This window comes from Streptomyces sp. NPDC034049, from assembly GCF_055575575.1.
The window spans coordinates 967,916-1,022,940 of record NZ_JBVISJ010000002.1 but is presented as its reverse complement, the minus strand read 5'-3'; the positions used below and the strand labels follow the sequence as shown (position 1 = coordinate 1,022,940).

The 55,025-nt window shown below is 71.5% G+C and carries 55 protein-coding genes and 1 pseudogene; 28 read left to right on the top strand and 28 right to left on the bottom strand.

Annotation, left to right across the window (positions count from 1 at the left end; translation table 11 throughout):
• Positions 1–230 precede the first annotated feature (230 nt).
• The 3 genes from ACZ52C_RS09480 (at position 231) to ACZ52C_RS09470 (ending at position 3,039) form a co-directional block, all read left to right on the top strand.
• Complete coding sequence (locus ACZ52C_RS09480; protein ID WP_469074131.1) at positions 231–1,628, top strand: helix-turn-helix domain-containing protein; 1,398 nt, start codon at positions 231–233, stop codon at positions 1,626–1,628.
• Between the two features lie 83 nt (positions 1,629–1,711).
• Complete coding sequence (locus tag ACZ52C_RS09475) at positions 1,712–2,068, top strand: DUF805 domain-containing protein (RefSeq protein ID WP_469074130.1); 357 nt, start codon at positions 1,712–1,714, stop codon at positions 2,066–2,068.
• 68 nt (positions 2,069–2,136) lie between these two features.
• Positions 2,137–3,039, top strand: coding sequence for an SAM-dependent methyltransferase (locus ACZ52C_RS09470; protein ID WP_469074129.1), 903 nt, complete (start codon positions 2,137–2,139; stop codon positions 3,037–3,039).
• A gap of 43 nt (positions 3,040–3,082) precedes the next feature.
• Here the strand turns inward: ACZ52C_RS09470 and ACZ52C_RS09465 are convergent, their stop codons facing one another.
• Positions 3,083–4,015 carry a phosphotransferase family protein gene (locus ACZ52C_RS09465; protein WP_469074128.1) on the bottom strand — a complete coding sequence of 311 codons (933 nt, stop codon included), beginning with the start codon at positions 4,013–4,015 and terminating at the stop codon, positions 3,083–3,085.
• Positions 4,016–4,143: 128 nt separating this feature from the next.
• Here ACZ52C_RS09465 and ACZ52C_RS09460 point away from each other — a divergent pair, with 128 nt between their 5' ends.
• Positions 4,144–5,424 carry an aminotransferase-like domain-containing protein gene (locus tag ACZ52C_RS09460; protein WP_469074127.1) on the top strand — a complete coding sequence of 427 codons (1,281 nt, stop codon included), beginning with the start codon at positions 4,144–4,146 and terminating at the stop codon, positions 5,422–5,424.
• Positions 5,425–5,541: 117 nt separating this feature from the next.
• Here ACZ52C_RS09460 and ACZ52C_RS09455 read toward each other — a convergent pair whose 3' ends face one another.
• Positions 5,542–6,369 carry a DUF4253 domain-containing protein gene (locus ACZ52C_RS09455; protein WP_469074126.1) on the bottom strand — a complete coding sequence of 276 codons (828 nt, stop codon included), beginning with the start codon at positions 6,367–6,369 and terminating at the stop codon, positions 5,542–5,544.
• 307 nt (positions 6,370–6,676) lie between these two features.
• Between ACZ52C_RS09455 and ACZ52C_RS09450 the strand changes: the two genes are divergently transcribed.
• On the top strand, positions 6,677–7,381 hold the full coding sequence (locus ACZ52C_RS09450) for a hypothetical protein (protein ID WP_469074125.1): 705 nt from the start codon (positions 6,677–6,679) through the stop codon (positions 7,379–7,381).
• A gap of 102 nt (positions 7,382–7,483) precedes the next feature.
• Here ACZ52C_RS09450 and argS read toward each other — a convergent pair whose 3' ends face one another.
• On the bottom strand, positions 7,484–9,265 hold the full coding sequence (argS, locus tag ACZ52C_RS09445) for an arginine--tRNA ligase (protein ID WP_469074124.1): 1,782 nt from the start codon (positions 9,263–9,265) through the stop codon (positions 7,484–7,486).
• A 417-nt stretch (positions 9,266–9,682) separates the two neighbouring features.
• On the opposite strand from argS, the gene lysS reads away from it, so the two are divergent.
• Entirely contained in the window at positions 9,683–11,422 is a 1,740-nt protein-coding gene (gene lysS / locus ACZ52C_RS09440) for a lysine--tRNA ligase (protein WP_469074123.1), read from the top strand.
• Positions 11,423–11,494: 72 nt separating this feature from the next.
• Here lysS and ACZ52C_RS09435 read toward each other — a convergent pair whose 3' ends face one another.
• The 3 genes from ACZ52C_RS09435 to ACZ52C_RS09425 all read right to left on the bottom strand — a co-directional run bounded on the left by ACZ52C_RS09435 (position 11,495) and on the right by ACZ52C_RS09425 (position 15,073).
• Positions 11,495–12,922 (bottom strand): DUF2637 domain-containing protein, encoded by a 1,428-nt coding sequence (locus ACZ52C_RS09435; protein WP_469074122.1) that lies wholly within the window; start codon positions 12,920–12,922, stop codon positions 11,495–11,497.
• Between the two features lie 133 nt (positions 12,923–13,055).
• Entirely contained in the window at positions 13,056–13,991 is a 936-nt protein-coding gene (locus tag ACZ52C_RS09430) for a hypothetical protein (protein WP_469074190.1), read from the bottom strand.
• Positions 13,992–14,164: 173 nt separating this feature from the next.
• The gene (locus ACZ52C_RS09425; RefSeq protein ID WP_469074121.1) at positions 14,165–15,073 is read right to left on the bottom strand and encodes a DUF3558 domain-containing protein; all 909 of its coding nucleotides are present in this window, start codon (positions 15,071–15,073) and stop codon (positions 14,165–14,167) included.
• A 204-nt stretch (positions 15,074–15,277) separates the two neighbouring features.
• On the opposite strand from ACZ52C_RS09425, the gene ACZ52C_RS09420 reads away from it, so the two are divergent.
• Together ACZ52C_RS09420 and ACZ52C_RS09415 are read left to right on the top strand one after the other, a co-directional pair.
• On the top strand, positions 15,278–16,471 hold the full coding sequence (locus ACZ52C_RS09420; protein ID WP_469074120.1) for an RtcB family protein: 1,194 nt from the start codon (positions 15,278–15,280) through the stop codon (positions 16,469–16,471).
• 81 nt (positions 16,472–16,552) lie between these two features.
• Positions 16,553–16,888 (top strand): YnfA family protein, encoded by a 336-nt coding sequence (locus ACZ52C_RS09415; protein ID WP_239756558.1) that lies wholly within the window; start codon positions 16,553–16,555, stop codon positions 16,886–16,888.
• Positions 16,889–16,916: 28 nt separating this feature from the next.
• Here the strand turns inward: ACZ52C_RS09415 and ACZ52C_RS09410 are convergent, their stop codons facing one another.
• Complete coding sequence (locus tag ACZ52C_RS09410) at positions 16,917–17,360, bottom strand: ester cyclase (protein WP_469074119.1); 444 nt, start codon at positions 17,358–17,360, stop codon at positions 16,917–16,919.
• A gap of 105 nt (positions 17,361–17,465) precedes the next feature.
• On the opposite strand from ACZ52C_RS09410, the gene ACZ52C_RS09405 reads away from it, so the two are divergent.
• The 4 genes from ACZ52C_RS09405 (at position 17,466) to ACZ52C_RS09390 (ending at position 20,299) form a co-directional block, all read left to right on the top strand.
• On the top strand, positions 17,466–18,242 hold the full coding sequence (locus ACZ52C_RS09405) for an SDR family NAD(P)-dependent oxidoreductase (RefSeq protein WP_469074118.1): 777 nt from the start codon (positions 17,466–17,468) through the stop codon (positions 18,240–18,242).
• Positions 18,242–18,397 carry a hypothetical protein gene (locus ACZ52C_RS09400; protein WP_469074117.1) on the top strand — a complete coding sequence of 52 codons (156 nt, stop codon included), beginning with the start codon at positions 18,242–18,244 and terminating at the stop codon, positions 18,395–18,397. The genes ACZ52C_RS09405 and ACZ52C_RS09400 overlap by 1 nt, the downstream gene beginning before the upstream one ends.
• A gap of 199 nt (positions 18,398–18,596) precedes the next feature.
• Entirely contained in the window at positions 18,597–19,703 is a 1,107-nt protein-coding gene (locus tag ACZ52C_RS09395) for an LLM class flavin-dependent oxidoreductase (protein WP_469074189.1), read from the top strand.
• Complete coding sequence (locus ACZ52C_RS09390) at positions 19,700–20,299, top strand: FMN reductase (RefSeq protein WP_469074116.1); 600 nt, start codon at positions 19,700–19,702, stop codon at positions 20,297–20,299. The genes ACZ52C_RS09395 and ACZ52C_RS09390 overlap by 4 nt, the downstream gene beginning before the upstream one ends.
• A gap of 26 nt (positions 20,300–20,325) precedes the next feature.
• Here the strand turns inward: ACZ52C_RS09390 and ACZ52C_RS09385 are convergent, their stop codons facing one another.
• Positions 20,326–21,606: a glycosyltransferase family 4 protein gene (locus ACZ52C_RS09385; protein WP_469074188.1), complete on the bottom strand. Its 1,281-nt coding sequence runs from the start codon at positions 21,604–21,606 to the stop codon at positions 20,326–20,328.
• A gap of 292 nt (positions 21,607–21,898) precedes the next feature.
• Here ACZ52C_RS09385 and ACZ52C_RS09380 point away from each other — a divergent pair, with 292 nt between their 5' ends.
• Both ACZ52C_RS09380 and ACZ52C_RS09375 read left to right on the top strand, forming a co-directional pair.
• Positions 21,899–22,675, top strand: a complete 777-nt coding sequence (locus tag ACZ52C_RS09380) for a response regulator transcription factor (protein WP_469074115.1) — start codon at positions 21,899–21,901, stop codon at positions 22,673–22,675.
• A gap of 12 nt (positions 22,676–22,687) precedes the next feature.
• Positions 22,688–24,232, top strand: a complete 1,545-nt coding sequence (locus ACZ52C_RS09375) for a HAMP domain-containing sensor histidine kinase (protein ID WP_469074114.1) — start codon at positions 22,688–22,690, stop codon at positions 24,230–24,232.
• A 96-nt stretch (positions 24,233–24,328) separates the two neighbouring features.
• Here the strand turns inward: ACZ52C_RS09375 and ACZ52C_RS09370 are convergent, their stop codons facing one another.
• Positions 24,329–25,093 carry a transglutaminase domain-containing protein gene (locus ACZ52C_RS09370; protein ID WP_469074113.1) on the bottom strand — a complete coding sequence of 255 codons (765 nt, stop codon included), beginning with the start codon at positions 25,091–25,093 and terminating at the stop codon, positions 24,329–24,331.
• A 364-nt stretch (positions 25,094–25,457) separates the two neighbouring features.
• Between ACZ52C_RS09370 and ACZ52C_RS09365 the strand changes: the two genes are divergently transcribed.
• The gene (locus tag ACZ52C_RS09365; protein WP_469074112.1) at positions 25,458–26,078 is read left to right on the top strand and encodes an ATP-binding protein; all 621 of its coding nucleotides are present in this window, start codon (positions 25,458–25,460) and stop codon (positions 26,076–26,078) included.
• 15 nt (positions 26,079–26,093) lie between these two features.
• Positions 26,094–27,077, top strand: a complete 984-nt coding sequence (locus tag ACZ52C_RS09360) for a phosphotransferase enzyme family protein (RefSeq protein WP_469074111.1) — start codon at positions 26,094–26,096, stop codon at positions 27,075–27,077.
• 85 nt (positions 27,078–27,162) lie between these two features.
• On the opposite strand, the gene ACZ52C_RS09355 is transcribed toward ACZ52C_RS09360, so the two are convergent.
• From ACZ52C_RS09355 to ACZ52C_RS09330, 6 genes are all read right to left on the bottom strand, one after another.
• Positions 27,163–27,558 (bottom strand): TOBE domain-containing protein, encoded by a 396-nt coding sequence (locus tag ACZ52C_RS09355; RefSeq protein ID WP_045559305.1) that lies wholly within the window; start codon positions 27,556–27,558, stop codon positions 27,163–27,165.
• 35 nt (positions 27,559–27,593) lie between these two features.
• A complete protein-coding gene (locus tag ACZ52C_RS09350; protein ID WP_469074110.1) occupies positions 27,594–28,757 on the bottom strand; it encodes a S8 family peptidase in 1,164 nt (387 codons plus the stop codon).
• Entirely contained in the window at positions 28,754–29,770 is a 1,017-nt protein-coding gene (locus tag ACZ52C_RS09345) for a hypothetical protein (RefSeq protein WP_469074109.1), read from the bottom strand. Before ACZ52C_RS09345 ends, ACZ52C_RS09350 begins: the two co-directional genes overlap by 4 nt.
• Positions 29,771–30,082: 312 nt before the next feature.
• Positions 30,083–31,297, bottom strand: coding sequence for a pyridoxal phosphate-dependent aminotransferase (locus ACZ52C_RS09340; protein WP_469074108.1), 1,215 nt, complete (start codon positions 31,295–31,297; stop codon positions 30,083–30,085).
• 274 nt (positions 31,298–31,571) lie between these two features.
• Positions 31,572–32,516: a class A beta-lactamase gene (bla, locus tag ACZ52C_RS09335; protein WP_469074187.1), complete on the bottom strand. Its 945-nt coding sequence runs from the start codon at positions 32,514–32,516 to the stop codon at positions 31,572–31,574.
• A gap of 78 nt (positions 32,517–32,594) precedes the next feature.
• The gene (locus ACZ52C_RS09330; protein ID WP_469074107.1) at positions 32,595–32,813 is read right to left on the bottom strand and encodes a hypothetical protein; all 219 of its coding nucleotides are present in this window, start codon (positions 32,811–32,813) and stop codon (positions 32,595–32,597) included.
• Positions 32,814–33,027: 214 nt separating this feature from the next.
• Here ACZ52C_RS09330 and ACZ52C_RS09325 point away from each other — a divergent pair, with 214 nt between their 5' ends.
• Positions 33,028–33,852 carry a helix-turn-helix domain-containing protein gene (locus ACZ52C_RS09325; RefSeq protein WP_469074106.1) on the top strand — a complete coding sequence of 275 codons (825 nt, stop codon included), beginning with the start codon at positions 33,028–33,030 and terminating at the stop codon, positions 33,850–33,852.
• Between the two features lie 92 nt (positions 33,853–33,944).
• Here the strand turns inward: ACZ52C_RS09325 and ACZ52C_RS09320 are convergent, their stop codons facing one another.
• A complete protein-coding gene (locus ACZ52C_RS09320) occupies positions 33,945–34,382 on the bottom strand; it encodes a hypothetical protein (protein WP_003974483.1) in 438 nt (145 codons plus the stop codon).
• Between the two features lie 1,099 nt (positions 34,383–35,481).
• On the opposite strand from ACZ52C_RS09320, the gene hemL reads away from it, so the two are divergent.
• The 9 genes from hemL (at position 35,482) to ACZ52C_RS09275 (ending at position 45,885) form a co-directional block, all read left to right on the top strand.
• Positions 35,482–36,801: a glutamate-1-semialdehyde 2,1-aminomutase gene (gene hemL, locus ACZ52C_RS09315; protein WP_469074105.1), complete on the top strand. Its 1,320-nt coding sequence runs from the start codon at positions 35,482–35,484 to the stop codon at positions 36,799–36,801.
• The gene (locus ACZ52C_RS09310; RefSeq protein WP_045559311.1) at positions 36,798–37,472 is read left to right on the top strand and encodes a histidine phosphatase family protein; all 675 of its coding nucleotides are present in this window, start codon (positions 36,798–36,800) and stop codon (positions 37,470–37,472) included. Before hemL ends, ACZ52C_RS09310 begins: the two co-directional genes overlap by 4 nt.
• A gap of 856 nt (positions 37,473–38,328) precedes the next feature.
• The gene (locus ACZ52C_RS09305) at positions 38,329–39,597 is read left to right on the top strand and encodes a polysaccharide deacetylase family protein (RefSeq protein ID WP_469074104.1); all 1,269 of its coding nucleotides are present in this window, start codon (positions 38,329–38,331) and stop codon (positions 39,595–39,597) included.
• A 65-nt stretch (positions 39,598–39,662) separates the two neighbouring features.
• Positions 39,663–40,262, top strand: a complete 600-nt coding sequence (locus tag ACZ52C_RS09300) for a TlpA family protein disulfide reductase (protein ID WP_469074103.1) — start codon at positions 39,663–39,665, stop codon at positions 40,260–40,262.
• Positions 40,263–40,293: 31 nt separating this feature from the next.
• Complete coding sequence (locus ACZ52C_RS09295) at positions 40,294–41,064, top strand: cytochrome c biogenesis CcdA family protein (protein ID WP_177261808.1); 771 nt, start codon at positions 40,294–40,296, stop codon at positions 41,062–41,064.
• Positions 41,065–41,068: 4 nt separating this feature from the next.
• Complete coding sequence (resB, locus tag ACZ52C_RS09290; RefSeq protein ID WP_469074102.1) at positions 41,069–42,880, top strand: cytochrome c biogenesis protein ResB; 1,812 nt, start codon at positions 41,069–41,071, stop codon at positions 42,878–42,880.
• Positions 42,877–43,974 carry a c-type cytochrome biogenesis protein CcsB gene (gene ccsB / locus ACZ52C_RS09285; RefSeq protein ID WP_469074101.1) on the top strand — a complete coding sequence of 366 codons (1,098 nt, stop codon included), beginning with the start codon at positions 42,877–42,879 and terminating at the stop codon, positions 43,972–43,974. The genes resB and ccsB overlap by 4 nt, the downstream gene beginning before the upstream one ends.
• 85 nt (positions 43,975–44,059) lie before the next feature.
• Complete coding sequence (locus tag ACZ52C_RS09280; protein WP_469074100.1) at positions 44,060–44,791, top strand: RNA polymerase sigma factor; 732 nt, start codon at positions 44,060–44,062, stop codon at positions 44,789–44,791.
• Positions 44,788–45,885: a CU044_5270 family protein gene (locus ACZ52C_RS09275; RefSeq protein WP_469074099.1), complete on the top strand. Its 1,098-nt coding sequence runs from the start codon at positions 44,788–44,790 to the stop codon at positions 45,883–45,885. Before ACZ52C_RS09280 ends, ACZ52C_RS09275 begins: the two co-directional genes overlap by 4 nt.
• A gap of 91 nt (positions 45,886–45,976) precedes the next feature.
• On the opposite strand, the gene ACZ52C_RS09270 is transcribed toward ACZ52C_RS09275, so the two are convergent.
• The 3 genes from ACZ52C_RS09270 to ACZ52C_RS09260 form a co-directional block, all read right to left on the bottom strand.
• Complete coding sequence (locus tag ACZ52C_RS09270; protein ID WP_469074098.1) at positions 45,977–47,863, bottom strand: hypothetical protein; 1,887 nt, start codon at positions 47,861–47,863, stop codon at positions 45,977–45,979.
• A 73-nt stretch (positions 47,864–47,936) separates the two neighbouring features.
• Complete coding sequence (locus tag ACZ52C_RS09265) at positions 47,937–48,059, bottom strand: DUF397 domain-containing protein (protein ID WP_319117372.1); 123 nt, start codon at positions 48,057–48,059, stop codon at positions 47,937–47,939.
• On the bottom strand, positions 48,007–48,969 hold the full coding sequence (locus ACZ52C_RS09260) for a helix-turn-helix domain-containing protein (protein ID WP_469074097.1): 963 nt from the start codon (positions 48,967–48,969) through the stop codon (positions 48,007–48,009). Before ACZ52C_RS09260 ends, ACZ52C_RS09265 begins: the two co-directional genes overlap by 53 nt.
• 349 nt (positions 48,970–49,318) lie before the next feature.
• On the opposite strand from ACZ52C_RS09260, the gene ACZ52C_RS09255 reads away from it, so the two are divergent.
• Both ACZ52C_RS09255 and ACZ52C_RS09250 read left to right on the top strand, forming a co-directional pair.
• Positions 49,319–49,714, top strand: a complete 396-nt coding sequence (locus ACZ52C_RS09255) for a DUF7848 domain-containing protein (RefSeq protein WP_469074096.1) — start codon at positions 49,319–49,321, stop codon at positions 49,712–49,714.
• Between the two features lie 103 nt (positions 49,715–49,817).
• The gene (locus tag ACZ52C_RS09250; protein WP_469074095.1) at positions 49,818–50,363 is read left to right on the top strand and encodes a DUF4232 domain-containing protein; all 546 of its coding nucleotides are present in this window, start codon (positions 49,818–49,820) and stop codon (positions 50,361–50,363) included.
• A 32-nt stretch (positions 50,364–50,395) separates the two neighbouring features.
• On the opposite strand, the gene ACZ52C_RS09245 is transcribed toward ACZ52C_RS09250, so the two are convergent.
• The 9 genes and pseudogenes from ACZ52C_RS09245 to ACZ52C_RS09205 form a co-directional block, all read right to left on the bottom strand.
• On the bottom strand, positions 50,396–50,782 hold the full coding sequence (locus ACZ52C_RS09245; protein WP_469074094.1) for a GntR family transcriptional regulator: 387 nt from the start codon (positions 50,780–50,782) through the stop codon (positions 50,396–50,398).
• A complete protein-coding gene (locus ACZ52C_RS09240) occupies positions 50,775–51,569 on the bottom strand; it encodes a hypothetical protein (RefSeq protein WP_469074093.1) in 795 nt (264 codons plus the stop codon). The genes ACZ52C_RS09245 and ACZ52C_RS09240 overlap by 8 nt, the downstream gene beginning before the upstream one ends.
• Positions 51,570–51,780: 211 nt before the next feature.
• The gene (locus tag ACZ52C_RS09235; RefSeq protein WP_469074092.1) at positions 51,781–52,776 is read right to left on the bottom strand and encodes an isopenicillin N synthase family dioxygenase; all 996 of its coding nucleotides are present in this window, start codon (positions 52,774–52,776) and stop codon (positions 51,781–51,783) included.
• Positions 52,742–53,218: a nucleoside deaminase gene (locus tag ACZ52C_RS09230; protein WP_469074091.1), complete on the bottom strand. Its 477-nt coding sequence runs from the start codon at positions 53,216–53,218 to the stop codon at positions 52,742–52,744. Before ACZ52C_RS09230 ends, ACZ52C_RS09235 begins: the two co-directional genes overlap by 35 nt.
• Before the next feature lie 101 nt (positions 53,219–53,319).
• Positions 53,320–53,739: a gas vesicle protein K gene (locus ACZ52C_RS09225; RefSeq protein ID WP_469074090.1), complete on the bottom strand. Its 420-nt coding sequence runs from the start codon at positions 53,737–53,739 to the stop codon at positions 53,320–53,322.
• Positions 53,714–54,037, bottom strand: coding sequence for a gas vesicle protein (locus ACZ52C_RS09220; RefSeq protein ID WP_469074089.1), 324 nt, complete (start codon positions 54,035–54,037; stop codon positions 53,714–53,716). Before ACZ52C_RS09220 ends, ACZ52C_RS09225 begins: the two co-directional genes overlap by 26 nt.
• An 18-nt stretch (positions 54,038–54,055) precedes the next feature.
• Positions 54,056–54,559, bottom strand: a complete 504-nt coding sequence (locus ACZ52C_RS09215) for a gas vesicle protein (protein WP_469074088.1) — start codon at positions 54,557–54,559, stop codon at positions 54,056–54,058.
• A 3-nt stretch (positions 54,560–54,562) separates the two neighbouring features.
• On the bottom strand, positions 54,563–54,760 hold the full coding sequence (locus tag ACZ52C_RS09210; protein WP_469074087.1) for a hypothetical protein: 198 nt from the start codon (positions 54,758–54,760) through the stop codon (positions 54,563–54,565).
• Positions 54,753–55,025 (bottom strand): annotated as a pseudogene (locus tag ACZ52C_RS09205) (hypothetical protein); the annotation flags it as partial. The pseudogene ACZ52C_RS09205 and the gene ACZ52C_RS09210, both read right to left, overlap by 8 nt.

The window sequence follows — 55,025 nt, the reverse complement described above, 5'->3', positions numbered from 1 at the left end:
AAAGCAAGTGGAGAAGGCTGAGAACAAGTGCTCGAAGCTGTGCCGCTCGACCGGTGTGCCAGGAGCGGCGTGCTTGGATGACCACAGCTTGTGGGGTGTTCCGTCCCGGCCGCCACACTCGACGGACGATCAGGGACGCTGGAACGCTCGCGAGGGCTTTGACCTGCGGGAACGTCCCTGCCCTGGAACGCGGAACGGGACGTGCGGGACGTGAGGGGACGGAGGAAGACGTGTCGGGGAGCGGTACCGCGGACGGCCTGGGGGCTGATTTCGCCGAGCTGCTGCGGGAGTTGAAGGAGCGCTCCGGGCTGAGTTACGGGGTGCTCGCCAAGCGGCTCCACATGAGTACGTCGACGCTTCACCGTTACTGCAACGGGGACGCCGTACCGACGGACTACGCCCCCGTGGAGCGGCTGGCCCGTCTCTGCAAGGCCTCCCCGGCGGAGTTGGTCGAGCTGCACCGGACGTGGGTGCTCGCGGACGCGAGGCGCCGGCGCAAGGGGGGTGACTCCGTCGGGGTGGCGGAGGGGGAGCGTGGTCCGGGTCCGGGCTCGACCGCGGGTGCGGTGTCGGCGGCGGAGTTGGGCTCGACGGCCGCCGGGACAGAGGTTTCGGAGACCCTGATCGGCGGTGTGGTGTCCGGTGGGCCCGGGGTGCGCGGGCCGGCCCGGCGGCGTACGCGGGTCGCTCTGGTCGCCGGGGTGGCCGTGGCCGCCGTGCTCGGGGCGGTGACGCTCGCCATGAGTCTGCCGTCCGGCGGGAACGAGGACGGGGCCGGGCGTACGGCCGGAGCCGCGTCCGTCGACAGCGGCCGCGCGGAGGCGGACGGCAAGGGCTCCCCGTCGCCGACCGGTGCCTCGCCCTCCGTGTCCGCGAGCGAGTCGGGCGGCACGAAGGGGAAGGGTGCCGGTCAGGGCGCGGGGGCCTCGGCCACCGCGACTCCGACCAGCCCGGGCGGTGCGGGCGCGGGCGGTGCGGACGCGTCCCTTCCGGTGCCGCTGAACGTGAAGGTGCAGCCGTACACATGGGAGGAGCCCTGCTCCCAGCGGTACCTGGCCGACCGGACGCCGGCGCAGGTCGCGCCGCCGCCGCTGGAGCAGGACGCGCCGGCCTGGGTGTCGTCGGAGGGCGCCGTGGCGTCGGGTGAGCAGTTCCTGACGCTCACCGTGCAGGGCACCGGCGAGGAGACCGTCGTCGTACGGAGCCTCAAGGTCCGGATGACCGACAAACGGTCGCCCCTGGCCTGGAACGACTACGCCATGGGCTACCCGGGTGTCGGCTGCGGGGCCGGTGTCCCCACCCGCTCCTTCACGATCGCCCTCGACGCCGCGCGCCCCGCTGTGAAGCCCAAGGCGGGCAGCAGGGACTTCCCCTACTCGGTCAGTCAGTCCGATCCGGAGGTGTACTACATCACCGCCGACGCCTCCGCGTACTACGTCAGCTGGTATCTGGAGCTGGAGTGGACCGCCGGCTCCCGCAGCGGCACGCTGACGCTCGACGACGGCGGCCGGCCGTTCCGTACGAGCGGCAACAACGGGCGGCCGGCGTACGAGTATCCGATCGGCGGGCCGAAGTGGGTTCCGGAGGGGACCACGCTGGGGGAGGGCGGCGACGGAAGCGATACGTGATTGACGAGTCTTCGTCAATCGGCATAGGTTCTGCGCCTGCCCCGACTTCGGGGCGGTCGTCTGCCGATTCTCGGGGGAAACACATGAACTGGTTCATCGAGGTGCTCAGAAAGTACGCGGTCTTCAGCGGGAGGGCGCGTCGCCAGGAGTACTGGATGTTCACGCTGATCAGCTCGGTCATCTATCTCGCCCTGTATCTCCTCGGTCTCGCCCTGGACTCGCAGGTGCCCCAGCTCCTCCTCAGTCTGGCCTTCTTCCTGCCGTCCCTGGCGGTCAGCGTGCGGCGGTTGCACGACACCGACCGGAGCGGCTGGTGGGTCCTCATCGGGATCGTCCCCTGTGTCGGATTCATCGTCATGATCATTTTCATGGCGACGGAGGGACAGCAAGGCGCCAACCGGTACGGCCCCGATCCGAAGGCCTATCCGGTGCAACCCTGACGCGACAACTCCCCTGGGGAGGTTAGGTTGTTGGTCATTCAATGACCCGACCCCCCAGGGAGAGCCCCATGGCCGGTGACGCGCTCAGCCAGGACCCCGCCGAGCTGCGGCGGAGAATCGACACCACCAAGGCGCACCCGGCACGGGTCTACGACGTCTTCCTCGGTGGCAAGGACAACTACCCCGTGGACCGGGCCGCGGCGGCCGCGGCGCTGGCCGCCAACCCGCGCGGCTACCTCGACGTCCGGCACAACCGTGACTTCATGCGCCGAGCGGTGACCACGCTCGCCGAGGACGAGGGCATCCGCCAGTTCCTCGACATCGGCACCGGGCTGCCGACCGCGGAGAACGTCCACCAGATCGCCCAGGCGATCGTCCCCGACTCCCGGGTCGTGTACGTCGACAACGACCCCGTGGTGCTCGCCCACGCGCGCGCGTTGCTCACGAGTGGGCCCGAGGGGGCCACGGACTACATCGACGCCGACCTCACCGCACCGGCGGGGATCCTCGAACAGGCCGCGAAGACACTCGACTTCGACCGGCCGATCGCGCTGTGCCTGGTGGCGATCCTGCACTTCGTGGAGGACGACGAGGCCTACCCCGTGGTGCGGGAACTGGTGCGGGCGCTGCCCGCCGGCAGCCGGCTGGTCCTCAGCCATCTGACCGAGGACCTCAACCCCGCGAAGATCCGCGCGGTCCAGGAGACCTACACCGAGCGGGGGTTCACCTTCGTGCTGCGGTCCAAGGACCAGGTGGCGCGGTTCTTCGAGGAGAGCGGGCTCGTGATGGACGAGCCCGGGGTGGTGCCGGCGCACCACTGGCGGTTCTCGGCGGGCGCGCCGGCGCCCGAGACGGTGGAGCCGCATGTGCTGGCCGGGATGGACGACATCGAGCGGGTCCGGTACCGCGACATCAACGACGTGACCGACGCGGACATCAACGTGTACGCGGCGGTGGGGCGCAAGGAGTAGGGCACCGCGGCCCCTCCCTCCGCCCCTCCCGATCACCCAGGGGTCAGCCCCCGGTTCCGAACCACGTCTCCGCCAACGAGTCCAGTGTCGGCGCGGGCGGGGCCGGGAGGCTGCGCAGGTACCAGTTCAGGTCGCTGTACACGTGCAGGAGGGTGTACGCCATCAACTCGCGGGGATCGAACGGGGATTGACCGTAGGCCTCGTAGAAGAGCTTCAGGAGAGTGGGGTCGGCCCGGGTGAGGAAGAGGCCGACGCTGACGAAGTCGTAGGCGGGGTCGCCGACCATGGCCGGCTCGAAGTCGAAGAGGCCGGTCAGGCGCCAGCCGTCATGAGGGTCGACGGTGAGGTGCTCGCGCATGAACTCGGTGTGCAGCAGCACCGGGCGGCGCGCGGCGGGCAGGGGGACCGAGCGGAGGAAGTCCGGGATCTGTTCGAGCCAGGGGCCCGTGAGACCGCCGCTCTGCTGCTGTTCGACCGCCGCCGCGCGCTGGGCGGCGACGAACCTGCCCCAGTCCGGCGGCCCGGTGATCGGGACGACCGGCGAGGCGTCCAGGGCGTGCAGGGCGGCGAGGCCCTCGGCCGCCTCGACGACGACACGTTCCTGGCCGGCCCGGGGGATCCGGGGCCAGGCCTCGTTCAGGTCCTCGCCGGGCAGCCGGGACATCAGCACATAGCGCCAGCCGTTCTTGTACTGGTCCGCAGAGTGCAACCTGGGTGTCGGGATGGGGAGTTTGCCCCACAGGATCGACAACAGGCGGGCCTCGCGGACGGCTTCCACGGCTTCGAAACCCGGATACAGCTTGAGGACGAGGGCGTCGCCGACGGCGTACACCGGCAGCGAGCCCTCGGGGAAGCGCACGATCCGCGCGCCTGCGAGACCGAGCGAGCCGCAGAGATCCTGGGCAGCCGGTCGCAGCAGTGCCTCGTCACCGACGACTTCCTGCAACTCGTCGTTCGTGTCCACGCTGGGCAGCATGCGCGCAGCCTAGGGGGTGGCGAGGGCCGTCCGCATCGCGGAAATGGTGAATGTAGGGGGCACGTACCTGTCTAGGGTGCGGGCAGGGACGGAGCCGTGCCGTTCCGTAGGGGCGAAGGAGCCGTGGGATGGGTGCCGTGGATGCCGAGCGTGCCGCGTATGACGTGGGGTTTGTCGCGAGAACGAGGGCCGGGGGCGGCCCGGGGGACGAGAGCGGGGCGGGCGCCGGGGCGCCCGTGCCCGGCCTGGCGGCGCGGGTCGCGGCTGTCGGGGGTTCCCCCGTTCGGGACATCCTCGCCGTCACCTCGCGTCCCGAAGTCGTCAACTTCGCGGGTGGACTGCCCGCGCCGGAGCTGTTCGACACGGAGGGGATAGCCGCCGCCTACCGCGATGTGCTCGCCGAGTCCGCGGGGCGCGCCCTGCAGTACGCGACGACCGAGGGCGAGCCGGTGCTCCGGACGGCGCTCGCCGCGCGCTACGGGGCGCGCGGGCTGGCGACCGGCGCGGACGACATTCTCGTCACCACCGGCTCGCAACAGGCGCTGTCGCTGCTCGCCACCGCGCTGCTGGAGCCGGGGGACGTCGTCCTGGTCGAGGACCCCTGCTATCTCGCGGCGCTCCAGGCGTTCCGGTTCGCGGGGGCGCGGGTGGTGGCCGTGCCGGGCGACGGACACGGGGTGGACCCGGCGGCGCTGGAGGAGTCGGTGCTGCGGCACCGGCCCAAGCTCTTCTACACCGTCCCCACCTTCCAGAACCCGACCGGGCGCACGCTCCCCGCCGAGCGGCGGGCCGCCGTCGCCTCCGTGGCCGCCCGGCGCGGACTGTGGATCGTCGAGGACGACCCGTACGGCGAACTCCGCTTCGAGGGCGACCGGGTGCCGTGGATCGCCTCGTACCCGGGAGCCGAGGACCGCACGGCGCTGCTGGGCTCCTTCTCCAAGGTCATGGCCCCCGGGATGCGGCTGGGCTGGCTGCGCGCGCCCGCGGCGCTGCGGCGGGCGTGCGCGGTCGCCAAGCAGGCGGCCGACCTGCACACGCCGACCGTCAACCAGCTCGCCGCGGCGCGGTATCTGGCCGACCGTGATCTGGACGCCCATGTCGGCCGGGTCGCCGACGCGTACCGGGAGCGGCGCGACACCATGCTCGCGGGCCTCGCCGAGGCGCTCCCGGAGGGCTCCACGTGGAACCGCCCCGAGGGCGGCATGTTCCTCTGGGCCCGCCTCCCGTCCACCCATGACACCGGTGCGCTGCTGCCGCGTGTCGTCGAGCGGGACGTGGCGTACGTGCCCGGGGCGCCCTTCTACGCCGGCGATCCCGACCGGTCGACGCTGCGGCTGTGCTTCGTGACGCAGGCACCGGAGGAGATCTGGGAGGGGCTGCGGCGGTTGGGGGCGGGGCTGCGGGGGTGAAGGGCCGCGGGGGTGGGTGCCATGGGTGTGGGGTGAGGGCCGTGGGGGTGGGTGTCGCGGGTGTGGGGTGAGGGCCGTGGGGGCGGGTGTCGCGGGTGCGGGGTGCGGGCTGTCGCCTCAGTCCCACCAGAAGGACCACAGGGGTGCCCCGAGGAGGGTTCGGGCGTAGGAACCGCGGGTGCCGTCGGTCGTGCCCTGCCAGATGTTGTCCGGGCAGAAGGCGAAGTGTTCGACGGCCAGGGCGTCGGCCTCGGCCTCGGTGGTGGGCGGGGCGGCCACGGAGAGGACGAGCTGGTCGTAGGCGAGGGCGACGACGCGTATGCCGAAGCGGTCCTCCCAGGAGCGCAGGACCGCGCACAGCCGCGCCACGTCGTTCTCGTGGTTCGTCGGGCCGGTCCAGCCGATGGCCGCCGGGATGTCGGCGCTGCGGCGGGCGGGGACCAGGGCGAGGCGGGGGTCCGCCAGCCGTGACGGGTCCTTGGTGAGGGCGTCGGCGGTCTCGGCGGCGTGGGCGTCCGGGTCGGCCACCGCGTCCGGGTCGGCCACCGTGTCCGGGGCGGGGGTCGGCGCGTCGGTGAGGCCGGGCCAGTCGGGGTCCTCGGCGGTGGCGCAGGCGTCCCAGAACTCGGCCAGGACCTCGTCGGCGTCGTGGTCGCCGGGGTAGGACATCTCGCCGGGCAGCAGCTCCCACCCCTCCGGACCGCCCTGGCGGCCGCCGACGTCCAGCAGCACCGGGAGGAGCCCCGCCGTGCGGCGGGCGGGCTGGACGGCGGTCCAGGCGCCCGGCGCCGCCGTCTCGTCCGCGCACCACAGCAGGGGCTCGTGCCACGGGCCGTCGTCCGTGGTGTCGATCAACCTCCCCTGCGGAAGCGGGATGTCAAGCCCGAGCACGCGCCCGCTCGGGTCGGCCGCCAGCTGGGGCAGCGGGTTGGGAAGTGTCGCCATGCGGGTGACTGTAGGGGCCGCCACTGACAGCGGCCCGACCGGTGGGGTCGGACCGCCCCCGCGCAGGTGCGGCGCCGCAGTGTCCCGAGGGGCACTGCCCGAAGAGACGATTCCGGCCAACTCGCGCGAAAAATAGGTTGGTTGTGCGGCACGGCCACGGGCACCGGCGTACGCCTCGCAGCTGCCTCGGATCTGCCTCGGCATCCGCATCCGCATCCGCTGTACGCGTGCGCGCCGGCCGACACCGGGCCCCGGCGTGCCGCGCACGTCACGATCCCCTCCTCTCAGCGCCGGAAGGCTCTTCACCATGCGCACTCTCACCACCGCCGCCCGCACCTCGGTCCTCGCCACCGGCGTCGGCGCCCTGCTGTTCACCGGTGTCGCCGCCGGGGGCACCGCCGTGGCCGCCCCGCAGGCCCAGCCGGCCACGCTCACGGTCAAGGAGTACCGGTCCTGGCTGATGAACAACGACGACCTCGCGGCTTCCCAGAAGGTCCTCAAGGCGTTCGACAAGCTGCCCGGGGCGAAGCAGCGCAAGTTCGTCGGCTATCTCCAGAACCGGGCCGTGACCAAGGCGTTCGTGCTGAGCTTCGCCGGAGGCGTGAAGAAGGGGAACACCAAGGAGGTCAGGTACAACGACGACGTCCGCTTCTCCGGCGTCGTCAAGGGCTCCAACAGGGTCGTCTCCGGCGGCCGGGACATCTCCCTGACCTTCACGGCCACCGAGCGCGTCTACGGCATCCCCGTCGTCACGCAGAAGGTCGACTTCAGCTACACGGTCAAGAACGGCGTCAAGGCGCGCAAGGTCAAGCGCTCGGTGGTCAACATGAACCGTGCTTTCGTCATCAAGCCGGTGAAGAACGCCGTCTCCGGCACCGGCACGATCACCGCCACCGTCACCTGGAACCTGGCCCCGCAGTACAGGTCGGTCGGCAAGGGCCCCCTGGTGAAGAAGCAGGCCATCACCAGCTTCGCCGGCCAGAAGTTCGGCGCGCGCCTCTCGAACGCCTGAGCGGACCTGCCGCGACGGGCGCCGTGACGGGCGCCGCGACGGGAAAAGGGAGAGCGTGCGGCCGGTGTACGGCCGCACGCTCTCCCTCTGTTCGGCTACCGCTCAGAGCTTGTCGGGCGTCCGGATGCCCAGCAGGGCCATGCCCCGGTGCAGAGTGCGGGCCGTCAGGTCGATCAGGAACAGACGGTTCTCCATCTGGGCCGGGGTGTCGGCCTTCAGGACCAGGCACTGGTCGTAGAACGTGGTCAGCAGGGTCGCCAGCTTGAAGAGGTACGCGGCCAGCTTGTGCGGCTCGTACGACTCCGCGACCTCGGCCACGGTCTCGCCGAAGTGGTCCAGGTGCAGACCCAACGCACGCTCCGCCGGGGCCAGTTCGAGCTCCGGGTGGGCGGTCGGGCGGGCCTCGCCCGCCTTGCGGAGGATCGACTGGATACGGGCGTACGCGTACTGGAGGTAGACGGACGTGTCGCCGTTCAGCGAGACCATCTGGTCCAGGTCGAACTTGTAGTCCCGGACGGCCGAGGTCGACAGGTCGGCGTACTTGACCGCGCCGATGCCGACGTACCGGCCGTTCTCGACGATCTCCTGCTCGGTCAGGCCCACCTTCTCGGCCTTCTCCCGGACCACCGTCGTGGCGCGGTCGATCGCCTCGTCGAGCAGGTCGACCAGGCGGACCGTCTCGCCCTCACGGGTCTTGAACGGCTTGCCGTCCTTGCCGAGGACCGTGCCGAAGGCCAGCTGGAACGCCTTGACGTCCTCGTCGTTCAGCCAGCCCGCCCTGCGCGCGGTCTCGAAGACCATCTTGAAGTGCAGGGACTGCCGGGCGTCGACGACGTAGAGGAGGGAGTTCGCCTTGAGGTTGAAGACGCGGTCCCTGATGGCGGACAGGTCGGTGGCCGCGTAGCCGTAGCCGCCGTCCGACTTCTGCACGATCAGCGGGACCGGGTTGCCGTCGGGGCCCTTGACGTCGTCGAAGAAGACACACAGGGCGCCTTCCGAGCGGACGGCCACGCCCTGCTCCTCCAGGAGGCGGCAGGTCTCCGCGAGCATGTCGTTGTAGCCGGACTCGCCGACGATGTCGGCGTCCCGGATCTCCATGTCGAGCTTCTCGAAGACGGAGAAGAAGTAGATCTTCGACTCGTCGACGAACTTCTGCCACGTGGCGAGGGTGTGCGGGTCGCCGGCCTGGAGGTCGACCACCCTGCGGCGGGCCCGCGTCTTGAACTCCTCGTCGGAGTCGAAGAGCTTCCTGGCCGTCTTGTACAGCCGGTCCAGGTTGGACATGGCCTGCTCGCCGGACTTCTGGAGGTCCTCGCCCTCCTTGTGGTCCAGCTCGTGCGGGTGCTCGTCCAGGTACTGGATCAGCATGCCGAACTGGGTGCCCCAGTCGCCGATGTGGTGCCTGCGGATCACGTTCTCGCCGGTGAACTCCAGGATCTGGACGACCGCGTCACCGATCACGGCGGACCGGAGGTGGCCGACGTGCATCTCCTTCGCCACGTTCGGCTGGGCGTAGTCGATGACCGTGGTGCCGGGGCGCTCCGCTGTGGGGACGCCGAGACGGCCGGTGTCGTCCGCGTACCGCGCGGCGAGGTTCTCGGTGATCGCGCCGTCGGTGAGCGTGATGTTGAGGAAGCCGGGGCCGGAGACCTCGATGTCCCCGATCAGCTCGCCGGACTCCACCCGGGCCACGACCTGGGTCGCCAGCTCCCTCGGGTTGGCCTTCGCCTTCTTGGCCAGCGCGAGGATCCCGTTCGCCTGGTAGTCCGCCCGGTCGCTGCGTCGCAGCAGCGGGTCGACTCCGTCGGCTTCCGGCAGGGCGGAGGCGAGGGCGGCGGCGAGGCGCGCGTTGACGGAGGCGGTGAGGGACGTGACCGAAGCCATCAGGGGGAGCCGTTCTCCTTGGGGTACGGATGGATGTCGTTCAGTATCCCACGGGGGGTAAAGGGGTTTTCTTACGGTGAGTGGGGGGTGCCTTCCGGGGTGGGGGGGGGTCGGTGCGTCGGTGGGTGCGGGCCCGGTGGGGCTTCTCGCGCAGTTCCCCGCGCCCCTGAAAAGCCGGGGCTGCGCCCCGCGCTTTTCAGGCCCGCAGGGCCGTGGTCTTCCAGGCCCGCAGGGGCCTGGTCTTTCGGGGGCGCGGGGAACTGCGCGACAAGCCCCACCGGGCCGGCAGCCGCCCACGCACCCGTACCCCCCGTTTATTGGGCGCCCGGTTCGACCCACGGAGTGAAAGGCTGGGAGAATGGCGCGGTCGCCCGGGACCGTAACCGGCGGCCATGGAAACTCCAGGAAAAAGAGGACGTGCCGATCGTGGCTCAGAGCACCGAGACCACCGACTGGGTCTCCCGTTTCGCGGATGAGGTCATCGAGGAGTCGGAGCGTCGAGCCCCGGGCAAACCCGTCGTCGTCGCCTCCGGGCTGTCGCCGTCCGGCCCGATCCACCTCGGCAACCTCCGCGAGGTCATGACCCCGCACCTCGTCGCCGACGAGATCCGCCGCCGTGGGCACCAGGTCCGTCACCTCATCTCCTGGGACGACTACGACCGCTACCGCAAGGTCCCGAACGGCGTCGACGGCGTCGACGGCTCCTGGGCCGAGCACATCGGCAAGCCGCTCACCTCCGTGCCCGCCCCCCGCGGCTCCGCCCACCCCAACTGGGCCGAGCACTTCAAGGCCGCGATGGTCGACGCGCTCGCCGAGATGGGCGTCGAGTTCGACGGGATCAGCCAGACCGCGCAGTACACCTCCGGCGTGTACCGCGAGCAGATCCTGCACGCCATGAAGCACCGCGGGGACATCGACGCGATCCTCGACCAGTACCGCACCAAGAAGGCCCCGGCGAAGAAGTCGCAGAAGCCGGTGGACGAGGCCGAGCTGGAGGCCGCGGAGGGCTCCGGCGCCGCCGGCGAGGACGACGGCAGCTCCGGCACCGCCGGGTACTTCCCGTACAAGCCCTACTGCGGCGGCTGTGGCAAGGACCTCACCACCGTCACCGCCTACGACGACGACACCACCGAGCTGACCTACACCTGCACCGCCTGCGGCTTCTCCGAGACCGTCGCGCTGAACGAGTTCGACCGCGGCAAGCTCGTCTGGAAGGTCGACTGGCCGATGCGGTGGGCGTACGAGGGCGTCGTCTTCGAGCCGAGCGGTGTCGACCACTCCTCGCCCGGGTCCAGCTTCCAGGTCGGTGGGCAGATCGTCGGGATCTTCGGCGGGAAGCAGCCGATCGGGCCGATGTACGCCTTCGTCGGCATCTCCGGCATGGCCAAGATGTCGTCGTCCAAGGGCGGCGTGCCCACGCCCGGCGACGCGCTGAAGATCATGGAGCCGCAGCTCCTGCGCTGGCTCTACGCCCGCCGCCGGCCCAACCAGTCCTTCAAGATCGCCTTCGACCAGGAGATCCAGCGGCTCTACGACGAGTGGGACAAGCTCGACGCCAAGGTCGCGGACGGGTCCGCCCTGCCGGCCGACGTCGCCGCGCACTCCCGCGCGGTGGGCACGGCCGCCGGTGAGCTGCCGCGCACGCCCCGCCCGATGCCGTACCGGACCCTCGCGTCCGTCGCCGACATCACCGCGGGCGCCGAGGACCAGACCCTGCGCATCCTCAGCGAACTCGACCCCACCGACCCGCTCTCCGCCCTGGACGAGGTGCGGCCGCGGCTCGACAAGGCCGAGGCCTGGATCAACACCCAGGTCCCCGCCGACCAGCGGACCATCGTGCGCCAGGAGGCCGACGCCGAGCTGCTGAAGTCCCTCGACGAGGCGTCCCAGCAGTCGCTGCGGCTGCTGCTCGACGGGCTCGCCGAGCACTGGTCGCTCGACGGGCTCACGCATCTCGTCTACGGCGTGCCCAAGGTGCAGGCCGGCTTCTCGGCGGACGCCACGCCCAAGGAGCTGCCGGCGGAGATCAAGACGGCCCAGCGGTCGTTCTTCGCCCTGCTGTACCACCTGCTCGTCGGGCGGGACACGGGGCCGCGCCTGCCCACGCTGCTGCTGGCGGTGGGACAGGAGCGGGTGCGCGCCCTGCTCGGGGAGTAGGCCGTAGGACGTCGTACGCAGAAGGGGGCGCCCGGTGGTCACCGGGCGCCCCCTTCTACGTGTGGGTGCCTGTCACGCGATGTGCTCGTCCGTCAGTTCCGCGTTGAGGCGGTTGGAGAAGCGATTCACCATGCGCTTGGCCTCGGCCTCCTCAAGGGTGACGCCGTACGTCGCCTCGATGTCGGCGATGAGGGCGCGCGGGGTCGGGGCCCCGTTCCCGCCCTTGGTGTTCTCACGGAAGACCTGGTAGTAGTCCTCCTCCGACGGCCCCGGGGTGCCGCCGCCCTCGCCCAGCTCACGCGTACGGTTCGGGCCGGCCGGGATGGGGAAGCTGCCGGTCTCCTCCGGGGAGGGTTCAGGGGCCCGGAGGCCGGGCCCCTGCGGCTCGGGGCCCTGGAGCTCAGGGGCCTCGAACTGCTGCTGCTGGAAGCGGGGGTCCCGGGGGTCCGGCTCGAAGCGGCGGTACTGCTCGTACGAGCCGTCCTGCGCGTACTGCTCCGGGTCCTGCTCCTCGTACCACCCCTCGTACTGCTCCTCCGGCTCGTACGAGGGGTCGTAGCCGCCCTGGTACGGGACCTCCTGGGGGTGGCGGGCGTGGAGCCACGGGCTCTCGTCGACCGGGGGCTCCTGCTCGGTGTAGCCCTGCCTCTGGTGCTCGGCGCTTTCCGGTCGCTGCTGGGTGGGGGTGCTCTCCAGCTGGGGGCGCTGCTCGCCGGGAGGTGCCGCCGCGCCCACCTGTGCCGCCCCAGCGGCACGATTGCCCGCAGCTGGGGCGACCTCGACCTGCGGAACCGGCGGGAGCAGGGCCGGTTCTATGCCCGCCGCCGCCAGGCCCGCCGGGGCCGTCTCCGCCAGGGGGACGCCGAAGCGGGCCAGGCGGAGCGGCATCAGGGATTCGACCGGGGCCTTGCGGCGCCAGGCGCGGCCGTAGCGGGAGCGCAGACGGGCCTGGTAGACGAGACGTTCCTGCTCCAGCTTGATCACCTGGTCGTAGGAGCGCAGCTCCCAGAGCTTCATCCGGCGCCAGAGCAGGAAGGTGGGGACGGGGGAGAGCAGCCAGCGGGTGAGGCGGACGCCCTCCATGTGCTTGTCGGCGGTGATGTCGGCGATCCGGCCGACCGCGTGCCGGGCCGCCTCGACCGCGACGACGAACAGGATCGGGATCACCGAGTGCATGCCCACGCCGAGCGGGTCCGGCCAGGCCGCCGCGCCGTTGAACGCGATCGTGGCCGCCGTCAGCAGCCACGCCGTCTGGCGGAGCAGGGGGAAGGGGATGCGGATCCAGGTCAGCAGGAGATCCAGGGCGAGCAGGACACAGATGCCCGCGTCGATTCCGATGGGGAAGACGTACGAGAAGTTCCCGAAGCCCTTCTGGACCGCCAGTTCCCGTACCGCCGCGTACGAACCCGCGAAGCCGATTCCGGCGATGATGACGGCGCCGAACACGACCACGCCGATGAGAACGCGGTGCATTCGAGTCAGCTGCATTGGCGCGGCCACCCGTACTCCCCTCCCCTTGCGTGTTGTTGCGCGCAACAGAGTGGCACATGTGTACGGCGAACGGGTTGCCGAATGGCGTCGAGCCCGCCCCCCGAGGGGACCGGGCTCGCATGAACCACCAGGTGAGACGCGGCTACGACTTGGTCTTCCGGCTGCCGGACGTGGACGAACCCGAGTCCGAATCGGAATCCGCGGCCTTGTCCGCGCCGGCGTCCCCGTCGGAACTCACGTCCGCGCCGGAACCGCCCGACGACGACCCCTTGGCCGCTTCCTTCGAGGCCTCCTTCGAGGGGGCCTTGGAGGCGCTCTTCGACGGCGACGCCGACGCGTCCGTGCCGTCGTTCGCGTCCTCGATCGCCTTCACGGCGTCCTCGGCGGCGGACTTCGCGGATTTCAGCAGCGCGGCCGCGTCCGGGGTCTTCTCACCGGCCAGACCGGCACCGTTGTAGTCGACCGTGATGACCACGTTCTCCGTGCGCACCACGATCGTCTGCTGCTTGAAGGTGTCCCCGTCCTTCTTCAGGTCGTACTTGACCACCGTCGCCTGATCGCCCAGACCCGTCGCCGGCTCCGTCTTGACGTTCTTCGCGCCGTCCACGGCCTTCGCCGCGGTCACCTTCGACTCCAGCGCCTTGGCCGCGCGGTCCTCACCCGGGCCGTTCGCCGCGTCCGAGGCCAGCAGGTGCAGGGAGACGCTCAGCCAGCGGTACTGCGAGCCGTCCACACCGTTGTTGTCGAGGCTGATCCAGCGGCAGTCGCCGGTCACGTTCGCCTCGGACTTGTTGATCGCCTTGCCCGACTTCACGCCCTCGGGGACCAGCGACTTCAGCGTCTTGTCGGGGAACACCTCGCACGCGTCCGGCAGCGTCGCGTACTTCGCGGCGACGACCTCCGGCGTGGCGCTCTCCTTCACGGACTGCTCCGCGCCCGCCGGCGTCTCGTCACCGGAGGCGCCGTCGGAGCCGGAGTCCGAGGAGCAGCCGACCGCCAGCAGCAGCACCGGCACGACCGCCGCGCCCGCGAGAACCCGGGCCCGGCCCGGACGCCCGCGACGTCCGACACGCGTCACCGGCACCGAAGGCGCGATGCGCGGCGACTGATGCTGATCTGACTCTGCGGCTCGTTGCATGGTTCCTTCACAATCGGATCGGGTCTCCGAGAGGCCACCGTACGCGGTGAAGAAGAAGTGCGGTTCTGGTTCAGGTGGTTCACGTGTGGGCCCGAACCGCCCCCGGGCGGCCCTCAGTCGTCGAACGCCTCCGCCAGCCGCTCCGCCAGATTCCGGGCCCTGTCCTGCATTTCCTCGCTGTCCGGCACCACCGTCGTGGTCGCCGGCTGCTCCTCGTACTCCACGGTCACGATCACGTTGGACGTGCGGAACACCACAGTCACGGTCCGCTGCCCGCTCGTTCCGAGGGCGTCGTCGAGGAACGCCTCGTCCCCGAGGCCGTCGAGCGTGCGTGGCTGGAGGGAGGCGGGGGTCCCGGAGGCGGAGGGGGTGGAGGATCCGGTCGTACCTGACGTACCAGATGAACCGGACGAACCGGTGGTGTTCGAGGTGTTCGATGCCTTTGAGGAGCCGGGGGAAGGTGTCGTACCGGACGTGGTGGCCGAGGGGTTCGCCGACGCGTCCTCGGTGGTGTTCCCCGTCTCCGCCGGCTCGTCCGTCTCCTCGTCGTCCCCCTCGGTGGCGGTCGGTGTCGGCTCCGGCAGATCGGCCGCCTCGACCTTCCCGCCGTAGACCTCCTGCGCCTTGTTGTCGTCGCTGACCCCGTTGCCCCACGACACGATGCGTTCGAAGTCGACGAAGAGATAGTGGGTGGCGTCCGGGGACTCCACCTTCCAGCGGCAGCCGGCCTTGTGGTCCGTGTCGTACGTCTGCGTCGCGTCGCCCTCGTACGCCTGCTCGCGCTGGGCCGCGTCCGGGAGTTGCCTGATGCCGGGCAGAAGGGTGTCGAGGGTGCTCTGGTCGACCGAGCCGCAGGGCTCCGGGAGTGTGGCGTAGCGGCCGGGCTGGGCGACGGTGGCCGAGGAGTTGGCCTCGCCCGGGCGGGGGTCGTCCTTGGAGCCGTCGTCGCTGGATCCCGTGCACGCGGCCAGGAGTGCCGCGAGGAGCACGGCGACGCCGGGTACGTATGCCTTCCGCTGCACGGTGGGGCTCCTCTCGACGGGGTCCCTCGGGACGCCTGCGCAGTCCTGCCTGTGGTTATTCACTTGCCGCCCGGGGGTGACCCCCGGGCACCATGTGTATCGCACGCACTGCTGTGAACGCCGGTCCGGCATCCCTTTCGTAGACCTTGGCGACGGTTTTGCGTTACGCGACTTTGATCTGTTTTCCGGGGGAATGAGAGCGATATGTCGTACGTCGAGATACCGGGCGCGAAGGTACCCATCCGTCTGTGGACCGACCCCGCGTCGGTGGAGGAGGGCGCGCTCCAGCAACTCCGCAACGTCGCCACCCTCCCCTGGATCAAGGGCCTCGCCGTCATGCCGGACGTGCATTACGGCAAGGGCGCGACGGTGGGCTCCGTCATCGCCATGCGGGGGGCCGTGTGTCCCGCGGCGGTCGGCGTGGACATCGGCTGCGGGATGTCGGCGGTGAAGACCTCCCTGACGGCCAACGACCTTCCCGGCGACCTGTCCCGGCTGCGCTCGAAGGTCGAGCAGGCGATCCCGGTGGGCCGGGGCATGCACGACGACCCCGTCGACCCGGAACGGCTGCACGGCTTCGCCGCCGGGGGCTGGGAGGGGTTCTGGGGGCGGTTCGACGGGGTGGCGGAGGCGGTCAAGTTCCGTCATGACCGGGCAGGGAAGCAGATGGGGACGCTCGGTGGCGGCAACCACTTCGTCGAAATCTGCACCGATACGACCGGTTCCGTCTGGTTGATGCTGCACTCCGGCTCCCGCAACATCGGCAAGGAGCTGGCGGAGTATCACATCGGCATCGCCCAGAAGCTCCCGCACAACCAGGGCCTGGTCGACCGCGACCTCGCCGTCTTCATCGCGGACACCCCGCAGATGGCGGCGTACCGCAACGACCTGTTCTGGGCGCAGGAGTACGCGAAGTACAACCGTTCGATCATGATGGCGCTCCTCAAGGACGTCGTCCGCAAGGAGTTCAAGAAGGCGAGGCCGACCTTCGAACCCGAGATCAGCGCCCACCACAACTACGTGGCCGAGGAGCGCTACGACGGCATGGACCTCCTGGTGACCCGTAAGGGCGCGATCCGCGCGGGCTCCGGCGAGTACGGGATCATCCCGGGCTCGATGGGCACCGGTTCGTACATCGTGAAGGGTCTCGGCAACGAGAAGGCGTTCAACTCGGCCTCGCACGGCGCCGGTCGGCGGATGAGCCGGACGGCGGCCAAGCGCCGCTTCTCGACGAAGGACCTGGAGGAGCAGACGCGGGGCGTGGAGTGCCGCAAGGACTCCGGCGTCGTCGACGAGATCCCGGGTGCGTACAAGCCGATCGAGCAGGTCATCGACCAGCAGCGGGACCTGGTGCAGGTGGTGGCGAAGCTGAAGCAGGTCGTGTGTGTGAAGGGCTGAGCCCGGTCCGCGGCGCGGCCCCGGTCGGGCGGGGCCGGCCGGCACACCGGCATGCGCGGAGGGGCGTGGCAGGCTGAGGGCATGGTCATCGCCCGTTCCGCTGCTCTGTTTCTGCTAGCCGCCCTGTTCGAGATCGGGGGCGCCTGGCTGGTGTGGCAGGGGGTGCGGGAGCACCGGGGGTGGGTGTGGATCGGGGCCGGGGTCGTGGCGCTGGGGGCGTACGGGTTCGTGGCGACCTTCCAGCCGGACGCGCACTTCGGGCGGATCCTCGCCGCGTACGGGGGGATCTTCGTCGCCGGGTCGATCGCCTGGGGGATGGTCGCGGACGGCTACCGGCCCGACCGCTGGGACGTGACGGGCGCGCTGATCTGCCTCGCGGGCATGGCCGTGATCATGTACGCGCCGCGGGGCGGCTGACCGCGCCCGGTGGGGCGGGGGTCGTCCGCTATGTGGGCTGTGCCATCTCCTCGGGCAGCAGGCCGAGTTGGTTCAGGAAGTCCAGCTGGTCGAAGTAGAGCCGGTAGCTGACGATCTGGCCGTCCCGGACGGTGGCGAAGTCCACGCCGCGCATGCTGATGTCCTTGTGCGTGGCGGGGAGGGACGTTCCGTCGGGGAACGCCAGCGGGCCGGTGTTCGTGCCGCTGAAGATGCCCTCGTCGATGGCGGTGTCGCCGACCTCGAAGGACGTCAGCGACTCGTACCGCGCCTCGGGCATGGCATCCGTCATCTGCTGCCAGTACTCGGCGATGGCGTCCCGGCCGTGGAGTTCTCCGCCGTCGGGGGTGTGGGCGACCGCGTCCTCCGCGAACAGGTTCGCGACGGTCTTGGGGTCCTGGTGTGTGGTGAGCGCCTCGGTGAGCTGGTCCATCAGCTCGCGCGCCTGTCCCATGATCCACCTCCTGTACCGGGGATCACCTCTCTCATTGTCGCACCGCCCGCCTATCCTGGCCGGGCAGAGACCGACGTTCGATCCGTACCGCCCCAGGAGCAGCTCATGGCCACCGCCGCACCGTCCGCCGCCTCCCGCATCGCCGTCGTCACCGGTGCGAGCAGCGGGATCGGCGCCGCCACGGCCCGGCAGCTCGCCGCGGCCGGGTACCGGGTGGTGCTCACCGCGCGGCGCAAGGACCGGATCGAGGCGCTGGCCGAGGAGATCAACAAGGGCGGCGGGCAGGCCACGGCGTACCCGCTGGACGTCACGGACCGCGCGGCGGTGGACGAGTTCGCGTCCGCGTTCAAGACGATCGGTGTGCTGGTCAACAACGCGGGCGGCGCGCTCGGCGCCGACCCGGTGGCCACGGGCGACCCGGCCGACTGGCGCACGATGTACGAGACGAACGTCATCGGCACGCTCCATGTCACCCAGGCCCTGCTGCCCGCGCTGACCGCGAGCGGTGACGGCACGGTGGTCGTGGTCTCGTCGACGGCCGGGCACGGGACGTACGAGGGCGGCGCGGGCTATGTCGCCGCCAAGCACGGCGCGCACGTCCTCGCGGAGACACTGCGGCTGGAGATCGTCGGGACGCCGGTGCGGGTGATCGAGGTCGCGCCCGGCATGGTGAAGACGGACGAGTTCGCGCTGACCCGCTTCGGCGGCGACGCGGCGAAGGCGGCGAGCGTCTACGCGGGCGTCGCGGAGCCGCTGACCGCCGACGACGTCGCCGACACCATCGCCTGGGCGGTCACCCGGCCCAGCCATGTGAACGTCGACCTTCTCGTCCTGCGCCCCCGCGCCCAGGCCTCCAACACCAAGGTCCACCGGGAGTCGTGATGCCTCCTGGGGACGAGGGCCTGGCGCAGGAGAAGCGCCGGCTCGCCGAGGAGAAGAAGAACGAGCGGTATGTGTGGTGGTACCTCGCGTACTTCCTCTTCGGCATCCATCTCGTGGCGTTCGTGATGATCTACGCGGTCATGCACGCGAAGTAGGTCCGCCGGGGGGCACCGCCTGCGCGTACGTCGTCGGCGGCGGGGTCGCGGGACGTGGAAGCGGACCCGGGCGAAGAGCTTGCCACCGGCAGCGGGCGGCCGTGGCGTGGGGCGCCTCCGGAACAGTGGAATAGAGGGAGCGGTGTCCTCGTTCAGGGGTATAGTTGAATCGTAAACAACCTGGAGGGTGGCAGCGATGATGCAGTTCGGGATCTTCAGCGTCGGCGATGTGACGCCGGACCCCACGACGGGCCGGACGCCGACCGAGCGCGAGCGCATCAAGGCCATGGTCGCGATCGCGCTGAAGGCCGAGGAGGTCGGCCTCGACGTCTTCGCCACCGGTGAGCACCACAACCCGCCGTTCGTGCCGTCCTCGCCGACCACGATGCTCGGCTATGTCGCCGCGCGCACCGAGAAGCTGATCCTCTCCACCTCCACGACCCTCATCACCACCAACGACCCGGTGAAGATCGCCGAGGACTTCGCGATGCTCCAGCACCTGGCCGACGGCCGGGTGGACCTGATGATGGGGCGCGGCAACACCGGCCCGGTCTACCCGTGGTTCGGGCAGGACATCCGGCAGGGCATCAACCTCGCCGTCGAGAACTACGCGCTGCTGCGCCGGCTGTGGCGCGAGGACGTCGTCACCTGGGAGGGCAAGTTCCGCACGCCGCTCCAGGGCTTCACCTCCACGCCCCGTCCGCTGGACGGCGTACCGCCGTTCGTCTGGCACGGCTCCATCCGCTCGCCCGAGATCGCCGAGCAGGCCGCGTACTACGGCGACGGGTTCTTCCACAACAACATCTTCTGGCCGGCCGAGCACACCCAGCGCATGATCGAGCTGTACCGGCAGCGGTACGCCCACTACGGGCACGGCACGCCCGAACAGGCGATCGTGGGCCTCGGCGGACACATCTTCATGCGGAGGAACTCGCAGGACGCGGTACGGGAGTTCCGGCCGTACTTCGACGTCGCGCCGGTCTACGGCAACGGGCCCTCCCTGGAGGACTTCGCCGACCAGACGCCGCTCACGGTCGGTTCGCCGCAGCAGGTGATCGAGAAGACGCTGGCGTTCCGCGAGTACGCCGGTGACTACCAGCGGCAGCTGTTCCTGATCGACCACGCGGGGCTGCCCCTGAAGACCGTCCTGGAGCAGCTCGACATGCTCGGCGAGGAGGTCGTGCCGGTGCTGCGGGAGGAGTTCGCGAAGGGCCGCCCGGCGGACGTGCCGGACGCGCCGACCCACGGCTCGCTGCTGGACGCGGCGGGGAACAAGGACGCGGAGAAGAAGGAGAGCGTGTCGTGAAGCTCGTCGTCGTCTCGGCGGGGCTGAGTGTGCCCTCGTCCACGCGGCTGCTGGGCGACCGGCTCGCCGCCGCCGTGGTCGGGCGGGACACGTCGGTCGAGGTGCGGGTGGTCGAACTGCGGGACCTCGCGGTGGAGATCGCGCACCACTTCACCAGCGGGTTCCCCGGCCGCAAGCTCGCCACCGCGCTGGACGCGGTGGCGGGGGCGGACGGTCTCGTGGTGGTGACGCCGGTGTTCTCGGCGTCCTACAGCGGGCTGTTCAAGTCCTTCTTCGACGTGCTGGACCGGGACGCGCTGGCCGGGAAGCCGGTGCTGATCGCCGCGACCGGGGGGTCGGCCCGGCATTCGCTGGTGCTGGAGCACGCGTTGCGGCCGCTGTTCGCCCATCTGCGGGCGGTCGTGGTGCCCACGGGGGTGTACGCCGCGTCGGAGGACTGGGGTGCGGAGGGGCTGGCCGGGCGGATCGAGCGGGCGGGGTCGGAGTTGGCCGGGTTGATGACCGGGCTGTCCCGGCGGGCGACTGTCGAGCCGGTCGAGCCCGAGGGGTTCGTCGTCGTTCCCTTCGAGGAGCGGTTGGCGGCGCTTCAGGGCTGAGATTCGCCGTGGGGGTGCGGTCGGAGTCAGGCTGCGGGCTGTTTGTGGTTGCTCGCGCAGTTCCCCGCGCCCCTGAAGACAGCTGGGGTTGCCCTCTTCCAGGCATGTGCCCTCCGCCGCAGCCAGCCCTTCGCCCTCGTCGAGCCCCGTTCCCAGGTGCGTCGGAGCTTCGTCTCGCGCAGCTCGGCGAACAGGTGCTCGTACTTGGAGACGATGGGGGCCGGGTCGTAGCGGTGGGCGCTCGCCAGGGCGGCCCGGCCCATGGCGCGGCGCAGGGAGGCGTCCGCCGTGAGGTCCAGGATGGCGTCGGCCAGGGCGTGCGGGTCGTCGACCGGGACGAGGCGGCCGTCCACGCCGTCGGTGATGATCTCGGCCGGGCCCAGCGGGCAGTCGGTGCTGACGACGGGGACCCCGCAGCGCATGGCCTCGACGAGGGTCATGCCGAAGGACTCGGCGTCGGACGCGCTGACCACGAGGGAGGCCCGCGCGAACTCCTCCTCGATGGGGGTGTGCGGACCCATCAGATGGGCCCGGCCGGTCAGGCCGAGGTCCTGCACGAGGGTCTCCAGACGGCCCTGCTGTTTGCCGCCGCCGTAGATCCGCAGCTGCCAGTCGGGTTCCTTCGCGGCGACCTTCGCGAACGCCTCCAGGAGCAGGTCGAAGCGTTTGCCGCGGGCGAGGCGGCCGGCGGCCGCGATGACGGGGGCCGTGCCGTCCGACGGGGCGACCCCGGCCTCCGGGACGATGTTGGGCACCGACATCACCCGTACGCCCGGCAGTTTCATCCGTGCGCGGTACACCGCCGCGTCCGCCGCCGTCGTCGTGACGACCGCGTCCAGGGTGCGGTAGTGGCGGGCGAGGACCTTGCGGAGCTGCTTGGTGTGGGCGTCGTGGCGCAGGTGTTCCTGGGCGATGCGCAGGGCGCGGCGGGGCGCGAAGCGAGCGAGGTAGACGTTGATGCCGGGGCGGGTGCCGATGACGACGTCCGCGTCGCTGCGGGCCAGATAGGCGCGGACCCGGAGGTCGGTGAGCCGGCTGTACTGACGGTGCCGCTTGTCCTCGGCCGGGAAGTCCGTCGCGGGCTGCGCCTGGGCGGGATCGCGCAGGTCGGGACTGTACGGGCGGATGTCCACCAGGGGGACGATCCGGACCCTCGGGTCGACCGTGAAGCGGGGCTCGTCCAGGTGGCGGGCCATCGAGGCGATCTCCACGTCGTGGTGGTCCGCGAGCGCCGACGCCAGGTTCAGCGTCGTACGGACGGTGCCGCCGATGGCGTACGCGTTGTGCAGGAGGAACACGATCTTCATGCGGCGGCTCAAGGCCCTACCTTCCCGACGGCGTGAGCGGTGCGGTGATGCAGTTGTGCGGAGGTGGCGCTGTTGTCCGATGTTGTGGATGGTGGTGCTGGTTTGGCTGGTTCGGACCCTTTGTACTCCATCTGCTCGCCATGCCCGGGTTCCCGTGCGGAGTGGTGTCACACGGACACGCTGCTCCGGAGGAGTAAGCCGGACGCGCGGTCGGGGTGAGAGGCCGGTAAGAAGGGCCGTCCGGCGCTTCCGGCGAGGTGGTGGGCGCCCGTGACCTTGGCAGACTGGTGGGGTGCCCCAGAACGTGCTGCTCGCCGAGGACGACCGTGCCATCCGCCATGCCCTGGAACGCGCGCTGACCCTGGAGGGGTACGAGGTCACGGCGGTCGCCGACGGCGTCGAGGCGCTCGCCCAGGCGCACCGCAACCGGCCCGACGTGCTCGTGCTCGATGTGATGATGCCCGGCATAGACGGCCTCCAGGTCTGCCGGGTGCTGCGCGCGGAGGGGGACAGGACGCCGATCCTGATGCTCACCGCGCTGGTGGAGACCGCCGACCGGATCGCCGGCCTCGACGCCGGGGCCGACGACTACGTCGTCAAACCGTTCGACGTGGAAGAGGTGTTCGCCCGGCTGCGGGCGCTGCTGCGGCGGACGGGCGGTTCGGACGGCTTCGCGGCTCCGGCCCCGTCGGCGGCCGCGTCCCCGTCGACCGGCGCGTCCCCGTCCGCCGGCGCGTCCCCCTCCGCCGGCGCTGTTTCGGAGACCGGCGGGCTCCTCACGGCCGCGGGGCTGCGGATGGACGTACAGGCGCGGCGGGCGTGGCGGGGCGCGCGCGAACTGGAGCTGACACGCACCGAGTTCGACCTGCTGGAACTGCTCGTCCGCAACGCCGGCATCGTCCTCGACCACGCGACCATCTACGACCGGATCTGGGGCTACGACTTCGGGCCCGGCTCCAAGAACCTCGCCGTCTACGTCGGTTATCTGCGCCGCAAGCTCGACGAGCCCGGGGCGCCGGCGCTGATCCACACCGTGCGGGGTGTGGGGTACGCGCTGCGGGAAGACTGAGGGCGGCGCGCGATGCCGCCGCCCCGTGGTGTCCGGGTGGTGCCCCGGCTGCTCTCCCGGCTGAAGCCGGTGCCCTCGCTGCGGGCCACGTTCACCGTGTCGTTCGTGGCGGTGGCGTGTGTGGTCACCGTCCTCGTCGGGATCCTCAGCTACAGCGCGGCGGCGCGGCTGGTGCGGGTCGACGAGCAGACGGTGTTCGCCGAGGTCGTGCGTGATCTGCGGGAGTTGGTGGAGCAGGACCCGCTGACGCCGGAGGACTTCGCGACGAGCGACACCGGCGGCCCGCGCGACGACCTGATCCGCTCCGGCCGTACGGACGTCCAGGTGCTCGGCCCGCACGGGGAGATCCTCGACAAGGGCGCCCCCGGCCTGCCCGTGCGCGACGCCGACCGCCGGACGGCCGACGCGGCGCTCGCCGGGGTGATGGTGGAGCACGGCGAGGTCGAGGTCGGCGACGACCGCTACCGGGTGGTGACCGTCGCGCTCGGCGGTGGCCGGGGCGCGGTGCAGGTCGCGCAGGAGTTCAGCGACACGGAGGACCTGCTGCGGGAGTTGCAGCAGCGGACCCTGCTGTTCGTCTCCGGTGTCGTCATCTCGGCCGGGTTGTTCGGGTGGTGGCTGGCGCGGCGGCAGACCCGGCGGCTGGTACAGCTGGCGGGGGCGGCGGAGGACGTGGCCCGGACCGGGCATCTGGGCATCCAGGTGCCGGTGGCGGGGCGGGACGAGGTGGGGCGGCTCGGCCGTTCGTTCGACCGGATGCTGGTCCGGCTGGCCCAGTCGGAGGAGGACCAGCGGCGGCTGGTGCAGGACGCGGGTCATGAGCTGCGCACCCCGCTCACCTCCCTCCGGACGAACATCTCCCTGCTGAGGCGCATCGACGAGCTGCCGCCCCGGGTGCGGGAGGAGCTGGTGGACGACCTCTCCCAGGAGGCCCTCGAACTGACCGACCTGGTCAACGAGTTGGTCGACCTCGCGGCCGGGCAGTCCAGCACCGAGCCGGTGCAGCGGGTGCAGTTGGCCGACCTCGCGGAGGACGTCGCCGGGACCGCGCGGCGGCGCACCGGGCGCGAGGTCGTCGTCCGGGTGGCCGGGGACACGACGGTCGAGGGGCGGGCCGGGGCGCTCCAGCGGGCCGTCTCCAACCTGGTGGAGAACGCGGCCAAGTTCGACCGCGGCGGCACGGGGGCGATCGTGGTCGTGGTCGCCCGGGGGTCGGCGGGGGCCCTCGGTGAGCTGGGCGGACTGGGCGAGCTGGGCGACCACGGCGAAGTCGGCGGACTGGCCGGTCCGGGCGAACCCGGCGACGACTCCGACGTCGTCCGCGTCGAGGTCCTCGACCGGGGCCCCGGCGTCCCCGACTGCGACCTCGAACGCATCTTCGACCGCTTCTATCGGGCCCCCGACGCCCGCAGCCTCCCCGGCTCGGGCCTCGGCCTCTCCATCGTCAGAGCCGTGGCCTCCGCCCACGGCGGCGCCCCGTTCGCATTCCGCCGCGAGGGCGGCGGCCTGGTGACCGGGTTCACGGTGCGGGGGGCCGCCGAGAACCAGGGCGGCTGACGGGGGAGAGCGGCTGACGGGCGGGGCCGGCCTCGACGTCTCGTGGCGACCGGCACCGTGCGAGCCGAGTGAGCCGCGTCGCGCGACGGGGGTGGCTCAGGTGGTCGGGTGGGTTGCTCCCGCGCTCCAGCGGCCGAGTACCGGTTCGCCGAAGGTGCGGGCCGTCCAGCACAGGGTCTGGCCGTGGCGGGCGAAGAGCTCGTCACGGTCGTCGAAGTGGCCGAGGTCGGCGACGACCCGGGCGGAGAGGTCGCAGGCGGTGCCCGGTCCGGAACCGGCCTCGGTGCCGCAGGCGTCCCACCGCACGCCCGTACGGGCCACCGCGTCGAAGAGGGTCTCGCCGCCCTTGTTGGCGAAGCCGTCGCCGCCCGCCGCAGGGGCGTCGAAGAGTTCGCCAATGGGGACCCAGGCGCCGCTGATCCTGAACTCCGGCCAGGCCAGCAGGACCTGTTCCGGCACGAACGGCTTCAGCCGCGGGAACCGCGGATACCAGAAGGTCCCGTCCACCAGCAGCCCGCGCACCCGCGTCCGCACCCGGACCGCCCGCGCGACCGCCTCCAGCGCCGCCATCCGCTGACTGCACGAGCCCCGCCCGAGCCGCAGCGTCCGCGACACCCGCCGGCGATCCTCCACGGAGTACACCGGCCGTACGTCCCGCGCGATGATCCGGTGCGCGCTGCGCAGCGCGTCGCGCGGTGTCGCCTCGCTCAGCACCCGGCGCGCGAGCGCCCCGACCAGCGGATCGTCGTGGTCCAGGATCGCGGTGGCCCGGGTGGAGCCGACCACGCCCGAAGGCTCCCGCACCGCCACCGCGGCCCGTTTGACCTGCGCGTTGTTGGACATGAGCAACCGACTGGTCATGACAGTTCCGTCCCCGTACCCGTTGTGTCCGCGCTCCCGGGGGAGCGCCGCCCGTCCCCTGCGGGCGCCCTCCCGCCCATCATCACACGACCCGCCGACCTGCTCGCGAACCACTCTGGGTAAGGGTCGCGCCGGGGGTCCCGGGCCTCCTCCGACGCGCTTTCGTAGTACTTCCCTCGACCCCATTGCGGCGGTGTGAACGTGCCGACTACGGTCATTCCTGCGCTCACGGAGAGTGCTCGAACCATTACTCATGTGTACCGCCAGTTGAAAGCGCACCCCGGGCCGTCGACACCCGAGGAGGAGCCACAGACGCGGTAGGGACGCGTACGAATCCCTCTCGTCGCAACGGAGTTGATCACCCATGACCGAAACTGCCCGCAGTCTCCGCGCCCCAATCCCCAGCGCCCCCTGGCTCTCGTCCGCGGCGACGACGTACACCCTGTTCTGTCCGTCCCTCGACACCTCACCGCTCATCGCCCGCGACTTCGTCGCCACCGTCCTGCGCACCCTGGGCCTCGACACCCTCGTCGACGCGGCCGCCCTGTGCACGTCCGAACTGGTCACGAACGCCTGTGTGCACGCCAAAGGTGGAGGATCGGTTCTCTGGCTGGCGGTGGAGACCTGGCGCGTCCGGGTCATCGTCTTCGACGGCGACGAGAACCCGCCGGTCATGCGGGAGTTGACCCCGGGCGGCTGGGAGGAGGGCGGACGCGGCCTCTACCTCGTGGACGCCCTCACCGAGGGCCACTGGGGCACCGCCGCCGGCCACTGGGGCACCGCCGTCGCCCTCCCGCACGACGGCGGTCTCGTCCACCTCGACGGCAAGGCGGTCTGGTTCGACCTGGCGGCCCCGAACAAGCGCCCGACCGCCCGGGCCGGACAGCCCGCGGAGACCGGTCCAGGTCCGACGGCCCCCACAAACCGGTTGGGTCCGGTGGCTCTCCCGTATTACATGGCGGGGGACAGGAGTTCGACGGGCTGAGCGGGACGGTGGGGCATGCGGAGCAGGGCCGGGTTTGTCGCGGACGTGTACGGGCTCGTGGGCCGGGCGTGGGAGATGGTGCCCGTCGCACGGGGGGCGTTGGGACGGATCTGGCGGCTCTCGGACGGGAGCGGTGCGGCATGGGCGGTCAAGGAGCTGCTCTTCGGGTGCGACGAGGAACAGGTGGCCCGGGAGGCCGCGTTGCGGAACGCGGCGCAGGGGCTCGGGATCGCGGCGCCCCGGTTCCACGCCGGCCGGGACGGGGCGTACGTGACACGGCTGCCGGAGTCGATGGGCGGGTCGTACGTGAAGCTGTACGACTGGGTCGACGGGAGCGAGGCGGATCCCCGCGACCCGGAGAACCTCGCCTGGTGCGGGCGGACCCTGGCGCTGCTGCACCGCGCGGGCGAGGGGGCGAAGGAGCCCGTGAACGACTGGTACGAGCGGTGTCCCGGGGAAGCGGACTGGGCCGCGGTGTGCGAGGGCGCCCGGCGGGCCGGCGTGCCGTGGGCGGACGCGCTGGAGCGGTTCGCGGCCACGGAGGCGCTGGAACTGGCGCGCCACGTCACCCCGTCCAAAGGCGCGGACACCGTGATCTCGCACCTCGACATGCGGCCGCAGAACGTGCTGGTGGGCCCCTCCGGCCCCGCCCTGCTCGACTGGGACAACGCCGGACCCGTCTCGGCGGCCCGTGAACTCGCCCGCGCCGTCCACGTGTGGGCCGGCGGCAACGACTTCCGCGCCGACTCCGCCCGCCGGCTGGTGCGCGGCTACCTGGACGCCGGAGGGCCCGCGGTCGTCGAGGGCGTGGAGTCCTTCTCCCTGCTCATCGCGACGGACCTCAACTACCTGCGGCTCCAGGCCGAATGCGCGATCGATCCACAGGAGACCCCGGAACAGCGGGAGTTCGCGAGCGGTCAGGTCGTCGGCCTCCTGGGGAACCTGCCGGACCCGGCCGCCGTCTCCCGGCTGGCGCGGGTCCTGGCCGCCGAGTGGTGAGAGCCCCGGGAGCCGAAAGGACTCCGCGCCGCCGTCACGCCGGGCGTCGGGGGCCGCGTTCAGGTGCGGGCGTCGAGGACCGCGTTCAGGTGCGGTCGATGTGGACGTTCGTGGACTTCACCCGGGCCGTGGCCTCCATGCCGACCTCCAGGCCCAGTTCCTCCACGGCCTCCCGGGTGAGCAGCGAGACCAGGCGGTGCGGGCCCGCCTGGATCTCGACCTGGGCCGCCACGTCACCGAGCTTCACGGCGGTGACGATCCCGGCGAAGGCGTTGCGCGCCGACGTGTACGGGACCTCCGCCTCGTCGGCGGCGTCCCGCGCCAGCCGCACCGAGAAGGCCGCGAGGTCCTTCCCGTCGATGAGCCGACGCCCGCTCTCGTCGCGCCGCGTCGCCACCCGGCCCGCGTCCGCCCAGCGCCGCGCGGTGTCGGGGCTGACCCCGAGCAGCCGCGCGGCCTGCCCGATCGTGTAGGACTGCATGGGCGCCAAGATATGCGCCCCGGCACGCCCACGCCTCAGCGCGCCCCGGCGCCGCCCGCGACCTGTGCCGTACGCCGTCGGCCCGCGCGGCCGATGAACACCGCCCCCACGGCCATCAGCAGCCCGACCGCCGCCGCGCCGCCCCCGATCGCCACCAGGTCCGTCTCCAGCGCGGGGTGCTTGGTCTTCGAGGTGCCGTCCGGCGTGCCGAGGTGCTCCTCGCCCCGGTACGCCACCGGCTCCGTCCGGTCCGCCGGCGGCTTCGCGGCTGCCTCGATCGCGGCGGGCGCGTCGATGACGCCGTACCCGTCCAGCGGGCTGTGGCCCCGGTCGGCGTGCCCGGCGGTCGTGGTCAGGATCGTCCTGACCTGGGCCGGGGTCAGCTTGTCGTTGCGGGAGAGCATCAGCGCGACGACACCGGAGGCCAGGGCCGTCGCGGGCGAGGTCCCGTCGATCGTCGCGTAACCGCCGGAACTGCTCGCGCTCATGATGTCGACGCCGGGTGCCGCGACCGCGTTGTACGTCCGCACGGTGGAGAAGGCGGCCCGGGTGCCGTCCTGCTGGAGCGCGGCGACCGCGATCACGCCCGGGTAACCCGCCGGGTACTGGGCGTCGTTGAAGAGGTCGCCGTTGTTGCCCGCCGAGGCGAGGACCGGGACGCCCGCGAGGGCCGCGCGGCCCAGGGCGTCCGTCTCGTCCTCGTCGTAGCTGTTGCCGAGGAGCTGGTCGCCGATGGACATGGAGATCACGTCGGCGCCGTGCTCGATCGCGTAGTCGATCCCCTGGGCGACGGGGTTGCCGCCCTCGCTGTACCCCGGCTCCCCGCTGCCGTCGGTCACCCGGAGCGAGAGGATCTTCGCCTTCGGCGCGACCTTGAGGACGTCCGAGGCCATCGCCGTGCCGTGCCGGCCCTCGTTGTCCGCCTCCTCGGAGTCCGAGCCCTCCCCGATGTAGTCGGGGCCGGTGGTCACCTGGCCCTTGAGGGCGGGGTGGTCGGCCTGCACGCCGGTGTCGAGGACCGCGACGGTGATGCCCTCGCCCTGCGCGAGCCGCTGCGCCGCGTCCAGCTTCAGCGTCTGGTACTCCCAGGACCGCGGTACCGTCTCGGCCGCGCTCGCCGGGCTCGTGGTGGCCACGGCGAACAGCAGCGCCGCCGCGGAGGTGACGACGCCGGTCCGCCGTAGGGTCGTGCCGCTCATGAGGTCTCCAGCAACAGGTCACCGAGGTGGTGGCCGACGTCTTCGCACAGGGCCTTCGCGGCGCCCCGCCACGGGGCGCGGTCGTCGCCGGCGTCCCAGTTGTGGCTGCCGTACTCGCCCGGCAGATGACCCGCCCGACGGCCGTCGACCGCGCCGGTGGAGGCCACGAGGACGTACGGCAACGACGACTCCGGAACGGCGATCCCCGCACCGCCGTTGCTGCGGGCGTCGCTCCACTTCGCCGCGATCGTGCCGGGCACCGTGAACGCCTTCACCCCGACCTCCGGGTCGAGCTTGTCCTCGTCCTTCTCGAAGAACGCGGTCATCTCCGCCTTCGCGGACTCCCCGGCCGGCAGCACGATCAGCGCCACCGTGCCGATGGTGTTCCCCGTCGGGTCCACGTACGTGGCGCGCAGCACCGCCTCGCAGTCGAGCTTGGCGACGGCGGCCGAGGTGACCTTGTTCAGGCCCTTCGCGCAGTCGGTGTCCTCGGATATGCCGATGCGGTGCCAGGTGGCCCGCGAGCCGTCCGGCTTCGTGGTCGTCGTGCTCACCCGGGGGGCCAGGGCGTCGGGGAAGAGCTTGTCCGCCCGCTCGTTGCGCCACATGGTCGGGCCGTAGCCGTCACGGTTGGGAATGTCCTGGCTCGCGTTCGAGTAGGCGTGCCCGACCAGGAGGCCGCCGCCGAGCATGCCGAGCAGTCCGAGGAACCCGAGCGCCCCGGCGAGACACCCACGGGCCGCGCCGCCCTTGGCCGGGGGAGGGGTCCGGACCGGGGCGGGGTGGGACTGCGGGTGGCCCGGGGGCTGGGGTGCCTGGCCCGGGTGGGGTGTCTGCGCCGGGTACTGCTGCGGCCAGGATCCCTGCTGGGGCGGTTGGCCGTACGGCGCGGGCGGTTGGCCGTACGGCGCGGGCGGTTGGCCGTACGGCTGGGGCGGCTGCCCGTAGGGGCCGGGCGGTTGTCCGTGGCCTCCGGCAGGGCCGGGTTGCCGGGGCGGTGTCGGATAGGACATGGCCCCTCTCCTCGTCGTCGGTGTCATCGGAAGGACGTACGACGCACGGAGGAGCGGGCGGAGCCGGCCACGCGAAAACGGCAACGCGAAGCGAACGTGACAACGCGTGGCGAAAACGCCGGAGTTGCACCCGCACATGCCCCCGTACATGCGAACGCCGATCATATAGAGCCACGGTGACGGGTTGTCGACCGCCTCGTAGGGAAGCGGCCGCACGAGGCTGGTCCGTACACAGAGACGTGTACGGCGGACATCGGGACGGGGAGCCCATGGTCCGGGTGACTCTCCTGACCCGCTGAACAGTCCTTCGTCTCACCGCAGCGCGGTCATGAACTTCCCCAACCGGGCGATCCCTTCACGCAGTTCGTCCGAGGAGGCCGCGTAGGAGAGGCGGACGTGGGTGTCGGCGGTGTGTGTGCCGAAGTCCCGGCCGGGCGTGAGGGCCACATGCGCCTCCCGCAGAGCCCGCTCGCAGAACTGCCAGGAGGTGAGGCCGGTCCCGCTGACGTCGAAGTAGACGTAGAACGCGCCGTCGGGCGGGACCGGGACCGGCAGCCCGATCCGCGCCAGCCCGTCCAGGACGAGCGCCCGTCGCTCGCCGAACTCCACCCGGCGCGCCTCGCACACCGCGAGGGACTCGGGGGTGAAGCAGGCGAGGGCGGCGTGCTGGGCCGGGGCGGAGGCGCAGAGGAAGTAGTTCTGGGCGAGGCGCTCCAGGGCCGGTACGAGGGCCTCGGGGACGACGCACCAGCCGAGCCGCCAGCCGGTCATGCCGAAGTACTTCGAGAAGCTGTTGATCACGACGGCTCCGGGGTCGTACGACAGCGCGCTGCGCGGCGGCCGACCCCGCTCGTCGTGGTCGCCGAGGTCGAGGTAGATCTCGTCGACGAGCCGCCACGCGTCCCGCTCGCGGGCCAGGTCGCACAGGGCGGCCAGCTCGGCGGGCGGGACGGAGGTGCCGGTGGGGTTGGACGGGGTGGCGACCATGAGTCCGCGCGTACGGTCCGTCCAGTGCGCCCGCACCGCCGCCGCGTCCAGCTGGAACCGGCTCGCGGCGGTGGTGGGCACGAGGGTGACATCGGCGCCGAAGCTCTCGACGATCTGCCGGTTGCACGGGTAGGAGGGGTCGCCGATGAGGACCTCGTCACCGGGGTCGACGAGCGCGGCGGTGGCCAGCACGAGCGCGGCCGAGGCGCCGGCCGTGACGACGACCCGCCCGGGATCGACCTCGACGCCGTGCCGGTCGCGGTAGAAGCCGGCGACGGCCTCGCGCAGGGCGGGCAGGCCGAGCGCCGCCGTGTACGTCATCGGCCGCCCGTCCATCACCTCCCGCATGGCCTCCACGACCGCCGGGGGCGCGCCGAAGTCCGGTTCCCCGAGGCTGAGTTTGACGACGTCATGGCCCTGGGCGGTCAGCGCGGCGGCCTGCTTGGCGAACTCCATGGCGTAGAAGGGGGCGACGCCCTGGGCCCGCCGCGAGACCCGCACCCCGCCCGCGCTGCCCGCACTGCTGCTCGTGTTGCTCATACGGCCCATGCTGCGGCCCGGGGGGTCCCGGAGGCCAGCGAGGACCGAGGTACGGACAGGTGAGCGCCCCATGGGTCGGGGATGGCGGTCTCGTCGGCGGGTGCGGGTGCATGGGGCTTCTCGCGCAGTTCCCCGCGCCCCTCAAAGCTTCAGGCCCCTGCGGGCCTGAAGAGCACGGGGCGCAGCCCCTGTTTTTCAGGGGCGCGGGGAACTGCGCGAGGAGCCCCACCGGCCCGCGCCCGCCGACGAACCCCGCCCGCGCGTTCCCCCGCCGCTACGCCGTGAGGGCCCCGGCCACCAGGCCCGCGGCCCTGGCCACCAGCGGGTTGTCCGTGGGGCCCGCGGGGTCGTGCTTCGTCGACAGGACGGACAGGACCAGGGGCGGGCGGCCGGGCGGCCAGACGACGCCGACATCGTTGGCGATCCCGTACGCCGACCCGCCGCCGGTCTTGTCCGCGAGCGTCCAGTCGGCGGGCAGGCCGGCCCGGAAGCGCTGGATGTTAGTCGAGTTGGCGATCAGCCAGTCGGTCAGCAGTTCCCGGTCCGCGTCCCGCAGGGCCCGGCCGAGGAGGAGCCGCGCGTAGGTCCGGCCGATCGCCCGGGGCGTGGTCGTGTCCGTCGTCCGCCACGGCTCCGCCGTGTTCAGCTCCGGCTCCCAGCGGTCGAGACGGGTCGTCCGGTCGCCGAGCGAGCGGCAGAAGCGGGTGATCGCGCTCGGCCCGCCCAGCTCGCGCAGCAGCAGGTTGCCCGCCCCGTTGTCGCTGTGCGAGACCGTGGCGGAGCACAGCTCCCCGACCGTCATACCGGCCTCGACGTTCGCGTCGGTGCCCGTGATCGGGCTGTAGCCCGCGGCCTCGGCGTACTTCTTCGTGTAGTGGATCCGCTTCGCGAGGTACTCACCGTCGCGGTCGAGGTCCCGTAACACCGCTCCGGCGGCGAGCGGCTTGAACACGGAACAGATCGGGAACCGCTCGTCCGCGCGGTGTGTCACCGTGCGCCCCGTCGCCGTGTCGTGGGCGTAGACCCCCAGCCGCGCGGCGTACTCCCGCTCCAGCTCCGCCAGTTGCCGGGAGAGCCCCGCGTCGGCGCCGGCCGAGGCGTACGCCGCCCCGGAACCGGACGCGCCGAGCGCGCCGACGGTACCCAGCCCCGCCAGTCCACCGAGGCCGAGCACCGCGCGACGGCGAGGGAGGGGCTGGGAATGCGGTCTTGTGGTCACCAAGGTCGTCTCCGTAGAGGTCGTCGTGTGATCTCTGTCCGACTCGCAAAGACGCCAGTGCCGTCCCAGCGGGTTCCGTCATGGACAGCGGCGTCGGCACACGGGGGGCCGGTGCCGACCGGGTGCGAGCGCGTAGGCGCTGAGCAGACCCGCCACGCCGAGCGTGCAGTCCACGTAGAACGCGGCGGCCCGCGACGCTCCGCCGCAGACGGTGATGATGAGGACGATGCCGATCACGAGGACGGCGAGAAAGGTCACATGGTGGCGGCGAAGTGACGCCGCGAGATCGATCGGCACGTTCTCTCCCTTTTCCTGGACTCCGGCTGAGCTGAACTCCATTCGACCGGCAGGTCCGCCGACGGGTCCAGGAAATCCGACCAGCCCCGATGTACCGGGAAGAAGACCAGAATTTCGGCCTTCTTCAGTGGAATTCGGTGAAGTTCGGCGCCACTAGTGGGCGGGGTGCGATCATCTCGGCCATCCGGTTCGTGTCCGTCACATGGGGGGAATCGTGGATGGCTACCCGGGCGGTGCGCTGCCGCCGGTGCGGCGGTTCGCCGCCGAGTTACGACGGCTGCGCATCGCGGCCGGTGACCCGCAGCTCAAGACGATCGCCGCACGGGCCCAGTGCAGTCAGGCGACAGTCTCCGAGGCGCTCAACGGCCGTCGTCTGCCCAGCGAGACGGTCACCCGGCGCCTGGTCATGGCCCTGGATGGCGACTGGGCGCGCTGGAAGGAACTCTGGCGGCTCGTCCGCACCGAACTGGACGAGCTGAAGCACCAGGTGCCCGAGGCTCCGCCGAGGACCCTGCGGGCCGACATGGTCAGCTATCCGGACGCCTCTTCCCTCTACCGGGCCGCGGCTGCCGCGATCCGCGCCGCCCGTCACGAGATCCGGCTCACCTACGTACGGGTCCATCCGCCCGGCCAGTGGCTCAACGCGGAGGCGGACGCCTACTACAAGACCGTGCTGGAGTGGGCCAAGGAGCACGCCGACGGGTCCGCCAGCGTTCGGCGCATCATCGGTGTCCCGGAGCGGGACGGCGTACCGGTGCCCTCCTATCTGGCCTGGCTGCGGGAACACCAGGCGGAGGTCAGGGACGTGTACGCCTACGAGGCACGGGTGATGTCCTGGAGCAACTCCTGTTCCTGGCACAACACAGGACTTCTGGACGACTCGGTCACCTTTCTCTCTTTCTCCGGCGCCGGCCGCCAGCAAATCACCGGGCTCAGCGTCGAAGGACCGGTCTTCCTGGCGCCCTACGCGTCCATCTTCGACCAGTCCTGGAACGCGCTGCAGTCTCTCGACGAGTACGTGGCGCGGCAGGGCCCCTGACCCCTCGCCGTCACCGAGCGCGCCGGCACATGACGAGGGCGGGGTTCCTGGAACCCCGCCCGCAGTTCATGGAGCCTCGGTCTCGGCCCGGGTCAGGGCCAGACCAGGCAGTACGGCTGGTGACCCGCCTCGTGGAGGCGGTGGCTGAAGTCCTGCCATTCGTGCAGGAGTTGGTAGACGTTGAACGCGTCGCGGGGGCCGCCGCGGTCCGGGACCGTCGACCAGATGAACGCCGCCGCGCCGACCGCCTCCTCGCCGATGCCGCGCAGCGGGTCGACCACGGTCATCGGGAGCTTGACGACCGCGTAGTCGGGGTGCAGGACGACCAGTTCGAGCGGGGGCACCTTGTGGAGGGGGACGCCTTCGATGCCGGTCAGCACCATCGCGGCCATCGTCTCCGGCTTGATCTTGGTGAACATGCCGTTCATGCCCAGCTCGTCGCCGCCGAGTTCCTCGGGGCGCATCGAGATCGGGACGCGGGCCGCGGTCGCGCCGTCGGGCGCGCCGAAGTATTTGTATGTCACCCCCACCCGACCACCATTCCCGCTCCCCGCCCGGAGCCGGTTGACCACGTGGTCCAGGCCGTCCACCCGGTCCGTGCGGTCCGCGCTCTCGATGCGGTCCGTACGGTCCTTGCGGTCCGCGCGGCTCCTGCGTTCCGCACGCGTCCTGCGATCCACCAGGTCAGGCCGGTCCATCCGGTCCGTCTGATCCATTCCGTCCACACGATTGACACGATCCACATGATCGGCGCGATCCATACGGTCCATACCGTCCATACGGCTGCGCCGCCCGATCCGCTCAGAGCCACCGCTCTGGATCCGGTCGGAGCCACCGGGCGGGGTCCGCTCGGAGCCGCCGGGCGGGGTCCGGTCGGAACCGCCCTCGGACCGGCCGAGGCCGGTCTCGGAACGGTCGGGACCGCTTTCGGACCGGTCACGTCCGGCCTCGGGCCGGTCGGTGCCGGTCGGGGAACGGTCGCTGTCACCCTGTGCGCCGCGTCGGCGACGCGAGCGCGGCGGCACCTCCTGCCGCTGCTCCCGCGAACCGCGTGCGTCACGTGCATCGCGCACGTCACGTGCGTCACGTGCGTCACGCGAGTCGTGAGGGCCGAGTACGTCGTGAGGATCGTGTGAGTCGTGTGTGCCGTGTGCACCCTGCGGACCGTACACGCCCTGCTGTCCCGGCGGTGCGTACGGGGGCTGTGACCCCGGCGACCCCATGGGCGGCGGCGGTACGGAGGGGAGCGGCGGCACGGGCGGCGTCGGCGGGCCCGCCGGACGGGCCGGCGGCGCGCCCTGCGGCCCCGGCGGCTGCGGGCCCGGCCCGGCCGCCCCGCTCACCTCGCCGGGCGCGCTGCGGTCGGTCGAACCGCCCCGCTCCTGCCGGGTCTCCGCGGCCTCCTCCGCCTCGCGCCGGTGCCTGCCCCGCCGGGCACGACGAGGACCGAGGTCACCGGTCCCCTCGCCCAGTCCGCCACCGCGATGCATATCTCCACCCGAACGCATTTCTGGGCCGCGTGACCCCCGCCGCGCAACCCGATCATCGTGTCAGTGACCTCCCCCGCGACCGCTCGCCGAAACGTGTGCGCAAACACCAGTCGGCAGGATCTTCGGAGCCTCTGACACCATGGCCTGTGTGAGCTATCCGTACGAAGCCCCAGTTTCGCAGACTCTTTTCGAGCGCGCGGCGGCCGTCACGCCCGGCGGCGTGAACTCTCCGGTGCGCGCCTTCCGCGCCGTGGGCGGTACGCCCCGGTTCATGGTGTCCGGTACCGGTCCTTATCTCACCGACGCCGACGGTCGGGAGTACGTAGATCTTGTGTGCTCGTGGGGTCCGATGATCCTCGGGCACTCCCGGCCCGAGGTCGTCGCCGCCGTCCAGGAGGCCGTCGCGCGCGGCACCTCCTTCGGCACGCCCGGCGAGGGCGAGGTCGCGCTCGCCGAGGAGATGGTGGACCGGGTCGGGCCGCTGGAGCAGGTGCGGCTGGTCTCCAGCGGGACCGAGGCCACCATGTCCGCGATCCGGCTGGCCCGCGGGTTCACCGGCCGTGCGAAGGTCGTGAAGTTCGCCGGGTGCTACCACGGTCACGTCGACTCGCTCCTCGCGGCGGCGGGCAGCGGCGTCGCCACCTTCGCGCTCCCCGACACCCCGGGCGTCACCGGTGCCCAGGCCGGCGACACGATCGTCCTGCCCTACAACGACCTCGACGCCGTACGCGCCGCCTTCGCCGCCCACCCCGGTGAGATCGCCTGCGTCATCACCGAGGCCTCCCCGGGCAACATGGGCGTCGTCCCGCCGCTGCCGGGCTTCAACCAGGGGCTCAAGGACGTCTGCGCGGAGAACGGCGCGCTGTACGTCTCCGACGAGGTGATGACCGGGTTCCGCACCAGCCGCGCCGGGTGGTTCGGGATCGACGGTGTCGTCCCGGACCTGATGACCTTCGGCAAGGTGATGGGCGGCGGCTTCCCCGCCGCGGCCTTCGGCGGCCGTGCCGACGTGATGGCGCGCCTCGCGCCCGCCGGGCCCGTCTACCAGGCCGGCACGCTCTCCGGGAACCCGGTCGCGACGGCCGCCGGGCTCGCGCAGCTGCGGCTGCTGGACGAGGCGGCGTACGACACGGTGGACGCGGTCTCCGCGCAGATCCAGGGGCTCGTCACCGACGCGCTCAGCAAGGAGGGCGTCGCGCACACGCTGCAGAACGCCTCCAACATGTTCTCCGTGTTCTTCACGGAGACGCCCGTGCGGAACTACGAGGAGGCCAAGGCGCAGGAGTCGTACCGCTTCAACGCCTTCTTCCACTCGATGCTGTCGCAGGGTGTCTACTTGCCGCCGTCGTCGTTCGAGTCGTGGTTCGTGTCGACCGCGCACGACGAGCGGGCGGTTCAGCGGATCGCCGACGCCCTTCCGGCGGCGGCGCGGGCAGCAGCGGAGGCTTCGGCAGCATGAGTGACATCACGGTCGTCCATCTGATGCGGCACGGCGAGGTCGCCAACCCGGACGGGATCCTCTACGGGCGCCTGCACGGGTACCACCTCTCCGACCTCGGGCGGCGCATGGCCGACCGGGTCGCCGAGCACCTGGCGCCCCGCGACATCACGCGCGTCGTCGCCTCGCCGCTGGAGCGGGCGCAGGAGACGGCGACGCCGATCGCCAAGGCGCACGGGCTCGACCTCGCCACCGACGCGCGGCTCATCGAGGCGGACAACGTCTTCCAGGGCAAGACCTTCGGAGTCGGGGACGGCGCGCTGAAGCGGCCGGAGAACTGGAAGCACCTGGTCAACCCGTTCAAGCCGTCGTGGGGTGAGCCGTACGTCGACCAGGTCGTACGGATGATGGGGGCGCTCGACGCGGCGAAGGACGCGGCGCGTGGGCACGAGGCCGTGCTGGTCTCGCACCAGCTGCCGATCTGGATCGTGCGGTCGTACGTCGAGCGGCGTCGGCTCTGGCACGATCCGCGTCGGCGGCAGTGCACGCTCGCGTCCCTGACCACGTTCACGTACCAGGGCGACAAGATCGTTTCCGTCGGTTACAGCGAGCCGGCGCGGGATCTTGTGCCGCCGCATCTGCTGGCGGGGGCCAAGGCGGTCAAGGGCAAGGACAAGGCCTTCGGTGCGTGAGCGCTCCGCTTGGGGGCCGGTTGCTGGGTGACTGGTCGGCTGGGGTTGTGGGGGAACTGCGGGTCCGGTGGGGCTTCTCGCGCAGTTCCCCGCGCCCCTGAAAGACGCGCGGTCCCCCCGCCCCTGAAAGGCGCCCAGAGCCCGCGTCCCGGAGAAGGCGCCGAGGCCCCGCGTCTTTGGGAGGCGCCGAGGCCCCGCGTCTCTGGGAAGGTGCCGAGGAGCTGTGTCCTTGGGCAGGCGCCCAGGTCCCGCGTCTGTGGGCAGGCGCCCAGGTTCCGCGTCCTTGGGCAGGCGCCCAGGTTCCGCGTCTCTGGGAAGGTGCCAAGTCCCTGCGTCCTTGGGCAGGCGCCCAGGCTCCGTGTCTCTGGGCAGGCGCCCAGGCCCCGCGCCCAGGCCCCGCGTCCTTGGGCAGGCGCCCAGAGCCCGCGCCCTTGGGCAGGCGCCCAGAGCCCGCGCCCAGGTTCCGCGTCCTTGGGCAAGCGCCCAGAGCCCGCGCCCTTGGGCAGGCGCCCAGCGCCCCCGTCCCGGGGAAGGTGCCGAGGCTCCGCGCCCTTGGGAAGGTGCCGAGGCTCCGCGCCCTTGGGAAGGTGCCCAGGCCCCGCGCCTCTGGGCAGGCGCCCAGGTCCCGGGGCCCTGCAACACCTCGCCTAGTTCCCGCGTCCATGGAAGACGGCCAGAGCTCTCGCCCCTGAAAGCCTCCCGGACCTCGCGTTTCTGAAGGGGCTCGCGCAGGTGCCGTCCCCCTGAAAGGGTGTCAGAGTTCTTCCGTGATCAAAAGGAACCGTCGCTTCCCCGTGGCCCTCTAAAACGGTGTGCTTCACGTGAACTGGTGCGTGAGCTGACCAAGGGGGACGTAATGCGCGAACTGTCGCGAAGGGGAGTACTGGGGCTCGGTGCGGGGGCGGCCGTCGGGCTGGGGCTGACGGGGTGCGGTACGGGGCTCGGGGGGACGCCGAGCGAGGCCGACGGGGCCGGTGGTGGTGGCAAGGGCGCGGGGAAGAAGAAGCCGGGGAAGACGGCGAAGCCGCTGGGCGACGGGTCGACCTCGTACACGGGGAAGCAGCCGAACCAGCCGGAGAAGCCGCGGGCGTTGGCGCCCGGCGAGACGCCGCCGCAGTTCGTGGTCTTCTCCTGGGACGGGGCCGGAGACGTCGGGAACGGCCTCTTCGAGCGGTTCCTCAAGGCCGGGCGGGACCACGACGCCCATATGACGTTCTTCCTCTCCGGGATCTATCTCCTCCCCGAGTCGAAGAAGCGCGTGTACCTGCCGCCGAACAACGCGCCCGGCGCGTCCGACATCGGTTATCTGACCGACGAGCACATCAAGTCGACGCTGGGACACCTGCGCACGGCGTGGCTCGACGGCCACGAGATAGGCACCCACTTCAACGGCCACTTCTGCGGCGGCAGCGGCTCGGTCGGCAACTGGACGCCCAAGCAGTGGCGCGACGAGATCGACCAGGCGAAGGCGTTCGTGAAGGAGTGGAAGACCAACAGCGGGTGGACGGACGTCGAGCCCCTGCCGTTCGACTACGACAAGGAACTCGTCGGCGGGCGGACGCCATGTCTGCTGGGGCAGGAGAACCTGCTGCCCACCGCCCGCGAGCTGGGCTGGCGCTACGACTCCTCCTCGCCCGGCGGCCTCCAGGTCTGGCCGAAGAAGAAGCAGGGCCTGTGGGACCTGCCCCTGCAGTCCGTGCCGTTCCCCGGGCGGAGCTTCGAGGTGCTCTCCATGGACTACAACATCATGTACAACCAGTCCCAGAACTCCACCCAGGCCCCGCCCGCCAACTACCCGGCCTACCGCACCCAGGCGACCGGCGCGTACGTCGCCGGGTTCCAGCGGGCGTACGAGACGAACCGGGCGCCGCTGTTCATAGGGAACCACTTCGAGGAGTGGAACGGCGGGGTCTACATGGACGCCGTCGAGGAGGCCCTCAAGCACATCGCGCGGGCCAAGGAGAAGGCCAGGGACGGGGAGATACGGATCGTGTCCTTCCGGCAGTTCGTGGACTGGATGGACGCGCAGACACCGGACGTCCTCGCCAAGCTCCAGACCCTCGGTGTGGGGCAGCAGCCGACGGGCGGGTGGAAGGAGTTCCTGGGGGCCGGTTCAGCCGCCTGACCTGCGGACAAGGGGGCTGTCGACCCCGCCGTAAGCCCCCGAAACGGGCATGCGAAACTTTTCACATGAGTGTCCGTACGAGCCGCAGTCGTGCCGCTTTGCTCTCCGCCGGGGCCGCCGCCCTGGCGCTGACGCTGTCCGCCTGTGCGGGCGGCGGCATCCAGGGCGGTGGCGGCCAGACCGGGTTCATCACCGGCTCCGACGGGATCGCCACGGTGCAGAAGGGGGACCGGGACACCGCGCCCGACCTCTCCGGTAAGACCATCGACGGCGAGCAGCTCGACCTCTCCGCCTACAAAGGCAAGATCATCGTCCTGAATGTGTGGGGTTCCTGGTGCGCGCCGTGCCGCGCCGAGGCACCCAACCTGGCGAAGGTCTCCGAGGACCTCGCCGACCAGGGCGTGCAGTTCGTCGGCATCAACACCCGCGACACCAGCACCCGGCCCGCGGTCGCCTTCGAGAAGCAGTACAAGGTCGAGTACCCGAGCCTGTACGACCCCACCGGCAAGCTGCTGCTGCGCTTCGAGAAGGGCTCGCTCAACCCGCAGCTGATCCCCTCCACGCTGGTCATCGACCGGGAGGGGAAGCTCGCGGCCCGCACGCAGCAGGCGCTGAGCGAGGAGAAGCTGCGCAAGATGCTCCAGCCGATCCTCGCGGAGAAGTGACGTGATGGTGTCGGGAACGTCCGATCCGGTCATGGCTGCCGCGCTGACCACGACCGCCGCCGAGCTGAACGAGACCGTCTTCAACGGGGCGCTGCTGCTGGCGCTGCCGATCGCCGTCCTCGGCGGGCTCGTCTCCTTCTTCTCGCCCTGTGTCCTGCCGCTGGTGCCCGGCTATCTGTCGTACGTCACCGGAGTCGGCGGCACCGACCTGGTGGACGCCCGCCGGGGCCGGATGGTGGCCGGGGCCGGGCTGTTCGTGCTCGGGTTCACCTTCGTGTTCGTCTCCAGCGGCGCGCTCTTCGGCTACTTCGGTCGGACCCTGCTGGAGCACCAGGACGTCCTCACCAAGGTGCTCGGCGTCCTGATGATCGCCATGGGCCTGTTCTTCATGGGGCTGATGCCCTGGTTCACCCAGCGCGAGTTCCGCTTCCACACCAAGCCCACCACCGGTCTGGTGGGCGCCCCGATACTCGGCGCGCTCTTCGGCATCGGCTGGGTGCCCTGCATCGGACCCACCCTCGCCTCGGTCAACGCCCTCGCCCTCGAACAGGCCAGCGCCGGTCGCGGCGCCCTGCTGATGGTGGCGTACTGTCTGGGGCTGGGCCTGCCCTTCGTGCTCGCCGCGGTGGCCTTCCGCAAGGCGCTCGGCGCCTTCGCCTGGGTCAAGCGGCACTACGCGTGGGTGCTGCGCATCGGCGGCGGCATGATGATCACGATCGGACTGCTCATGCTGACCGGCGCCTGGGACCGCATCGTTCAGGAGATGCAGGTCTGGTCCTCCGGCTTCACCCCTGGGATCTGAGCCAATGACGACGACCGACTCCGGCAACCGCGAGAAGAGCGCCCCGCGCGGCGGCGCGGCCGCCGACGACAACGACCTCGGTGCCGCCGGAGCGCAGCTCTCCACCGCCCCGCGGGAGGACGCGCCCCACCTGCCGGCGCTCGGGGCGATCGGGTGGGCGCGCTGGTTCTGGCGGCAGCTGACCTCGATGCGGGTCGCGCTGATCCTGCTGTTCATGCTGTCGCTCGCGGCGATCCCCGGCTCGCTGATCCCGCAGTCCGGGCAGGACGAGACCCGGGTCGCCGACTTCATGGAGCGGCACGACACCCTGGGGCCGATCTACGAGAAGCTCGGGCTGTTCCACGTCTACAGCTCGGTGTGGTTCTCGGCGATCTACATCCTGCTGTTCATCTCGCTCATCGGCTGCATCGTGCCCCGCACCTGGCAGTTCGTGGGCCAGCTGCGCGGCCGCCCGCCGGGCGCCCCCAGGCGGCTGACCCGGCTGCCCGCCTACGCGACCTGGCGCACGGAGGCCGAGCCGGAGCAGGTGCGCGAGGCGGCGCTGAAGGCGCTGAAGAAGCGCCGGTTCCGCGCGCACGTCGTCGGCGACGCGGTCGCCGCCGAGAAGGGCTATCTGCGGGAGGCCGGCAACCTCGCCTTCCACATCGCCCTGATCGTGCTGCTCGTCGCCTTCGCCTGGGGCCAGCTCTACCGCTCCGAGGGCAACAAGCTGATCGTCGAGGGCGACGGCTTCGCCAACACCCTCACGCAGTACGACGACTTCAAGTCCGGCAGCCTCTTCACCGCCGAGGACCTCAACCCCTTCAGCTTCGACCTCAAGAACTTCCGGGGCACCTACGAGGCGAGCGGCCCGAACAAGGGCACGCCCCGGATCTACGAGGCCTCCATCGACTACGCGGTCGGCGCCGACGGCAAGGAGCGGTCGACCAAGATCGAGGTCAACAAGCCGCTGGAGATCGGTGACTCCAAGGTCTACCTGGTCAGCCACGGCTACGCGCCCGTGATCACCGTGCGGGACGGCAAGGGCAGGGTCGTCTTCAGCGACGCCGCGCCACTGCTGCCGCTGGACTCCAACGTCACCTCCTCCGGCGCGATCAAGGTCATGGACGGCTACACCAACGCCGAGGGACAGCGGGAGCAGCTCGGTTTCCAGGCGTTCTTCCTGCCGACGTACGGCGGCAAGGACACGGCCGTGCTCTCGCAGTTCCCCGCGCTGCTCAACCCCGTGCTCAACCTGGAGCCCTACCACGGCGATCTCGGGGTCGACTCGGGTGTGCCGCAGAGCGTGTACCGCCTGGAGAAGCGGAAGCTGAAGGCGTACGAAAACTCCAAGGGCGCGCAGGTACGGGAGAACCTGAAGCCGGGGGAGACGATGACGCTGCCCGGGGGCAACGGCACGGTCACCTTCGACGGGGTCAAGGAGTGGGCCGGCTTCCAGGTCACCCAGCAGCCCGGCAGCGGGTGGGCGCTCGGCGGAGCCGTCACCGCGATCCTGGGGCTCGCCGCGTCCCTCTTCGTCCAGCGCCGCCGGGTGTGGGTGCGGGCGGTGACCGGGCCGGACGGGGTGACCGTCGTGGAGATGGCGGGCCTCGGGCGCAGCGAGTCGGCGAAGGTACCCGAGGAACTGGGTGACTTGGCTGCGGTGGTGCATGACGAGGCTCCTACTGTCGCTGAGCGTGGTTCCGATGGTGAGCCGTCCACTGCCGCCGAGGTGTCCCTCACGGTGCTCGCCCCAGCGACACGACTGCCCGCAGATGATGCGGGCGCAGATTCCCCCCAACCCCCAGCCGTGCCTTCCGAAGGGGCTGAGCGATGATCCTCGCCGCCGCCACCAACGAAAACCTCGCGAACCTCAGCAACACGCTGATCTACTCCGCGATGGCCGTGTACACCCTGGCCTTCTTCGCCTACATCGCCGAATGGCTCTTCGGGAGCCGCAGCAAGGTGGGCCGGACGGCCGCCGCGCTGACCGCCGGGGGCGGTGCCGCCGCGGCGAAGAAGGAGGCCGCGCCCGCGGTGACCGTGAAGACGGCCGGCGGCACCGACGTGCTGGAGCGGCCGAAGGTGGTCGTACGGGCTGCCTCCGGCTCCCGTGACGTGCCGGACGGGCCCGGCGCCCACGGCGGGGACGAGCAGGGCGACCTCTACGGCCGTATCGCCGTGTCCCTCACGGTGCTCGCCTTCCTCGTGGAGTTCGGCGGGGTGCTCACGCGGGCGCTCTCGGTGCAGCGGGCGCCGTGGGGCAACATGTACGAGTTCAACATCACCTTCTCCACCGTGGCCGTCGGCGTGTACCTCGCGCTGCTGGCGCTGAAGAAGAACATCCGCTGGCTCGGGCTGCCGCTCATCACGACCGTCCTCCTCGATCTCGGTCTCGCCGTCACTGTCTTGTACACCGCCAGCGACCAGTTGGTTCCCGCCCTGCACTCGTACTGGCTCTACATCCACGTCTCGACGGCGATCTTCTGCGGCGCCGTGTTCTACGTCGGCGCGGTCGGCACGATCCTGTACCTGTTCAAGGACTCCTACGAGAGCAAGCTCGCGAGCGGCGGCCGGCCGGGCCGGTTCGCGACCTCGGTGATGGAGCGGCTGCCGGCCTCGGCCTCGCTCGACAAGTTCTCGTACCGCGTGAACGCCGCCGTCTTCCCGCTGTGGACGTTCACGATCATCGCGGGCGCCATCTGGGCGGGCGACGCCTGGGGCCGCTACTGGGGCTGGGACCCCAAGGAGACCTGGTCGTTCATCACCTGGGTGTGCTACGCCGCCTACCTGCACGCCCGTGCCACGGCCGGCTGGAAGGGCCGCAAGGCCGCGTACATCGCGCTCGCCGCCTTCGCCTGCTGGCTGTTCAACTACTACGGCGTCAACATCTTCGTCAGCGGCAAGCACTCCTACGCCGACGTCGGCTGAGTCCGCCGAGGAACACACCGAAGGCCGGTTCCCTTGTGACGTGAGTCACGGGAACCGGCCTTCGGCGTACGGACAGGGGGAGGACGTGGAGACCAATGACGGGGACACGGGGGACCGGCGTGCGTGGCGCGCGCGGATCAGGGACGGGGACGCGGGGGCGTTCGGGGAGGTCTTCGACGCGTACGCGCGGTCGGTCTACAACCATGCCTTCCGGCTGACGGGGGACTGGTCGACGGCCGAGGACATCGTGTCGCTGACCTTCCTGGAGGCGTGGCGGCTACGGGGGCGGCTGGACGCGGAGGGGGGTTCGCCGCGTCCGTGGCTGCTCGGCATCGCCACCAACGTGGCCCGCAACACCCGCCGGGCCGGCCGGCGCCATGCCGCCGCCGTCGCACGGCTGCCGAGGCCCGAGTCGGTGCGGGACTTCGCCGACGAGGTCGCCGGGAACCTCGACGACCAGGCGTATCTGCGGGCCGTGCGTACGGCGCTGGAACGGCTGCGGCGGCCCGAGCGGGAGGTGCTCGCGCTGTGCGCGTGGGGCGGCCTGGACTACGCGGCCGCCGCGGAGGCGCTCGGCATCCCGGTCGGCACCGTGCGCTCCCGCCTCTCCCGGGCCCGGGCCAAGCTCGCCGCGCAGCTCGCGGCCGGAGAGAAGGGCGCCGGGAAGCAGACAGCCGGGAAGCAGGCAGCCGGGAAGCAGGCAGCCGGGAAGCAGGGCGCCGGGGAGCCGGGTGTCCGGGAACCCGATTCCCGCCGCGGACAGACAAGAGACGGCCGCGCCTCCGTGGCCGGGCCCATTCAGGAGGGGAACCCGTGAACGACAACCCGTCCCCCCGGGACGAGGACGAGCCTGCTGGTGCCGGTGTCCCGGCCGCCGTCGAGCGGGAGCTTCCTCCGGGCCGTCACCGCGTCCTGAGGGAGCAGTTGATGCGTGAGATCGAGAACGGTGGCGAGACCCCGGTCGTTCGGCCGCGTACCGCGCTCTGGCGGCGGCCGGCCTTCGTGGGGCCCGCCGTGGCCGCCGCCCTGACCGTCGCGGTCGTGGTGGGCGCCGCGGTGACACAGCAGGCGGCCGTGCCGCTGACGACCCATGCGGACGGCTCCGGCGACCGGCGGCCGGGCGAGGCGAAGCGCAGCGACCAGCGCGCGGTCGAACTGCTGGAGCGGGTCGCGGAGGCGGCCGGGAGGCGGAGCCTGCCCAAGGTGAGGGACGACCAGTTCGTCTACACCGAACGGGACGACTACCACTGGAAGATGGACCCCGAGAAGAACGACATGCCCTGCCCCATGACCCTGGAGGGATACCCCTACGGCCTGCGCGAGATCTGGTGGTCGGTGGACGGGCAGCACAACGGGCTGTCCCGGGAGCGTCCCGACGGCGGCGAGGTCACGGAGATCTCCATCGCCAAGCAGCTGCCCGTCAAGAACGGCGTCAACTTCTTCCGGGAGGTCGAGGACGAACTGCCGACCGACGCCGACGGGATGTACCGCTATCTGTACGGGCTGAAGGGCGACGAGCGCGCGTCCGGCGCGAAGTCGGCCGACCGGAAAGCGTTCGACAAGGCGTCCACGTTGCTCGCCGAGCAGTTGCTGCCGCCGAAGGTGGAGGCCGCGCTGTACCAGGCCGTCGCGCGGATCCCGGGACTGACCGTGTACGAGGGGTCCGTCGACGCGGCGGGCCGTACGGGAATCTCCGTCGGCCTTGACGGTGACTGGCCCGAAGACCGGGGCCACGGGCCCACCCGGCACGAACTCCTCTTCGACACACGGACGTCGGCCTTCCTCGCCGCGGACACCGTCAAGCTCGACCCTCCGGCCGACTCCTGCGACACCCTCGCAGCGGGTGACCTCGTCTCGTCGGTGGCGATCCTGGAACGCGCGGTGGTCGACCGCGTCAGCGAACGCCCCTAGGAGGCGACGGAGCCGGCGGCGCGGCGGTCGAGAACGACGAGCGAGGGCCGGGGGCCGGGGGTGAATCCCCTGGCCCCCGGCCCTCCGTCGGCTACAGGACGGATGCGGGGAGGAGTGAGGCCAGGGCCCGGCGGAGGTGTTCGGTGGTCTCGGGGGCCGGTGGGGAGAAGGGGTCCGTCGTCCGCCGCGCCGCGTGCAGGACTCGGCGCACACGCAGCCGGAGGTCGGGGGCCGTGCCGGTCGTGTCGAGGGCGGTGGGGATGCGGGTGGCGTCGGGGGTGTGGTGCGGGGCGGAGGTGATGAAGGTGAGGGCGGCGAGCCAGTCCCGGGGTTCGACGGAGTCGTACGTGTCGTGGAGGTGGTCCACCGCGAAGTCCGGGTTGTCGAGGGCGAGTTCGTGGTGGGCGCGGTGCAGGGGGCGGGCGCTGCCGTAGTGGGAGGCCAGCGCGCGGTGGGCGTCCCGCCACGCCGGGGCGCGGCTGCCTCGGCGATCGCGGTTCGCGCGCCCGTCCTCGCCGTGGCGCAGGCGCAGCAGGAGCAGGGCGCGCAGGAAGGGGTCGCCCACGAAGTGGTCGGGGGACGGCGCGTGGCCCTCCGCCGCCAGGCGGCTCGACAGGGCCCGTACGCCCGACTCGCCGAAGCTGACCGGGAGTTGGGACTCGGCGAGGACGAGCGCCGAGGCGTGGTCGTGGGCGAGGGACAGGACGGCCAGCTCGTCGAGGCGGTCCTCGTCCGGGAGGAGGCGGTCCAGCACCACCTCGTAGGTACGGCGTCCGGTGTCCTCCGCCAGCAGCAGGTCGGCCGGAGTGGTGAGCCCCCGGGGCAGGTTCCGGCCGGCCGACGCGGCGAGCAGTGCCGTGCCGAGGGGATTGCCGCCGGTCAACCGGTGCACGGCGTACGGGAGTCGGGGCGGGATCGTCAGCCCGGGGCAGGCCGCTTCCAGGGCGTCCCGGGTGTCGTCGGGGGAGAGGGGCGGCAGCGACACCAGCAGCGCGTGCGAGGACGGCGTACCGCCCGGCGCCCAGTCGGTCCCCCGGGTCGCCTCCACGAGGGTGCGCCGGGCCGCGTTCCGCAGGGCCGGATGGCCCTCGCCGCGCAGCCCCGCGAAGAACGCCACCTGGTCGCGCCGGCCGTCCGCCCGGCCCCGCAGCACGGACTCCATCAGCCGCCGGCCGGCCACCTCCTGCACGTTGTCCAGCAGCACCACCGGCCGTCCGGCCCGCTGCGGGCGCGGTACGACCCCCGCCATCCCCGCGTACGCGTCGTCGAGGTCCGCCAGCAGCGCCCGTACGAGATGGTGTTCCGCGTGGGTCCGGGCGTCGCCGCCCGCCTGGAAGTGGCGGCACAGGAGGACCAGGCCGAGCTTGGGGTTCCCGGCCGCGCAGGGGTGGTCGCGGTACCAGACGGCGCCTCTGCGCAGCCGCCGGTGCGAGGACGACATCCCCTCGCTGAACGCCTCCAACGCGGCCTCGACGGTCGCCTCGACCACCGGCCCCTGGTCCGACAGCGACGACACCAGCCGGGCCACGGCCCTGCCCACCCACCGCCCTGCCAGCCAGCCGCCCGTGTCGCTCAGCAGCAGGATCCGCTCCGCCTCCGCGCAGATCCGCGACAGCCCGCGATCCCCCCAGCCACCGGCCGCGACGGCGAGCAGCCCGCACGCCAGCCGGGGGAACGTGATCCGCCCGGCCCCGCCGGGTGGCTCCGCCAGTTGCTCGGCGACCACGGTCACCGCCTCGTACGCGGGCGACCAGGACGTGGGGGGCCGGCCCGGGGGAGGCCGGTCGAACCGGCTCTCCTCCCCGTCGATCAACGCGACGGGGCCGCGGCCCCGGTAGGCCGCGCACAGCTCCCGCAGCAGGGTGCTCCTGCCGAGCCCGCGAGCCCCCGCCAGCACCACGAACGGGGGTTCGGGCGAGTGCTCGTACGCCCTGGATATGTCGAAGCGGGCGGGGGTCGGTGTCGTTGCCGTTGTCATAGCTGCTGTGGTTATCAACAGCTGTGGAGAGAGGGGCAGTTGTTTCGGAGTACGACGAACCCTGCCCGTTCGCTTACGACTCCGACCGAACGGCGTCGATGAAGGAGAGCCAGGCGGGACGGTTGATGACCAGTACGGGCCCGTCAGGGTTCTTGCTGTCGCGGACGGGGACGAGGCCGGGGATACGGGGGGCCACTTCGACGCAGTCGCCGCCGTTGTCGTCGCTGTGGCTGCTCTTGATCCAGGTCGCCGTGCCCAGCTGATGCTTGTCCATGATCCCCGTACCCCTCCATCACATCGCTGATCAGCGCGACGGACTCGCGAGCTGACGGAGCGTCGGCCCTGAGCACATCATAGGTCTGGCTATGTCGTACGAAGACGGCTGGATCGTCGCTGAAGTAGCCGCGATCCAAGGTCTCCGAGTAGACCCACTTGTGCCCGTCGGGCAGCGTGATCAGCGACATCGAGCCGCTGGGGCGGATGAGCCCCGGGAGGGCGGCCGGGGCGACCTGGATGTGGATGTTGGCCTGCTCGGCGACGCTGAGCAGATGCGTGCACTGGCCCCGCATGACCGATGGGCTGCCGACGAGGTTGCGCAGACAGCTCTCGTCGAGCACCACGGCGTAGAAGGGACCGTCGGGCTCCAGGAAGCGCTGCTGGCGGCTCAGCCGCGCTCGTACCCGCTCATCCACCTCCTCGGCGCTCCTGCGGCGGCGGCTGAAGAGCGCCTCCATGTAGTCCACGGTCTGCAACAGGCCCGGGATGACTCGCTCGTGGTAGGCCCGCAGGTCTACTACCTGGGTGTCCATCTCGGCCCGACGCTTGAACCAATCCGGATGCTCCACCTGCGGATACCAATCCACCTTGGCCCACATCCGGGCCAACACCCCACCCGTCCCCAACACCTCGTCGCACCGCTTCGCGAACTGGTCGCTCGGGACCCTCGTGCCCGCCTCGATCTTCGCCACCTGGGAGCGGTCGCACGGGATCTCTCTCGCCAGGGCCTCCTGCGTCAGCAGTGCCACCTCGCGGTAGTGCCGCAGCACCTCGCCGAACAGCACCGAACTGCCGCCCCCGACAGCCCCGTCCGCGTTCCGCCTCGTCATGACGCCCCCTCGTGCCGAGTGTGGCAATGGCCCAGTGCCACACGTCCCGCGTTGATTCGACCGTGCCCGTCGGCGACGCTGGATACACCCAGAGTGACGAACAGGGCTGTGGAGTGCGCGTGGAACCAGAGGGGCAGCTTGTCTACGATCCGCGGACGCGGCGCGTGGGGGAGTACCGGGACCGGGTCGGGCCGTACGCGATGCTGCGTCCGGTGGGCGGCGGTCGGGAGTGGGAGGCGGATCCGGCGACGTTGCGGCCGGCGACTCCGGCGGAGCGGCTCGGGGCACAGGTCCAGGCGGCGAACCGCCGCACGAAGAGGAGGGTGTGACGTTGCGTCAACCTGAGCCCTTGGGTCCGCCCCCCGTTCCGGTGACGGGATGCACGGCGTGCGCCGAGCTGGCCGTACGGCGGGACGAGGCGCGGGCGCGGTACGACCGGAGCGCGGAGACGGACGCGAACGTGCTGCTCCGTCACCATCAGCGACGGGAGCACGGCGGGGGCGCCCGCGCCCGCCGCGTCTTCCGTTACGTGCCGTACGTCATCGCGCAGGACGTGACGGCGGAGCCGGAGTACGAGGCGCGGTGCGTGTCGGGCGACGAGACGGAGTGCGGCGCGGAGTCGGGCGTGCACAGTGAACCGGCGGCCGTGGAGGAGTGGCAGCGCAGACACACGCAGGAGACGCGGCACCTGCGCTACCGGCGCAGCTTCGGGGACTACTCGGTGCTGGAGCCGCTGGAAAAATGATCTCCGGTGGGCCGAACCTCCGTCGCGGATCGCCCCTCTTCCGGTGCGCGGGCGCGCACGGACCTCGCGCGCCGATCCGTATCCGAGGGGAACCAGACACACCATGAAGAGCAAGCTGACCGCCGTGGCCCTGGCGGCCGTCGTCGTCGCCGGTGCCGCCGCGACCGCCGTTCCGGCCTCGGCCGCGACCACCGCGAAGGCCAAGCCGACCCGCTGTCACACCGCCGACCTGAAGGCCGGCTTCGCCATGGGTGGTGACGCGAAGCCGGAGATGAAGCAGACCAAGAAGCAGACCCAGGCGCACGTCTGGTTCACGAACAAGAGCAAGCGCACCTGCACCCTGTCCGGCTTCGCCGGGGTCGACATGGTCGGCGCGCAGAAGACCGACGGCACGTGGTCGCTGGTGCGCTCGTCCAAGAAGCCCGTGAAGATGACCCTGGGCAAGGGCGACACGGTCGACTTCAGCATCACCCTGCTCCCGGTGGCCAAGTCCACGCCGAAGAAGGAGAAGTTCGTCCCGGCGAAGTTCGTGGTGACCCCGCCGAACGAGAAGAAGTCCTTCACCCTGAAGTGGCCGTTCGGCGGCCAGATCCTCAAGCAGGACGGCGCCACCCGCCCGGCCACCTACGTCAACCCGATCGGCAAGTAGGCGACCGGACGGCCGCCGCCGCTCAAGGTCGCTCAGGGCCTCTCGGGGCCCAGGGCGTGGCGGACGGCGGTCAGGATGGCCTCCGTGTCGGCGCCCAGGGCGCGGGCGGATGCGGTGAAGTCACGGGCCAGGGTGGCGAGTTGAGACGCGTGCGGCCGGGCCGGGCCCGAACGTGGCGCCGCCACCCGGGTGCCCGCGCCCCGGCGGGTGCGGATCAGCTCGGTGGCCTCCAGCTCGCGGTAGGCGCGGGCCACGGTGCCCGGCGACAGGCCGAGGTCCGTGGCCAGCTGGCGCACGGTCGGCAGTCGTTCGCCCTCGACCAGCCGGCCGGTGACGATCAGCGCGGCGAGCTGCGCGCGGATCTGCTCGTACGGCGGGACCTGGCTGGTGGTGTCGACGCGGACGGCGGGGTCACTCATCGTCGGGTGCCCCGTCCTCGGCGGGCTCGTCCTCGACGGCGCGGGGCGCGACGACGGTGACCAGGGACCAGACGACGGTGAACAGGTTCAGCAGGGCCAGCGGGTAGAACACCCAGAAGGTGATCGCGCCCAGTGTGCCGGCGCAGCCCGTCTCCGTCAGCGCGACGGAGATCATCAGGACGGCGTACAGCTGCTGGCTCGACACCAGCAGGCCCCAGGCCCCGGTGACCGCCCACGCGCGGTCGCGGCGCTGCTGTTCCTCGCCCGGCCCGTGCGCGATGCGGCGCAGCGCCCAGACACAGGTGGGCGTGGCTATGGCGAGCGCGCCGAACATCGGCAGGCTGTAGTACAGGCCGGGCCACGGGCCGAGGGTCGCGCGCATGCCGTTGCAGGTGATGTCGACGACCTTCCCGGTGATGAACATCCGGTCGCCGTCGACGGACGCCGTGGCGGCCGTGATCACCAGCAGGACGACGAGGGAGACCCCCTGGAGGGCGATCAGGGGGCCCATACGCGGGGGCACATGGTCCCTGACCAGGCGCGGGGCGAGACTCGCCGTGCGCACCGCGTCCTGCGGGCGCAGGGTCAGGGCGTCGGCGAGGAGGACACCGGCCACCGCGCACAGGCCGAAGGCCGTGAGGCAGAACACGACGCGCTGCTCGAACTCGATGTGCCCGAGCGTGGACAGCGCCTGCGCGACCACGAGGCCTATGGCCAGACCGGACCAGCGGGCGTAGTGGTCGGCGTGGTCGAGGAGCCGATGCTGGAGCGGGGCGGTGTCGAGCATGGAAAGATCCCCCCGGATCATCTTGTATCAAGCGGTGGGTACAAGATGCCGCGACCGGGATCTTGTGTCAAACGCTCGGTACAAGGTGACGCGGGGGAAGACGGGCTCCGGGGCGCGGAGGTTCCCGTGAACATGGAGGGCGGGCGAGGGAGGGCGGCGCGGGGACCGCTGAGGGCGGGGGAGAGCGGCGCGGGGACCGCTGAGGGCGGGGTCAGTCGACCGTGATCGAGTCCAGTTGCGCGCGCAGATACACGTGCGAGTCCACCGGCGGGTACGCCACCCGCCCGACCGGCGCGGGCACCGACTCCACGACCGTGCCCGGCGTGCATTCGCCGAAGTAGACCAGCGACATCAGCTCCTCGGCGGGTTCGTCGGCCGGCGGCGGCAGCACGCGGTGGCGCCCGGAGCGCCAGCGGTCGCCGGTCCAACGGGCCATCAGGTCACCGATGTTGATGGTGAAGGCGGCCGGGTCGTACGGGGCGTCCTCCCAGCCGCCCTCGTCCGTGTACACCTGGAGCCCGCCCTTGCCGGCCTGCCGGTCGAGGATGGTCACCGTGCCGAAGTCGGTGTGCGGGCCGATCCGGAACTGCCCCGGCACGGGGTCGCCGATCACATCCGTCCCCGGGTACCAGTTGATGTTGAAGCCGTAGGTGGGGTGGCTCATGTGCCGGGAGAAGAAGTCCGGTTCGAGGCCGAGGGCCTCCCCGAGGAGCGAGAGCAGCAGGTTCTCCAGCTCGCCCATCCGCGCCAGGTACTCCTCGCAGAGCGCCCGCAGCTCCGGTACCTCCGCCGGCCACACGTTCGGCGCGTACCACTCCGCGTTCACGACCGGGTCGTCGAACGGCTCGTGCGTCGCGAACGTCAGCGACTCCTTGAGGTCCGGCGGGGTCTTTGTCCCCTCGGCGTACCCGTTCGCCTCGGCCCCCGGGCCCAGCCAGCCGCGCCCGCCGACCTTCACCTCGTACGCCTGCTTGGCCTCGACGGGCAGCACGAAGAAGGACCGCGCGGCCTTCCGGACGCGGGTGCGGAGGGCCGGATCGACCCCGTGGCCGGTGACCAGCAGGAAACCGGCGCTCTGGAGCGCCTCGTCGACGGTCCGGGCGATCCGCGCGCGCTCCTCGGGACCGCCGTCGAGCCAGGGGCGCAGATCGATGGTGGGGATCCGGGGCCTACTACCGCCCGGCGTCACTGATGTCACTGGCGTCACCGATGTCCTCGTTCCATAGAGCCGGGTGGTGCTCGACGAAGTCGCGCATCAGGGCCACGCACTCCGGGTCGTCCAGCACCAGGACCTCCACACCGTGCTCGGCGAGCCAGTCGTGGCCGCCGTGGAAGGTGGTGGCCTCCCCGACCACCAGCCGCGAGATCCCGAACTGCCGGACCAGCCCGGAGCAGTACCAGCACGGCGAGAGCGTCGTCACCATCGTCGTACCGCGGTACGTCCGCTGCCGTCCCGCCGCGCGGAACGCGGCCGTCTCGGCGTGCGTGGACGGATCGCCGTCCTGGACACGGCGGTTGTGCCCGCGCCCGAGCAGGCCGCCGTCCGGTCCGTAGAGCGCGGCCCCGATGGGGATGCCGCCCTCCGCGAGCCCCGCCCGCGCCTCCTCGACGGCCGTGACGAGCCATGCGTGTGCCTGGTCCTGGTCCATGACCACACTCTGCCCGCGACGCGGGGCGCTCACGTGCGCGGCGCGGGATCAGGGCGCGGAACCGGGGCGGCGGGATCAGGGTGGGCGATCAGGGTGGGCGATCAGGGCGGCGGGAGGAGGGTGCCCAGGGGGCCGAGGTCGAGGTTGAGGTCGTCCAGGGTGAGGTCGTAGCGGTCGCAGAGTTCCGTCATGCGCTCGTGCAGGACCATCAGGGTCATGCCGAGGCGCTCCTCCTGCTCCTCGGTCAGTCCGCCCCGGTCGACGCGGTGCAGGGCCTGGCGCTCCATCAGCTGGCGGAGCAGCTCGACGATGGTGAGGACGAGACGGACGAGGTCCCGCTCGACCGTGTCGGGGTCCGTGCGCAACCGCCGCGCCACGGCCTCGCCCCGGGTCGGCGGCGGCGGGGCGACCTCCTCCGGCCGGGCGGGCAGCAGGGAGAACGCGCGGTTCGCGGCCGCGGACACCTCACGGAGACGGTCGACGTGGGGGCCGCCGTCAGGCCGGGGGGTCGCCATCGCCATGGTCGTCGCCTCCTTCCGCCCCTTCTTCGAGGGGCGTCCGCTCGGACAGGGGGAGCGCCCACTGTTCGTCCATCTGTTCGCTGACGGCGACGATCACCGCGCGGAGCGACACCCGTACGAGATCGATGTCCGCGATGCTCAGGACGAGGTCCCCGGTGAGGACGACACCGCCGCTCAGCAGCCGGTCGAGCAGATCGATCAGCGCGACCTGGCGTCCGCTGATCGGGCGGTCGCCGTCGTCGTACGCGTCGTGGCCGTCGTACGTGTCGTACACGTCGGGGTCGCCGTACGCGCTCATCGTCGGCCGGGACCCTTCTCAGCCACGGTCCTCGTCGTCCTCGTCGTCGGCGTTCACCGGCTTGCGCCGTTTGCGCCGGGGTTCCGCCGGGCGGGGCTCCTTGCGGCGGGCCTCCCGGGGTGGGCGCTCGGTCGACGCGCCCGCGGACAGCTCCGGCGGGGGCTCCTCGACGCGTCGGCGCAGCTCCTTCACCTCGGTGCGCAGCCGCTCGTTCTCCTCGGCGAGGGAGCGGCGGCCGCCGTCGGGACGGGACGCGCGGGAGGAGAGGGCGGGGTCGTGCTCCCACCAGTCGATGCCGATCTCCTTGGCCTTGTCGACCGAGGCCACCAGCAGGCGCAGTTTGATCGTGAGCAGCTCGATGTCGAGGAGGTTGATCTTGATGTCGCCGACGATGACGATGCCCTTGTCGAGCACCCGTTCGAGGATGTCGGCGAGGTTCGCGCTGGAGCCCTGACCGCCGCCGTACGGATAGGCACCGCGTGACGGCGAGGGGGCGGGGGAGCGGGCGTCGGACTGGGACACGGGTCACCTGGCCTCTCGTCGGGGTTCTTCGTCCTCGTCCTCCACGGGCTCTTCGTCGTCCTCGTCCGAGTCCGTGTAGTCCTCCAGCTCTTCCTTCAGCCGGGTCGTGCCGGTGTTCCGGTCGGACTCCTCCTCGGTCCGGTCGAGGGTGCCGGTGCCAGCGGCCGAGCCGCCCTTCGTCGCACCGCGCCGCTCAGCCATCGTCCTGCCTCCTCGACCGTGTGCCGCTGCCGCTGCCGCTGCTGCTGCCGCTCCTGGCACGGCTCGTGGTGCCGGCGGTCTTCTTCTTCGGGCGCGCGGTGGTCCTCGACTGCGGCGCGCTCTTGCGGCCCGCCGCGCCCGCCGCTCTCGATCCGCCGGACTTCCCGGTCCCCGTCCCGGCCTTGGCCTTGGCCCCGCTCCTGCTCGCACGCTTGCTCGCGCGCTTGCTCCCGCCCTCGGCCCCGCCCTCGGCTTCGTCCTCGGC

Excerpts from the sequence above, each read along its gene's own strand:
- ACZ52C_RS09475 (WP_469074130.1), top strand. The coding sequence starts at position 1,712 with ATGAACTGGTTCATCGAGGTGCTCAGAAAGTACGCGGTCTTCAGCGGG.
- ACZ52C_RS09470 (WP_469074129.1), top strand. The coding sequence starts at position 2,137 with ATGGCCGGTGACGCGCTCAGCCAGGACCCCGCCGAGCTGCGGCGGAGA.
- ACZ52C_RS09465 (WP_469074128.1), bottom strand. The coding sequence starts at position 4,015 with ATGCTGCCCAGCGTGGACACGAACGACGAGTTGCAGGAAGTCGTCGGT.
- ACZ52C_RS09460 (WP_469074127.1), top strand. The coding sequence starts at position 4,144 with ATGGGTGCCGTGGATGCCGAGCGTGCCGCGTATGACGTGGGGTTTGTC.
- ACZ52C_RS09455 (WP_469074126.1), bottom strand. The coding sequence starts at position 6,369 with ATGGCGACACTTCCCAACCCGCTGCCCCAGCTGGCGGCCGACCCGAGC.
- ACZ52C_RS09450 (WP_469074125.1), top strand. The coding sequence starts at position 6,677 with ATGCGCACTCTCACCACCGCCGCCCGCACCTCGGTCCTCGCCACCGGC.
- argS (WP_469074124.1), bottom strand. The coding sequence starts at position 9,265 with ATGGCTTCGGTCACGTCCCTCACCGCCTCCGTCAACGCGCGCCTCGCC.
- ACZ52C_RS09420 (WP_469074120.1), top strand. The coding sequence starts at position 15,278 with ATGTCGTACGTCGAGATACCGGGCGCGAAGGTACCCATCCGTCTGTGG.
- ACZ52C_RS09415 (WP_239756558.1), top strand. The coding sequence starts at position 16,553 with ATGGTCATCGCCCGTTCCGCTGCTCTGTTTCTGCTAGCCGCCCTGTTC.
- ACZ52C_RS09410 (WP_469074119.1), bottom strand. The coding sequence starts at position 17,360 with ATGGGACAGGCGCGCGAGCTGATGGACCAGCTCACCGAGGCGCTCACC.
- ACZ52C_RS09405 (WP_469074118.1), top strand. The coding sequence starts at position 17,466 with ATGGCCACCGCCGCACCGTCCGCCGCCTCCCGCATCGCCGTCGTCACC.
- ACZ52C_RS09400 (WP_469074117.1), top strand. The coding sequence starts at position 18,242 with ATGCCTCCTGGGGACGAGGGCCTGGCGCAGGAGAAGCGCCGGCTCGCC.
- ACZ52C_RS09395 (WP_469074189.1), top strand. The coding sequence starts at position 18,597 with ATGCAGTTCGGGATCTTCAGCGTCGGCGATGTGACGCCGGACCCCACG.
- ACZ52C_RS09385 (WP_469074188.1), bottom strand. The coding sequence starts at position 21,606 with ATGAAGATCGTGTTCCTCCTGCACAACGCGTACGCCATCGGCGGCACC.
- ACZ52C_RS09375 (WP_469074114.1), top strand. The coding sequence starts at position 22,688 with ATGCCGCCGCCCCGTGGTGTCCGGGTGGTGCCCCGGCTGCTCTCCCGG.
- ACZ52C_RS09370 (WP_469074113.1), bottom strand. The coding sequence starts at position 25,093 with ATGACCAGTCGGTTGCTCATGTCCAACAACGCGCAGGTCAAACGGGCC.
- ACZ52C_RS09365 (WP_469074112.1), top strand. The coding sequence starts at position 25,458 with ATGACCGAAACTGCCCGCAGTCTCCGCGCCCCAATCCCCAGCGCCCCC.
- ACZ52C_RS09360 (WP_469074111.1), top strand. The coding sequence starts at position 26,094 with ATGCGGAGCAGGGCCGGGTTTGTCGCGGACGTGTACGGGCTCGTGGGC.
- ACZ52C_RS09355 (WP_045559305.1), bottom strand. The coding sequence starts at position 27,558 with ATGCAGTCCTACACGATCGGGCAGGCCGCGCGGCTGCTCGGGGTCAGC.
- ACZ52C_RS09350 (WP_469074110.1), bottom strand. The coding sequence starts at position 28,757 with ATGAGCGGCACGACCCTACGGCGGACCGGCGTCGTCACCTCCGCGGCG.
- ACZ52C_RS09345 (WP_469074109.1), bottom strand. The coding sequence starts at position 29,770 with ATGTCCTATCCGACACCGCCCCGGCAACCCGGCCCTGCCGGAGGCCAC.
- ACZ52C_RS09340 (WP_469074108.1), bottom strand. The coding sequence starts at position 31,297 with ATGAGCAACACGAGCAGCAGTGCGGGCAGCGCGGGCGGGGTGCGGGTC.
- hemL (WP_469074105.1), top strand. The coding sequence starts at position 35,482 with ATGGCCTGTGTGAGCTATCCGTACGAAGCCCCAGTTTCGCAGACTCTT.
- ACZ52C_RS09310 (WP_045559311.1), top strand. The coding sequence starts at position 36,798 with ATGAGTGACATCACGGTCGTCCATCTGATGCGGCACGGCGAGGTCGCC.
- ACZ52C_RS09305 (WP_469074104.1), top strand. The coding sequence starts at position 38,329 with ATGCGCGAACTGTCGCGAAGGGGAGTACTGGGGCTCGGTGCGGGGGCG.
- ACZ52C_RS09300 (WP_469074103.1), top strand. The coding sequence starts at position 39,663 with ATGAGTGTCCGTACGAGCCGCAGTCGTGCCGCTTTGCTCTCCGCCGGG.
- ACZ52C_RS09295 (WP_177261808.1), top strand. The coding sequence starts at position 40,294 with ATGGCTGCCGCGCTGACCACGACCGCCGCCGAGCTGAACGAGACCGTC.
- resB (WP_469074102.1), top strand. The coding sequence starts at position 41,069 with ATGACGACGACCGACTCCGGCAACCGCGAGAAGAGCGCCCCGCGCGGC.
- ccsB (WP_469074101.1), top strand. The coding sequence starts at position 42,877 with ATGATCCTCGCCGCCGCCACCAACGAAAACCTCGCGAACCTCAGCAAC.
- ACZ52C_RS09270 (WP_469074098.1), bottom strand. The coding sequence starts at position 47,863 with ATGACAACGGCAACGACACCGACCCCCGCCCGCTTCGACATATCCAGG.
- ACZ52C_RS09260 (WP_469074097.1), bottom strand. The coding sequence starts at position 48,969 with ATGACGAGGCGGAACGCGGACGGGGCTGTCGGGGGCGGCAGTTCGGTG.
- ACZ52C_RS09250 (WP_469074095.1), top strand. The coding sequence starts at position 49,818 with ATGAAGAGCAAGCTGACCGCCGTGGCCCTGGCGGCCGTCGTCGTCGCC.
- ACZ52C_RS09245 (WP_469074094.1), bottom strand. The coding sequence starts at position 50,782 with ATGAGTGACCCCGCCGTCCGCGTCGACACCACCAGCCAGGTCCCGCCG.
- ACZ52C_RS09240 (WP_469074093.1), bottom strand. The coding sequence starts at position 51,569 with ATGCTCGACACCGCCCCGCTCCAGCATCGGCTCCTCGACCACGCCGAC.
- ACZ52C_RS09230 (WP_469074091.1), bottom strand. The coding sequence starts at position 53,218 with ATGGACCAGGACCAGGCACACGCATGGCTCGTCACGGCCGTCGAGGAG.
- ACZ52C_RS09225 (WP_469074090.1), bottom strand. The coding sequence starts at position 53,739 with ATGGCGATGGCGACCCCCCGGCCTGACGGCGGCCCCCACGTCGACCGT.
- ACZ52C_RS09220 (WP_469074089.1), bottom strand. The coding sequence starts at position 54,037 with ATGAGCGCGTACGGCGACCCCGACGTGTACGACACGTACGACGGCCAC.
- ACZ52C_RS09210 (WP_469074087.1), bottom strand. The coding sequence starts at position 54,760 with ATGGCTGAGCGGCGCGGTGCGACGAAGGGCGGCTCGGCCGCTGGCACC.